The following is a 57,671-nucleotide window of genomic DNA, read 5'->3' on the forward strand; positions in this document are numbered from 1 at the left end:
TACTTAGTTTAACATTGAACTAAGTAACTGACAATTAATAGAAAATTATGGAACTTGGTATTTACACTTTTGTGGAAAATACACCTAACACGGATACTGCAAAGGTACTTCACCCAGCCGAACGCCTTGAAAACCTGATGGAAGAAATTGAGATGGCCGATAAGTTGGGACTGGATGTTTTTGCGATCGGGGAGCATCACCGGGAAGAGTATGTATCATCCTCGCCGTCAACACTGTTGGCAGCAGCGGCCACGCGGACCAATAACATCAAGCTGAGTTCAGCCGTAACCGTGCTGGGTTCGGAAGATCCGGTTCGGGTGTATCAGCAGTTTTCTACCATTGATCTTCTTTCTAAAGGGCGGGCTGAAATTATGGTGGGGCGAGGATCTTTTGTCGAGTCTTTTCCTCTTTTCGGCTATGATTTGAAAAATTATGAGGAGTTATTTTTAGAGAAACTGCAATTATTGCTAAAACTGAGAGAAAGCGAGGTTATTAGCTGGGAAGGAAAACACCGACCTAATATTGATAGCAAAGGAGTTTATCCTCAACCGTATCAGGAAAAATTACCGGTTTGGAGAGCGGTAGGGGGAACGCCGAAGTCAGCTTATGAAGCAGGGGCAATGGGCATTCCGATGGCGATTGCCATAATTGGAGGGCAGCCGGCACAATTCAAACAGATGGTGGAGATTCATAGACAAGGTGCTAAAGATTATAATGAACCTGAACAACCGATCAGTATAAATTCCCACGGATTTATAGCCGATACCACTCAGGAAGCTGCCGATATTGCTTTTCCGGCTTTCAAGACCACGATGGATAAGATCGGAAAAGAGCGCGGATGGCCACCTATGAGCCGCCAACAGTTTGATGCTTCCATTACTTTAAAAGGAGCAAATGTAGTAGGGAGTCCGCAGGATATTATTGACAAGATCATGTATCAGCATGAGATATTTGGTCACGATAGGTTCTTACTGCAAATGAGTGTGGGTAGTGTTTCACACGATAAATTACTTCGTTCTATTGAGCTTTTTGCAAAGGAAGTGGCGCCGGCGGTGAGGGAAAAGCTTAGTTAATTAATTGATCCTGTCCAGGCGAATGCCTGGGCAGAGTAATACGATTTTTACTTCTTTTGCAAAATGGGCAACGTGATACTGCTTGGATATTCAGGTGAATGATGAATGACATTGGTCGCGGTAATACTTTCAATCTCATCATAATTATTCCCGCCGGTGTTAAGGTTCCGGTCAAAGCGAGGGAAATTTGAGCTGGAGACTTCAATCCGGATGCGATGGCCTTTTTCAAAATAGTTACTGGTAGACATTGGTGTCATGTTGACTTCATAGACTTCACCTTCCTTCATAAAAACCTCTTTCTCATATCCTTCACGATAGCGAACCCGCTGGATAGTTTCGTCAAGATTATAAGCCCTTCCGTCCGGATACACATCAATTAGTTTAATAGTAAGGTCGGTGTCCTTTACATTGGAAGATAAAAAGAGACGAGATTCTATAAAGCCACTTACTTCAATGCCTTCTTCCAGCGGTTCGGAGGTGTATACTAATATATCGTTCCTTAACTCCATTTCCTGCTGATCAAAAGATCCGCCTTGTACCGCATTTCCGGTGCAGCAAACGTTACCGCCATAGGAAGGAACAGGGTTTAAAGGATCATAAATAAAGGTATCCTGATTACCAGCACCAGTTTTATCGGTAATGAGTTTTCCATCTCCCTTTCTTGAATTTGCATTACCTTCACTGTGGAGGTAATAAGTAGTGTTTACCGCATTTTTAGGAGGCCAGGCATCTGCTGTTTGCCATTTATTGGAACCCATGGTGTAATAGGTAACCCGCGATTGTTCTTTGGTAATATCATTTTTTTCTCCCTTCAACCAAAAGTCAAACCAATCATAAATGATCTCTGAATACGGATAGGTGGCATCACCTACATTTCGTTCACCAACAATGGTCTCTTCGGTAGCCCTTGTAAAACCGCAGTGCAGTGTTGGGGCAATAACCAGGTATTGATGGTCTCTCACTTCAGGATCAGAAGCATTTTCTCTCACGTGATTAAACAAAGCCAAATTCGGGCTGGTGGAGACATCATACCAAGAAACAAACCAGAAGCTGGGTACTCCAAAATCCATATCATCATGATATAATCCTCCCTCATACCATTTTGGATCATTGGGTTTGCGGGTGATCATTTCTTCATAGATTCCTTTTGGGCCGTTTACATTTTCAATGATGTCTTCAACGGGAAGATGTTTTAAGGCTTCAGCCCAATCCACATCCGGATATGTGGGAGCCATATCATAAAAGCGCTGCAGGCGAAGTAAATCTTCCTGTGAAATCCCTTTCGGAAGTTTGGGGGCCATAGGATCGTGTTGGGTGCTGTATAACCATGAGGTGAAAAGCATTTGGCCGGCTCCACCCCGGTACCAATTTCCTTGCTCATAAAATTCACCTACTTTACCTACACCAGCTCCATAACCCTGCGGAACCATGGCTGCGTGGGCGGGATGATCCATAGCTGCAACTGCCATTTGCCATTCGGCGGTTGAAGAACATCCCAAAGTCCCAATTTTTCCGTTACTCCAGTCTTGTTCACTCATCCAAGTAAAAGCTTCATATCCATCCGTAAGTGGTGTCCCCAAGATATTCCAGTCTCCTTCTGAAAAAAACCGGCCGCGTTCGTTTTGCACTACATAGGCATATCCTTGTTTCACGGCATCCAGGGCTCTGGAAAGAGTTCTGGTGGATAATTCGCCATTGCGGTAAGTATTAAAATTATAAGGCGTACGCGAAAAGATGATAGGCACAGGTTCATCAGTTTTTGGCCGGTAAATATCTGTCGCCAGCCTTACACCATCACTCATTGGCATCATTACTTTTTGGTCAATAATGGCAATTTTTTCGAGTTCTTCCAGAACCTTTTCATTTTGGGCAAAAAGAGTACTGCCAAAGCATAAAAGTGAGAGTAAGACTAAAAGAGAAAAGCGAATTATTTTCATGATTTTGGGATAGGTTTATTAACAAGCGTAAAATATCTTAATAACGGCTAAAGTCAATCTTTTTGAATAAATATCACAAGGTTGATTTAATAAAAAAACTACACAAATGCTTTAGTTGAAGGAGCTCAATTAATGATTATCTCTGGTATACCATTGATATCCTGCTTGTTCGCTAAATCTCAAGACAACCCGTTCGCCTTTTTGAATATACAGTTCTTGTTCGTCGCTCCTTTCCCAGTCAATGCCATCTTCCAATACGTCTCCAAATTGAACTGTTAAAGTATGATCTCCGGGATTTAATGGGATATTTATAAGTCCGCTGCTATAGCCTCTGCTGAAAATGCCTTTGGGCTCATAGTATTTTTCAAATAATACTTTGCCATCAGCCCCGGTTACTTTTACTGCCACATCTGATCTCCGCTCAACTTGTTGAACATTTTTACGCTGCATATGTTTGGGCAGATTCTCATTGTTTTGTTGTTCAGAAAAAACAGGAGCACCTTCTTTTTTGAAAGATATGATCAACTCAGACTCTTTATCGGGAAGGGGGATTCCGTAGGAGCTGGGCCAAATGGTAAAACCGGCAATAACACCCGCAATAATGATCCCGATTACAGTTTGTTTCCAAAATGGGGTATTTAGTTTTTTAGGCTTTTCAGTTTTCTTCTTTTCTCCGAATTCCTGGGCTTCGTTAAGAAATTTTCCGAATTCAGGTTTGTCTAATTTTAAATATAACACTTTGTCAACCTCATAACGGTCTTTACGAAATTCGGGATGACGGTCGCCTTCAATTCGTTCGCCCATCCAGTCGGCTCCCAGCCTGAAGTCGGGATCTGACTCACACCCCATGACCAGCACGCCATCGGCTCCTTTTTTTAGAGACCTTTCAATAAGCGTGGGGTGTATCCATCCGGCACAAGGTAAAGTGCATACCAGGTAGCCCGGCATTTCTTTGCACAGCCCTGACTCTGAATCTATAGTAAGTGAGCTTCCTGCACTGTTTCCGCACACAAAAGCTACATTTTGGCCTTCAAGGGTTCGGTCGTCATCCAGCCAGTTGTCTAGTTTTCTTCGGATTTCCCAGGGAGACAAGTTGGGGTAGTCAATGGCAACGGGATCACAGGATCCCACGCAGATACCACATGAAACACATATGGAGTGATCGATTTCCGCGACAAATTCACTCTTCTTCATGTTTCCTTTTCCGCGGGGCACCATGGTAATTGCATTGTAAGGACAGTCATAAAAACATTGCACGCACCCGTTACACTTCAATTCATCTACTACCGGTTGCGTGTCTTTTTTTCGCCGCTTCATGAGCCAGGGTATACCAGATATAGTCACAAAACCTACGAGGAAAATAAGCCAAAGTGCCCCTCCTTGTAGTCTTTCAGTGAGGATAAGGGGGAGCAGGTAGAAATAATCTCCGGTCACATTATTGGGAGCGGTCATTAAATCGGCTCGTCCCTCAATGTCAGCAGGGAAAATCAGGGAAACAATGATCAACGAGGCTAACAGTAAAATGGAGAATTTAGCATTCGTAAAAAAAGCCGGTTTATTGAGCCTGGAAACGTGCAGCCAGATGGCGATACCAAAACCAATGGGGATGAGCATGTGCATAAAGAAAACAATCAAAAACAAAACGGAGTTAAAACTGTCTCCGGTCAAAAAAGAAGCTTTTAAAGGTTCTGCAAAAATGGGCAGGACATCCACCATTTTTGCGGTTGCCGTGGCTATCATAGCACCGCGTTCATCCCATACCAGCCAATAACCGAGCCATCCATCGAACCAAATCAAGAGGAAACCAATGATGCCGGTTACCCATGCCAGCCAGCGGGAACCGGTAAAGCGGGCTCCAAAAAAGACTTTAAATGCATGAAAAACTACAAACAAGATAAAAGCGTCGGAGCTGTAACGATGCAGGCTTCGGATCAATTCCGCAGTGTATGGCTTATCTGCCATGGCTGCTACGGTGTCATAGGCTTCATGAACACTGGGGTTATACCAAATCAGCAGTGCAAACCCGGTTACAACCGCTATCGCAAACATGAAATTTGCAATAGCACCGGTCTGTATAAAAGGGTGATATGGTTCAGGAATATATTTGTGGGTGAAGCCATCAAGTTTTCGAAACCATTTATAGACAGCATCTAAAATTTCACGGCCGCGCATGGATGAGTCAGGACCTGCATCAGAGGCTTTTACGACATTGGTTTTAAATTTCTGCCAGTTCCACTGGTTCTCGTTGACTTCAAGATTATTATCTTTTTTTGATGACATGCTCTGTCTTAAATTTAAATCATGAGAGTTGTAATTACTGCTTTCTCACGCCTGCTTTTTAACTCTTAGTGGCTATAACGGTCTGGTATTTCTTCGCTAATGAGGAGTTTCAGGGCCTGGGTCATCCAATCTTGCTGTAGTTCCCCAAGGGCAAACCGATAGGCAAGAGTTCCTTCACGATCGAGGACCATAAAGAGATTTGCATGGCTGATATCGGGGGAATCTTCCATTTTGAAACGGGATACATTTAGCCTGTCCAATAAAGTATTGACATCATCAACATCTCCTGTTAATAAATGTACGTTATAATTTTCAAAACCGTATTGATCGGCCACCCGATTTAATACGTGCGGAGTATCGATTTCCGGCTGCATGGTAATAGCCATTAATATTACTTCTTCCCGTTCTTTTTCGGTGAGGTTGTTAAGAGTTCGTTTTGCCTGATCAAGGATCATTGGGCATGTATGGGTGCAGGTAGCATAGATGGAGGTAAGTATTACCACTTTTCCCTTATAATCCTGCAAACTCACCGGCTCTTCCCTGTGATTAATCAGACTAAATTCAGGGGGGGATAAAGAAACCCTGAGCGCTTCCGGACGAAACTCAAAATTACCTTCAGACGGCATTTCGTACATCATTAAAAATGAAGCTACAACGGAAATGACCAGAAAAACGGCCATAGCCGCATGATTTTTAATAATGAAAGGGGAAGCAAAGACCCTTTTTAGGGGCTCATGCCAGACGAAGAATATTACCAACGCCAGCATCACCGGATTGATCGTAAACATAAACATGTATATCCATTGAAAACTTCCGGTTTCAGGGTCATATCCAAAGCACAATACTTTGAAGTCTTCAGCAAAAGCTCCCCAAGCGGTATCACTAACCGGGATAAATGCCATAATCATGATGAGTACCCAGGATAGAAACAAGGTAATCAGCATAAAGACCGGAAAACGCCAAGAGGTAAAATATTTTTCGAGGTATGCGAGCATTTGTTCAGTTATAAGTTGTTATCAAAAAAAAACAGAAATCAGTAAAACAGTGATCAGATATCGCTAACTAATATTGATCACCGTTTACTGTTCACTGTAGAAACTCTTTTACTGTTATCCGATGTGCCACAAATCAGTTAAGGCCGCCCAGTTGGCGAAGTAGTAGATAGCAAAGCTGAGCAGGAAGATGAGCACCAGGGCAATTGTACCCGGTGTTTTTACATGGTAATCTTCCCCTTCTACTTCATAACCCTTACTGATGAGTTCATCAGTCATTTTCTGATCGCGTTCATTTTGCCAGGTTGGCATTCTCTTTCCTTTCAACGAAGGCCCAAAGAATACCGCGGCTACAATCAGTACGATGAAGAGCAGCAACCCGATAAAGGCAATTACACCGCCAATTCCCAATACACCTAAGAAGATGTGAGCAATGGGGTCAAAGCCGGTTTCAAGGTTGGCTCCGCTGAAATCGCTGTCATAAAGTCTTCTTGGCACTCCATAAGTACCGGCAAAAGACATTCCCATTGACATCACTACAATACCACCTCCAAACAGCCAGGGCTGGATTCTCGCAAGCTTCTTCAGGTAGAAATCTTTTTGGAAGATGAGTGGTACGAGGTAATAACAGAGGCCCATAAAGGCAAGGGATGTTCCACCAACAACCGTAGCATGGAAGTGCCCCGGAATTCGCAGGGTATTGTGGGCCATGATGTTAATTTGTTCTGTACCAAGCGTAACACCGGTAATTCCCCCAATAAATCCGAAGATTATTGCGGAAAGCGCCACTGCAGAGAATCCGGGATCTTTCCAGGGGAGTTTGGCAAACCAGCCAAAAATTCCTTTGTTGAACCCTTTTCGGCGCATGGCAACTTCCATGGACGCCGGGACAGTATAACCGTGAATCATAGAAGCTAGCACGGCCAGGTACATAGCATAAGAAGTGTTCCAGATTTTCCACTCAGAGCTGAGGCCGGGATCAACCAAAAGGTGATGGGCAGCAGCCAGGTTTATAAACAATATGTATAGGATAAACGCGCCACGGCAAACGGTCTCGTTAAGTGGTTTTGCTCCCGTACTTAAGGTGGCAATAAAGTACCAGACCGAAACCATTGCGGCCACATTAATCTGTTGGGAGTGGTGGCCAAGTCCCCACCATAGAAGGCGGTAAGCTCCGGGATCCATCATCTCCATCCATCCCATCGACCAAAAGTAGGTAGGAACCAATGCTGCAGCACCGTGAAGCAGGGCAACAACGGCAATGATTGCAGCTGTTGTGGCACCAAAAGTGACCAGGGGCATGGAGCCTTCATAAGTTTTATTCTTTTTGGCTTTATATAAAGTGGCGAAAAAGTTAAAACAGACAATCAAAGCTCCCACAGCGAATAAGATTATTCCAAGATAGAATAACGGGTGTGCCTGCAGGGGAGGATAGGAGGTCAGCATTACATCTGCCCGTCCGTCAAGGATGATATAGTTGGTAATAACTGCTCCGACAGTCATCAACACAAGAGAAATATATCCCAGTATTTTCGAGAATATCTCTGTGTTAAGCAGTGTTGTACTGGCGAAATAGAGAATAGCCATTTCAAAGAAAATGATCCAGAAAACAAGCATATTTGCGCCGTGCAGTGTAATCATCCGGTAGTACCAGATGTCATTCAAAAGCATCACATTTGACCAGCGTGTAAGTGCAAGTGATATTGCTGCAATGGCGCCAATTAAAAGAAAAATGACGGCTAAAACGGCATTTATTTTTGTGAAAAACTCTGCTTTTCGAAAAATGGACAATCCCGTCGTATCACAAACCCGATAAGCTGCGCTTTTTATAGTTTCAGTACTCATAAGTTCAATTCCTGTTTTTTATTCTTCGACGATTATTTTTCCGGTCATTGTATGATGGCCAATGCCACAAAACTCATTGCAGACAATGCTAAATTCACCGGTTGTAGTAGGTGTTATTGTCATCACATGATCATATCCGGGTAAAACATGTATGTTCATGTTTATTGGCAGTATAGAAAGCCCATGTTGCAAATCGGATGAGGATACATGAATGCGATAAGTCTGATCCTTTTTAAGTTTTAGGATAGGATACCAGTGCCACATTGATCCCAACAGGTAGCCATCGCCTCCGGGTTCTATTTCAGCAATGGGAATGCCATTCATTTCTCCCACTTTGTTTGTTTCTGCAAACTCATAGGCTTTAGTAACAAAGTCTGTAAGTTCTACTGCATAGGATGTTTGTGGTGCATTTTGTTTACCCTGAAAGTGCCACCAAGGCATAGTTACAGACATAACCAGGCACCATGCTAATGCCAGGCCAACCCATAACCGCTCCGCACCGGTAGGATATCGAAACCAGTTTCCTTTTGGATGAAATATGCTCATTTACTTAAAATTTAGTTTTTGGTTAAGGTAAAATTCCTTTTGGGAGGGTAAAGATTTCTACCAATCCCCAGAATGTGTAAGACAGAATTGGCACACCAAGCCCAAGAGCTAACAGCAACCAGATATTGTCCATGAATTTTTGGATAGGGTGAATTTTTTCTTCTTCCATATGATTATTTTTTTAGTCCATTGGTATATGATTTTACTACGATATAGATAAAAAGAAGACCACCGCCCATGGCAAGTAATCCTCCTATGCTCATTAGTCCAAGGCCAACCATGGCTTCCATTGAATGAATGCTTTGATCACTCCCGAACATTTTTCTGCCCATCCCTTGCATCCCTGCATAGGCAAAACCGATTACAAAAATAGTTTGTCCTATTCCAAACAAAAGAGGTTGCCAGCTCACAAGTTTTGCACTTTTTAATCCCTCAAGACTGTAGCCGTATTCTTTCATAAGTACGAATACCATTACCATGTAAGCTACTGTTACACTTCCAAGTGAAGCGTGATAGTGAGCCGGAATAAGCGTAGATGAAGTTCGGATCATTGCCCCGATTGAAAATCCGGTAACTGCAAGCAGAACGCTTACAAACAGACCGTTGAAATAGAGGTTTTTAAATAGTGGGCCTGAAATTTGGTTACTTTTGCGGGCTTTCCAGACAACATTGATCACAATTCCTATATAAATCAATACCACCGGGAAAATGAACCATCTCATTAATTGAGTAAATCCATTGTAATAAAGCTGACTTGTTGTGCCATCCATAAGAAGGAGGGGCGAGATTGAGGCAGGTATTACAAGTATGAGTAAAAGCACCCTGTTTTTAGCTTTGGAGATGGTATCTCCACCTGTCAATTTATAAAGGAGAATGAACCAAACGGTGAGCATGCCCAGTACATTTGCGAACTGCAGAATATGACCACCTCCCCACATAATTACTTCAAAAAATGTGGTGCGATTTCCAAACTCAGGAGTAATAACCCAGGATGTGATAAATGTGCAAATGGCAATTAAAACAAGTAAACCGGCATAACGAATTGATTGTTGAGCATTATCCGTATAGAACGACGGTTTTACTTTTGGTGAGTGAACAGATGATGGTTTGGATGAGAAAGTGATAATCAGTCCAATTCCGAATAAAAGAATTCCACCTACAAAAAAGGGATGGTCTAAGACGGGGATATAATTTGCAAGGATTGGCTCTGCATTTTTAAAAAAAATGCTGATTACCATCATAAATACCCCAACTATCGCCACTTTCATGGCAATGTTTAACCTTAAATTAAAAGTGGTGCTTGTCAATGATATAAATAGCACTGCAAGAAATGAGTAAAACCATACTACCAAAGCAAGATCGACATGAAGTACCAGTGACTTTCTTGCAAAAAGGGGATCATTAATAAATTCCGTCAACCCGGGGGTGCGAGCCAATACAATTACAGCAGAAAAAAGCCCGGCCAACATAAGGCTGAACAGCGCCAGCTTAAGCCAACGTTTGGAAAAATCCGTCTGTGAGAGCACGGATTCTATAGACCAGATTTCAACTGGCAACCGAATAGCCTTTTTAAGGATTGTTAACATTGATTACAGGTATGGTCAATCTTAATAGATATCTTTGTCTATAATAGGATTCTCTTAATAGATAGACAAGTCTATTAAGAAATATTTTTTATATTCTAATTAAATAATGGATTTGTAGATGTTTGAAAGATGTTCTAATCTTGCAGGAGTATGCATGAGAGGTAATTTTTTCTTGTTTCTACAGGTAATTAAAAAACTTCATCACGGTTAAATGACCATCCGGTTTCAAGCCGACTTTAACATTAGGCAGGATTCATTATGTTTCTAAATCAAACATCCCACTATGCATTAAGAGCAATGACAGGCTTGGTAAATGCAAGCAATTCAAAGCCAGTTAGTTCAAAAAAACTTGCCGAGTATTCGGATGTACCTTCCCATTATTTGTCGAAGATTATGCGGAAAATGGTGGAAGCCGGTTATGTGAAATCTCAAAAGGGGCACGGTGGCGGGTTTGTTCTAAGTGTGGACCCGAAAGAGCTGAATATTATGGATGTATTGACGGCCGCCGGATTTGAGGTGGAAGATCAGCCTTGTGTATTTGGCTATGAAAAATGTGATGAAGAAGATCCATGTCCGCTACACCCGGTATGGAAAAAGCTGAAAGATTCATTCAATGACTGGGCCTTGAATACTAGTTTCGAAGATATTAGAAAAGAGGGCAGTGTTATAGACCAGGAAAAATTTTATAAAAAGAATCAGGGTTGATTTGGTTAATACGTGGCAAGAATGAGAGACAAGGAGTAGAAAAGAATGAAGTTTTACTTGGATTGAGTTTTTGCATCCGCAAGCAGTTTACGGTATTCCTGGGCCTGTTCAGGATTCCCCCACATTTCATAGAGCTCGATAATTTGTTGAAGCAATTGCTGCCTTAACAGCTGTTCAGTATCGTCAATGTTTTGTAGCAAAGAATGGACATCCCCAATTAAAGATTCGGCTTCTGCATAAAATTCGAGATCTGTAAGGCAAGCCCCTTGAAGGCTGTGGGCTATAGCAATATCCGCGTGATCGATAGCTTGCGTCTGTTCCCGGATTTTTAATGTTTCGTGAAAAATCTTCCCGGCTTCTTGGTAATTACCAACATCCAGATGTATTTGACCTAATAAATAGTAACCGGATATAAGCAAAGGATGTTCTTCTCCTAGAGAATTGTGGTGGATGGAAATAGCTTCCCTAAGTAAAGACTCAGCTTCACGGTAATTTTGTTGATCCCTAAGCAATGATCCTAGTTGAATAAGGCTTGCGGCCACATCAGGATGACCGGGTCCGAGCAGGTCACGTTTTGTTTTTAGAGTTTCCCTGTGAAGTGTTTCAGCTTCTTCATATTCTCCGGTTATGTGTTTTATGCGTGCAAGGCTGGTTTTAAAAACCAATGCATGTGGATGATCTTCTCCAACAGAAGCGCTCATTACGGAAATCGCTTCCTTCAAAAGCTGTTCAGCTTCATTATAATCACCCTGATGACCGGCAATGAAGGCAAGGTTGTTTAGTTGAATAGCAGTGCTGTGATGTCCGGTTCCCAATACTTCATATCGTTGTTTAAGACTTTTCCGTAGCAATGTAATTGCAATATTGTAGTCACCGCTCCATGCCTTAAGAATGGCAAGGTTGTTTACAGTAGTGAGGGTCTCAGGATGTTTATCGCCCAATAAATCTTTCTGAATATCCAATGCATCTATAAAGTATGTTTCCGCCTCATTGTGTTTGCCTTTAGCCAACGATAATCCACCCAGTCCACGAAGACTTTCCGCAACTTTTTCATGCTGCATTCCATAAGCCTTACGTCGTATCTCCAAAGATTGATTTAAAAAGGATTCGGCGGTTTCCAAGTCACTTTTTACCCGCTGATGAAACATTCCCAAATGATACAAGCTTTCGGCAATACGGGGGTCATCCGGCGGGAGGTGTACCCGGCGTAATTCCAGGGCGTTCTGGTAAAGTTTTCCTGCCACGTCATAATTCCCATTTTCTTTGTGCAAATGAGCCAGGTTATGAAGGTTCTCGGATACAATTAAATGGTCGTCGCCAAATAGCTCTTTTCGAAGATTTAAGCTTCGTTCAATCAATGGACGGGCATTTTCGTATTGTCCAAGAGCCATATATATCCGCCCGGCCGCATCGAACATTCGTGCTTGGATATCAGGTTGACTGTCAAGTTGCTCGGCTTGGGCTATTCCACGTTCTAGGAGTACTAAGGTGGTTAATGTATCACCCATAGCTTCAGCTGGATCCGAGGTCTCAAGCATATCAATTAAAAAATCAGTGACCTGTTCAGCTTTGGCAGTTTCTTGTTGTGCATGCTTCAAAGCAGCTTGTGTGCGCTGCGAGTGCCAGGTAATAGTTGTGGCATAACCAATAAGCAGCAATGTAATGATGGTTGATGCAGCCACTCCTAACCTGTGACGTCGAACAAATTTGTTTACCCGATATCCCAAAGAATCCGGGTGAGCGGTCACCGTTTGTCCATTTAAATAATTTCTGACATCAGCGGCGAGTTGTTCAGCGGATTCGTATCGGCGGTCAGGCTCTTTCCGAATAGCTTTCATTACAATCGTATCCAAATCTCCTTTTAAATACTTTTGGAGTTGGGCAACTTTAGTTTGTCGGTTGCTGCTGACTTTTTTGAGTGAGTTTTCAGCATCTTTCCCCTCATGAAGTAATTCAGTGATGGCGGTACTGGGTAAGGTTGGATGCTCCTCACATATGATTTGCTCGATCTCACTTGGGGTCTTTCCGGAAACGGTATACGGGCGGCTCCCTGTTAATAATTCATATAGTACCACACCAAGCTGATAGATATCGGAAGCGGTGGTCATAGGTTCGCCGCGGACCTGTTCGGGACTGGCATAAGCAGGGGTAAGTGGCAACAAACCAGTTTTTGTTAATGATGCGGTTCCTTCAAGGATATTTTCGTGATCGAGTACCTTCGCGATGCCAAAGTCGAGCAGTTTTACGGTTCCATCTTCTGTAACCAAGATGTTTGATGGTTTGAGATCCCGGTGAACAATCAGTTTTTGGTGAGCAGATTGTACCGCACCACATACCTTGAGAAAAAGATTCAACCGCTGTTCGAGTGAGAGTTCTTTGGCATCGCAATACTCGTCGAGTGGTTGACCTTTTACATGTTCCATAGCAAACCAGGGTTGGCCGTCATCGGTGACCCCGCCATCGAGCAATCGTGCTATATTTTCATGGTTTAGTGTGGCTAAAATTTGTCGTTCAGCCTGGAAGCGGCGAGTTTGATTTTCAGTGGTAAATCCGGTTCGAAGTAATTTAAGAGCTACCTGTTGTTCAAACTGTCCGTCTGCACGTTCGGCAAGATACACACTGCCCATCCCTCCATACCCCAGGGTTTCAATAATTTTATAAGGCCCGATGTGCTCTCCTTTTTTATTTCCGGCACTATGCTTTGAGAAAACTTCTTTCAGGAGCTGTTCGGGAGGTTGGTCGAATTTTCCAGAGGTTTTATGTGCTTCAAGCAGGGATAAGACTTCTTCTTTCAGTTCCCGGTCGTCTCCACATGCTTCATTAAGGTAGGTAACTCGTTCTGCTCCTCGCAGTTCTAAAGCTGTATTAAAAATTTGCTTCAATTTCATCCAACGTTCATGTGTCATACCGTCTTCCATAAATATCAGCTTTTAGTAGTTTCAGTTAATTCCCTGTTCAACCAAGCTTTGGCCATGTTCCAGTCTCGACTTACAGTGGCTGTGGAGATGTCGAGGGCTTTGGCGGTTTCTTCAAGGGTCAAACCTCCGAAGAACCTGCATTCTACTACTTTAACTTGTCGCTCATCAATTTTTCCCAGTCGTTCCAGGGCTTGGTGAATCGAAAGGATATCTTCCAGGTTGACTCCGGTAGGTACTTTTTGAGGCCCCAGTGTTACGCGATGTCTGTTTCCCCCACGTTTTTCTGCTTTTTTCTTTACGGCGTAATCAACAAGTACGTTTCTCATAACTTGTGAAGCCATCCCATAAAAATGTGCACGGCCTTCCCAGTCAATTCTATTGAATTGGACCAATTTCAAATAAGCTTCATGCACCAGGTCGGTGGTGTTGAGAGTGTGTCCGGATTGTTCTCCCAACAGCCGGAAGTGAGCCATATCCCGCATTTCATCATATACCAATGGCATCAGCTCATCCAGGGCACTTGCGTCTCCGGATGAATGAGCTTTCAAAAGGTTAGTGATTTTCACAGTATCCATATTCCGGCCTCTCCATATTTATATTTGGTTATCAGCCTCGTAATGATAAAATAAACAGTCACTTAGAAGAAATTTAGATTTTTTTGATAGAGTACACCCTTTTTTTCGGCTTTATATAATGAACAGGTATTTCACTGATGTTGGTATCAATGCTAAAAAAGTAAAACTAAAGCACATTTTCCAATCGAATAGGCTGCCTTTATTTGTACTCAAATGAATAAAGTTGTTTGAGTCGAGGTGTCATTCACAATCAAAAAAAAATAAAAGTCATGAATTTTGAAATTACACTAACATTATTGGCCATTACAGGATTATTGATAGTGGGTTATGTTTCGAATTCCGGAATAAATACTGAATTCAAACCGGGTGATGATATTAATAACCGCATTGTGCAATCCATAAAGAGTATAGAAGGAGAATTATCAGGATTTGACTGCGCCGTGGTTGGGGAGTATTGTCCTACCACTCATCGGGGAGCTGATTACACCACCGGTGTTTTTAATAAAGAAGATGAAAGCTTCTACTTTGTAGTCAATATCCCTCAAAGTTTTTTGCAGCAGTACTTCCGCAATACTGTGGAGGTGAGTGGTACTTCCTACAACCCCTACAATCATGCTGTAGAACCTGAAACAATTCATGTGATTGAAGATGATGACCGGAGGCTCGTATACGAATCGGGTTATTTCATAGATGAAGATGGAAATCGTGCCACTTTTCAGGACGGAATTTTCAAAAATGGGAAATGGGTAGTGCCCAAATGATTGTGGAAATTTTCATCCTCATCCAGGTATCAAAAAAGAAATTGTAATAGGAGGCGTATTAAATGTTACGATTAATAATTCTTTCTTTATTCAGTTTTGCATTATTCTTTACAACAGCACCTAAGGTGTCCGTTGCTCAACAGTATAAATATGGTACTGTTGATTTCAATGTTTCTTGTAATGAAACTGTTCAGGCGGACTTTGACCGGGCACTGGCCATGTTGCATAATATGATGTATGTGACGGCTCGAAAAACTTTCAATGAGATTACTGATGCTGCTCCGAACTGCGCAATGGCTTACTGGGGAGTAGCTACCACACTATTTCAGCCGCTTTGGGGCACCCAGCCAAGTGAAGAGGACCTGCTGATTGGATGGCGAAATAGTAAGAAAGCCTTGGAGTTGGTCAATTCTGAGCGAGAGAAGTCTTTGGTAAAGGCAACGGCATCATTTTTCCAAAACCCGGAGGAAACAGATTTTTGGACTCGGATTAACCGCTGGGCTGATGGCATGGAAACCGCTTACTATGCTTATCCCGGTGATTTTGATATCGCAGCATTCTATGGACTCTCACGTTTGACACTTGCACAAACTGCTGAAGATCGTGAACCACTTCATGATGAAACCGAGATAATACTCCGTGAGATTTTTGAGCAGGTTCCAAGTCATCCCGGGGCCATTCACTATACTATTCATTCTACGGATGTTGACGGGCGTGCCGAAAATGCACTGGACATGGTAGAAGCCTATGGTAAAATTGCTCCTGATGTTCCACATGCCCTGCATATGCCAACACATATCTACGTACGTCTGGGGGATTGGCCTGAGATTATAAGATGGAACAAGAAATCGGCTGAAGCTGCTCTAGATCATCCGGTGGATGGAGCCGTATCACATCATTATTTACATGCTATTGATTACCTGGTTTATGCTTATTTGCAGCAAGGTGAGGATGAAAAAATTGAGCCTCTTGTAGAAACGTTTTGGGAGAAAGGTCGATACCAGGCCTCCACGGTTAGTTCCTATCACTTTGCAGCCATCCCGGCTCGATTAGGAGTGGAACGCCGTGACTGGAAACAAGCAGCGGCTGTTGAGCCGCGAACCCCTGAATATTTACCCTGGGATGAGTTTCCTTGGGCAGAGGGAATTAGCTGGTTCGCCCGAGGCATGGGCGCGGTAAATACCGGTGATATTGAAGGCGCAAGAGAAGCAGAACAACAACTCAGGAATCTCCGGAAGAAAGCCAAATCGAGCGGGGCTGATGACATGGCTTCTTATATCGAAATTGATAGACGCATACTTGATGGCTGGATAGTTTATAAAAGCGGAGAGGCTGAAAAAGCGGTAGAACTCATAAGATCTGCCGCTGAACTGGAATCCACTACCGAAAAGCATCCGGTTACTCCCGGCGCATTATTACCAGCTAATGAAGCTTTGGGTGAGCTGCTTATGAAACTTGATCGTCCTGCTGAGGCGCTGGAAGCTTATAAAGCATCCAATGCTATATGGCCGGAGCGTTACAATACATTACTTGGTGCTGCACGAGCTGCCAGAAAGGCGGGAAATGAATCAACAGCCCAAAAGTACTATGAGAGGCTACTCGATAATGCCAGAGATTCGAAGCGAACCGGCATCCGGGAAGCACGAGGTTCTGTTACCAAGAACTGAATGTTATAAACTAACATATCACTTAATAAAATAAATATGAGGTAAAATCAGAATGATTGGTCGAATACTTTCTTTCATCTATGGAATTATAGCTTATATCATATTCCTGGGATCTTTTCTTTATGCAATCGGTTTTGTAGGGGAATTATTGGTTCCAAAAGGAATTAATACAGGTTCTGAGTCCCAAAATCTAATCTATGCGCTTTTGATTAATGCAGGTTTACTTTCCCTGTTTGCCATTCAGCATTCGGCGATGGCACGTCCCGGGTTTAAAAAATGGTGGACTAAAATTATTCCGGCTCAAGTTGAACGGAGTACCTATGTACTGATTAGCAGCTTAATACTATTTTTTTTGTTTTGGCAGTGGCGCCCCATGCCGGAGATAATTTGGAGTATTGAAGAAGGTGCCTGGCAGATGCTATTAACCGGCTTGTTTTGGTTGGGATGGGGTATTGTATTGCTCTCCACGTTTATGATCAATCACTTTGATCTTTTTGGTTTGCGGCAGGTATATCTGCACTTGAAAGGTGAAGCAATTACACCGGTGCAATTTAAAGAGCCATGGCTTTATAAATATCTACGTCATCCACTCATGCTTGGGTTTATTATTGCATTTTGGGCGACTCCTTATATGACCCTTGGCCATCTTGTATTTGCAATTGCGACAACGGGTTATATTTTTATAGGTATATGGTTTGAAGAGCGGGATTTGATTCGAAGTCACGGGGAGAAGTATAGAGAATACCGCAAGCGGGTCCGGATGCTCTTGCCATTTCCCAGAAAGAGCTAAACTGAAAAATCAAAAGTTTCTATGGAAGACTTAAAACTGATTGCAGACCAACTTCGCAAGCCGGCCGGAGAATTTGCCGGTAAAGTTGCTGATAAGATGAGTATAGGGAATCGACCTCTGTACGATCTTGCCCTTCAAGCCATGGAGATCAAAGAGAATGATTTGATTCTCGAAATTGGTTTCGGAGGCGGTGAGCATTTTAAAGATTTTCTTACCAGGGTAGAAAATGTTCAAATCCGCGGTATCGATTATTCAGAGGATATGGTTGAAAGGGCAAGTGCCAATAATGGTAATTTCATTGACTCCGGCTTGCTTAAATTATTTTTAGGAAACAGTAATAGTCTTCCTTTCAAAGACGAAGCATTTGATAAGGTTTTTTGCAACATGGTGGTCTATTTCTGGGAGGATCCTGCAGAGCACCTGAAAGAAATTCGTAGGGTACTGAAGCCGGGAGGAAAATTTTATACCGGAATGAGGTCCAGGGAAAGCATGCTTGACCTTCCTTTTACAAAGTATGGGTTTAATCTTTATACAGAGACCGGCTGGAGGTCGATACTGGAAGAAAATGAATTTTCAGTACAGGGCTCCACACATAAAACTGATCCTGTTCTTAAAGAAGGTGAAGAAGAAATACAATTGGAATCGATTTTTATCACATCGGAAAAATCAAACGAATAAAAAAAGGCTATTGGAATGGCAGATCAGGAGATCATTAAAAAGGCGTATGAGCGAAACCGGAAGTTACTGTCCATAAAACCCTCAAAAGGGCAGTATTCAACTACCACAAAAGTACGGCTATATGATGGAACCAGTTGTGAAGTTGAACACGGACCGTGGAAATTTACTGCGGATATTGGTAAAACTGAAGGTGGCAATGATGCCGGCCCGGGGCCAAGTATTTTGGAAAGGGCGGCACTGGGGAGTTGTCTTGCAATCGGATATGCAAAATATGCGGCTGTTATGGATGTGCTTATCGAAAGCCTGGAAGTAGAGGTGGAAGCAGATGTAGATGCAAGGGGTGCATATGGAATTGATGATTTGACACCGGGTTATAAAGGACTAAGGTACAAGGTGTTCATTCAAAGTCCGGCTTCTGAAAAAATTATAAATCAGGTCATCGAAAAAGCGGATGCCCACAGCCCGGTTTTAAAAAATTTTACTCGCCCTAATGAGGTTGAACGGGAAGTCAACATTCTAAAAAGCGAAAAAGAAAAACTGGAAACCAAAAACTGATAATAACACTATGGAACCAAGACTGCAGCGACGTGTACAGCGATACGGCTGGGATAAAGCCGCAGAGTATTATGAAGACTCCTGGAAGGAACAACTAAAACCGGCGCAAGACAAGCTCATGGAAATGGCTGACTTGCAGCCGGGCGAAAAGGTGCTGGAGACGGCCTGTGGAACCGGACTGGTGACAGTTCGTATCGCAGAAGCCGTAGGGTCTGACGGGAAAGTGGTTGCTACGGATCTTTCGGATGGAATGATTGAGATAGCAGAATCGGAGGCAGAAGAGAAAAATGTCAAGAACGTAAATTTCCGGAGAATGGATGCAGAAGACCTGAAACTTGATGACGCTTCTTTTGATGCAACTATTTGTGCTTTAGGGCTCATGTATGTACCTGATCCTGTGGAGTCACTGAAGGAAATGAATCGAGTTCTTAAACCCGGGGAAAGAGCAGTGGTAGCCATTTGGGGTGAACGAAAAAACTGTGGTTGGGCAGATATTTTTCCGATCGTAGATAAGAGAGTGGCTTCCGATGTTTGCCCACTTTTTTTTCAGCAGGGAACCGGCAATACACTAGAGCATTCTTTGGCTCAAGCCGGCTTTGAAGAGATACAGATAGAGCGTTTTTCTGCCACCCTTCATTATCCTGATCCCGAGGTCGCCATTATGGCTGCTTTTGCCGGAGGGCCGGTAGCCCTGGCTTACAAAAAATTTGATGAGCAGACCCGGAAAGAGGCACATCAGGAGTACCTTGATTCGATTGCTGCTTACCGAAACGGAACGGGATATCAAATTCCCGGAGAGTTTGTGGTTGCTAAAGGAATTAAGCCAAATAGTTAATGGTCTGAATACAATGCCGGTCAACTCATTTTAAGTTGTAAAAGCCGGTTTTTTAATTCCTGGGAAGCCTTGGCATAACCGCCATCGGAACCGTCCACAAAATGAATATGATAACTTTGATAGCTTCTTACATAACAAGTAATCATAGCTTCGAAGGAAGAATGCACTCCATAAACCAGGTTTCTTTTTGAAAATTCTTCATCTAAAAACTGAATCATTTTCATCCGTTGCTGTATGGTGCCGGAAGCCATGAATCTTAAACCGTTTCCAAATTTTTTATAATCGGCATGTTGTATTAAATCGGGCTTATAATCTCCCCAGTTAGTTGAGTTGGTTTTCTTTTTAAATTTCATGAGATACAGTCCGGTTAATAATTGTAACATCATTCTCCCGAAATGTTTTAGCTTTTTTATAAGTGTGGGCGGCTGTGTTCTAAGCTTCCATTCAACCCCCAAGAGCAAGGGGTTAACAGTCATCTTTAACGCGTCTTTCCGGATAGGGTGGTAATCCTTTTCATCTCCAAAAATCTCAGCAATTTTGGCAAAGCATCTCTCATAGATTTCAGCGCTTTCTGCATTATTTTTTTCATAAGTCTGAATTAAATATGCAGCCACTTCATCCTTACCACTGGGTACTTGACTCCATCTGCATTCCAATCCTGAAAAATCAGCTTCAATAGGTTCAGTTTTTTCTAACCGGTTTTCCTTTTTAATGAGTTCTTCGGCATAAGTAACTCCGCTTCCCCAAAATATGGTTTGATCGATAAAATCAGATAACCTAAGCCGTGCAATCCCAATGTCATGACCTGCTTCTCTAAGCTCCTTCATAGAAACGATGCCTGCTGCCATTTCCAGGTCATAAGCATTTTTTACAGCGTTTTTACAGAAAGCCAGGATTCCCTTTGCCTCGTCAATTTTTTGATTGGGAAGTGCAATCAGAGAGCCGTCTCCACCAAATAGATGAGGAAGTAAGTTTTCCTGATCATAAAAATTATTTAGAGCGGCAATAAGAGATGCCCCTGCCATATTCACTTCTTTATACTTACCCATACGGATGGCATCGGTGGAGCCTCGAATATCTGCTAAAGCCAAGTGCCAGTTGTCCGGAAGGGGGGTGTAAAGCTTAGGGTTAGATACTTCTTTGAAAGTAGGGACAATATTCAGGCTTTTATAAAATTCAGCAGTATTCATTTATAAATGTGAATTAATATTGTATTTGCTAAAGCGGGCTCACCTAAAATAGAGAAAAAAAGATAGTATTAATTGGGTGTTGGAAAGGTATAATATAGTGTATAAAAAAAGCCCGCTTCTTTTGAAGCGGGCTTATGATTTTAATTCAATTGTCAGGTTTTTAGGAGCCCGAACCTTCTAATTGGATAGGCTCTTCGAACTCAAAATCTTCTCCATCTTCAATTTCGATGCCTTCAATTAAAGAATCGGCATATGCTTCATTAGTTGGATTGACCCATACATTGTAAGTATCATTTGCCAGTCCAATTAATGTGAAATTGCCTTGATCATCAGCTTGAGTGCCAACGGTATCTTCACCGGCAATGGCATACACAAAGGGCTCTGCTTCTAATGGTAGTACTGTTCCAGCTATACTGCCTTGAAACTGTAGATTTACAGTTCTAAGTACCGGTTTTAAGATATAATCACCACTGCCGTTTTCAACAACAGATTGAGAAGCATCAAAGTCGATGACCAATTCATATACCTGGCCTTCTTCAACATCGGCTTGTACGTTTAATTTATATCCGGATTGTTGAGAACTTGGTGTGGTAAGAGGATATGTTTCTCCATCTATAACCACATTGTTATTATCACCAAGGAGTAGTCGGATTTGGTTATATCTTCCTGCTTCCAACTCGGTTTCACCTAAATCAAGTAAGGTTCCATTCTGATAGTCAAGCAGGTTAACAATAAGGGAATCATCCATGATGGGATTCCATCCATTTTCTTCGTCTTCGGCATCTTCAGGCGCCTCTGCTGTCTCGTTCTTGTTAACTAAAACCTGAAGAATCTCAATGTTTACTTCATCGTAGTTAGCGGGTGCATCAGTGAGAGATACTGTCATAGTCCCCGTTCCGGGCCCACTGTTAGTATTACATGCCGTAAAGGCAAAAGAAGTGATTAGAACTAATAAAAGGGATAAAAACTTATATTTCTTTATTAAATATTGCATTTTTGTTATTCGGTTATTTGAAATTCACTTATTTAAACAATTCTAAGTGCAATATGTTCCAACAAAATAGGGGGTAGAAATGACTAATTTAAATTTATTATAATTAGTTATTTACAAGAACGAATTGGATGCTTTTTTTCATGTGGTTGTAATCTTCGCCTTGAGTTGAAATAAAAGATTGCAAAGATTAGAATTAGAGAGGGATTCTCCTGAATTCAGGAAATTGATAAGCATTGTATGAGGTAGACAATATTGTTTGTTACTCAAAAAAACTATGGTGTTGACATAAAAAGTATTACGATTTTACGCTGGGAAACCCCACAATACTATAAAACGAGAAAGGACTATTAACCAAAGTTCCAGGTAATACCCCGACCAATCTCAGGATCAGGAAAATTCCAATCCACGGCTCCCTGATCACAGGCATACATGCAGGTTCCACACTCGATGCAGTCTTCCACCTGAAAATGCACTTGTCCGGCATCATCCATAGTATAGCAGTTGGCAGGGCAAACATAAGTGGTGCATTTATGCGGACAGGTAGAGTTGCAAATATCCGTATCCACAATAATATGCGGCTTGATCTCTGATTTAGCCTGATTTCGGTAGCTTACAAGTCCGAGGCGTTCTGTTAGTTTGAGGTTTTTCATATTGTTTAGCTTTTTGAAAAGTTTTCAGCCGTCAGCTCTCAGCTTTCAGTTATGATTCAAAATAACTGAAAGCTGAAGACTGATAGCTGAAAGCTTATAATGATTTTCCTGCTTTAAATCCTAATTTCGCGAGTTCCCAGAAAGAGGCATGTCGCTTCACAGCTCCCTTCAGCATATCTTTAGATTTCGGTGTTGGTTCATTCTTGATGGAGAAGAACTGTCGGCCAAAATCGCAGATTAAATTTGGTACTTTTTGTTGCATGGTTTCGGTATGAAGGAGATGCACAGCATCCTGAAATCCGTTAATGTCCTTCATTACATAACTTTCATCCATCACTTTGCGATACTCTTTTAAAGTAGCAGAGCTGAAATCACCTTTTTCTTTGGCTTTCACAATAGTCTCTGCGGCCAAAATTCCCGAGCGCATGGCATAATCCATTCCCTGAATGGCTTTTCCGGCATTCATCAATAAATTTGCAGATTCTCCGGCCAGTAATACCCCATCTTTATACAACTCCTTTGGCATTGCTCGTTTATCACCTGAAGAAACCACATGAGCAGAATATTCTACCACTTCTCCGTCTTTGATGATATCGGCAATGGCAGGATGTGTTTTGAAATGATTCAGTACATCATGCGGACTCTTTTCCTTTTCACGCATGTCTTTAATGCCGAGTACCAATCCTAAAGAAATGGTATCCCGGTTGGTATATAAAAATCCACCGCCTTCAATACCATCGGTAGCCCAGCCTACAAATTCGTTACTCATCCCGCTGAGTCCATTGAGCTGAAACTTCTGCTCCAGCACTTCCTGATCGAACCGTATAATTTCTTTGATTCCGGTAAGCATATGGTCGGCCGGGACGTAATCATCCTGTAAACCAACCTGACGGGTGAGCAGATTATTCACGCCCTCGGCAATGATCACAGAGTCAGCATGGAACTCATCTTCGCCGGTCTTGATGCCAACGGCTTTATCATTTTCCATCAGTACTTCATCAACCTTTATGTTGGTTGCAATGAAGGAATCCATGGCGTAATCGGAGGCATCGATAGCTTCCTGAACCTTCCCGGACAGCCAGTTGTCAAATTTCGACCGGAGTACAACTACTCCGTTATATGGTGTTTCATTAAAGTGAGAAGATTTGAAATCAAGAGTGAAAGCAGATTGCTCGTCCATGAGGGTGAGCCGGCGATGATTGATAAATCGCTCCCATCCTCCGTCTTTCTCCTCCCAATAATTGGGAACTAGTTTCGCAAGATCACTTCCCCACAAAACACCACCGGATACATTTTTAGATCCGGCAAATTCACCGCGTTCGATGAGGAGGAATTTCATGTTATTTCGGGCAAGCGTCATAGCTGCAGCCAAGCCTGCTACGCCACCACCAATTACGATACAATCAAACTTTTCGTCCATAAGGATAGTTTTGAGTTTTGAGTATTGAGTCTTGAGTGGTACAGTTAAAACTCACCACTCAAAACTCAATACTCACTACTAATTCTTGATTTTCTTGAGTTCTTCGATAAATGGGGGGAGTACTTTGTATAAGTCTCCTACAATTCCGTAGTCTGAAATTTCAAAGATGGGGGCATCAGGGTCTTTATTAATGGCTACGATCACTTTGGAGTTTGCCATACCGGCCACGTGTTGAATGGCTCCTGAAATTCCAACGGCAATGTATAATTGTGGGGACACCACTTTCCCGGTTTGACCGATTTGTAAACTTGGATCGTATATACCGGCTTCTGTCAATGCCCGGGAAGCTCCGATTCCTGCATTTAGCACTTGAGCCAGTTCAGAGATCAGTTTTTGACCTTCTTCATCCTTCACGCCACGACCGGCCGCTACAATCGATTCAGCTTCGTTCAGGTCGATGGTATCACCGGAAGCAGAGATAATTTCTTTGAGGATGGCTTGCAGCTCGCTGTCTTCCATGCAGAAATCAACATTCACGACTTCTGCTGAAGTCTCATTTTCAGCTAGGTCATATGAGCCGGACCGGACGGAAACGAGCACGGTGTCGCCTTTAGCTTGGGTGTTGGAAATAATCTTGGCAGCCATCACCGGACGCTTGGCTTTAACGCCACCATCCATCAATTCAAAAGAGGAAACATCGGGCAGTACTGCTGCATTTTGATTGGCAGCAAGTGCGCCTAATATGTCTTTGGTACTTTCAGTTGATGCGAATGCAAACACGGAAGGATTTGCGGATTCCATCACCTTAACAAGTGCTTTCAACAAAGGTGTATTCATGTGATTTTTGAAGATCGGGTCTTCCACTACATACACTTTGGAGGCTCCGTATTTTTGAATGCCTTCCACAAATGAAGAAGCATTGGAATCCACAACTACAGCCTCAACGGAATGTCCGCCTTGATCAGCAAGCTGTTTACAGTGAGATAGAACCTCTAATGATGATCGTTTGATTTTGCCGTCTGCAATGGCGATGTGTGTTAAAATAGTACTCATGAGTAATTCCTTTCAGTAATAATTTTGAATTATGGATTTTGAATGAGTTCCCGTATTCAAAATCCAACATTTCTAATTTCTCTTAAATAACGTTTGCTTCCGTATCCAGCAGTTGTGCTACTTCGCGGGCGATCTCGTCCGCTTCGCCTTCAAATTTCTTACCGGCCTCACGTTCAGGCTTTTCTTCGTAGCCGAGAACGGTAGTGCTGGCAGTTAACTCGTCTTCACTCAAGTCAAGAGATGAAAGTTCAACCTGCTCCATCGGTTTACGCTTGGAGGCCATAATTCCTTTCAAATTCGGAATGCGCGGCTCGTTCATATCATTGGAACATGTGACGGCACAAGGGGTTGGAAGCTCGATCATCTCCTGACCGGTATCTCCCTGACGTTTTACAATAAGCTTACCGTCTTGGGCTTTTAATCCAACCGCATTGGTGGTGTAAGGAAGACTCAGCATTGCAGCTACCATGCTTCCGGTAAGTCCGGCGTCAGTATCCTGAGCTTGTTTTCCAAGAGATAGCACATCGTATTCTTTGTCTTCAAAGAATTTAGCAAGAATCCGAGCGTAAGACCCTGAGTCAAAGTTTTCATCTCCTGATGCTACTATATGAGTTGCTTTATCTGCACCCATGGCAAGTGCTTTCCGGATAGTTTCAGAAGCTTTGGCTGAACCGATACAAACCACCTCCACTTCACCGCCATGTTTTTCTTTAAGAACGAGTGCTTCTTCAACTGCGGAGGCATCGTATGCGTTAAGGATCTGTCGGTCAGCATCCTGAATCAGCTGGCCGTCTTTGATTTGAAGAGGTGCATTTACATCAGGCACCATTTTAATACAAACGTAGAATTTCATTCGTTAAGATTTTTCGACTTCAAAATTTCAATTATGGAACCGCTTTTTTGGGGCGCTAATATACAAAACCAAGATACAAATGTCTTAGTTCTGTAAGCTTTCATACTCCGATAAATGTCCCTGATCTGTTTGTCTTAAAACATTATAAGCTTCAAGGCGGATATTACTTTCAGCGCCGTTAAAAATAGCGGCTATTTCACGTGATTTGGTATCAAAAAAAATATCAAACAGATAGTTGCTGGTAGATCGCCGTTTGGCTGTTTGAATTTCTTTTAGAGACTCCAGTACTTGCTCTCTCGCTTCATCAGGTTTACTTATAAATTGATCGAGCCCTAATCTATGGTAACGATAGTAGGCAGTTCGTAATGAACGATAATTTGAAGATACTAAATCAGTTACCAATGTATTTCGGTTTCTGCGATTGTTCGCTGTGCGTGTCCATCCGGACGCCGAAGTTGTTTGAGCAAGGCTTACAATATTTTGAGCTTTCAAAAAATAATCAGATCCTCCCAATTCTGAAAAGGTATCAAAGTCATACCCAAGCATTATGTAACTGTAGAAATCAATAAAGCCTGTAAGAGCATCAAATTGAAGTTCATCATGAATCAGGCTTTTACCTTCAGGATAATGAAATTGCCATGAATTATCGCTTAACAATACCGTAGTTGTTTTAGCAACCGTGTTATAAATTGGCCGCTGAACCTGGAACACAGTTTCAGCTGAAAATGTAAAATCTGAAGTTCCATTGGTAAATACAATCTGGATTTGACAGTCTATGCGCTCTTCTTGCTGAAATTCCTCATTCGTCCAATTATACTCATTGATGTAATTTTCCAGAGTTGGTTTCAAGTTTTGAAGGTAATCAAAAGAGGATCCTTCTAACTGCTCTATGTTAATATCAACGTTGCAATTAAATTCCTGAGCAGAGACGGCTGTTTCAAAAACAAACAAAAAAATCCCGCAAAAAAGAAAGGGCTTTAGTACATTAGCGTATGTATTTAGGTATATCATATCAATGATTATAATGATTTGTAATGATACGAATACAACATCTTCTTTATAAAATTTCTTTATCGGTAGTTTTCGGGTTAATCACCTCGTCTTTGTTTGCTCAATTAACTATGGGGGCAAAAGGATTAGGTATGGGGCAGGCTACAACTGCAATACCTGGGTACGAATGGGCTCTTTTTGCAAATCCGGCTTTGTTAAACAGCGATAATGCAGCCATAGGATTTTACGGACTCAGAAATTATGGCTTTGCAGAACTTACCGATATGTCTGCAACCGGAAGTGTGCCAACCAAACTTGGTGTGGCAGCTTTAGGGTTCCATCGTTATGGAGATAATTTATTTAGCGAAACCCGAATTCGGTTTGGGTATAAAAATGATTGGCAAATGTTGCATTTTGGGGTAGTAGCCAACTACAATCACATATCTTTTGGAGCTGATTACGGTTCCGGGGGTGCTTTGGGGTTAGATGTAGGAATAGCCGCTGAGTTAGCAGAAGACCTATGGATAGGGGCCAGGTCAACCAATGTAAATCACCCTGAATATGGAGACATTGATGAAGAATTAGCAAGAGAAATGGCCATCGGTTTTACGTACGGGTTAAATGAGCTGGCCGTGTTCGCTTTTGACGTAGTTAAAGATGTTCGGTTTCCGGTTTCTTACAGGGGTGGTTTGGAAATAGCCGTAATCGAAGACTTGAAAGGGAGGGTGGGGATCACGACAGAACCCTTAAGCTATTCTTTAGGATTCGGATACGGAAAAGACCGATGGAGTTTTAATTTCGCGGTACAAAAACATGAACTTTTGGGGTTCAGCCCCGGCATTGATTTTATGCTTTACTTTTGATGAAAAATGACTGTTCAATTAATGCGCATATTGCTTTTCGCAGTATTTTGGGTGTTACTGTTATTTCCGGCGACAGTATATTCACAGGATACTACAAGCGTAGAAGAGCAACTTGAGAAAGCCTTTGAAGAAGTTGATGCAGAAGAATCAGGAGTTGCAGGGGAGCAGCTGATACAATTCCTGGAAGATCTATCTTCCAATCCCATTAATATAAACAGGGCAGGACTTGATGACTTACTTCAGGTTCCCGGTATTAATCTGAAAATAGCCCGGTCTATTTTAGATTATAGAAACAAAAAACCATTCGAAACCAGTGAAGAGCTTCTGGAGGTCAAGGGGATTGGCCCTGCAACTTATGGCAGAATGCAGCCTTACATAACTATAGGAGAGTCCGGTACCCAGTTAAGGGATATGTATTTGCGGCCCGGCTATTGGCTGGCTAATCACAAGTTTGATATCTTTTCTCGGTATCAGCAAAACTTAGAAACGAGAGAAGGGTATACTCGCCCCGCTTCTTCCGGTGGCTATTTGGGGAGCCCGGTTAAATATTATCAGCGTTTAAGGATGACTACCAATCATCTTTCGTTGAATCTCACGCAAGAAAAAGATCCCGGAGAAGTACTGACCGGGGTGACAGGCTTTGACTATACCTCAGGACATATTGCATTTATCAATAACGGCAAACTTAACGACTTGGTGATCGGTGATTACAGCTTAAGCTTTGGGCAAGGGTTGGTAGTATGGTCAGGAGGTACCTTTGGGAAAGGACGCGAGGTTACCGGGACGGTCAGTAAAAATGAACGGGGTATCAAACCTTATTCATCTGCTCAGGAAACAGATTTTTTTCGGGGCATAGCGGCATCGTATGGAGAGCGGGTTGAATTGACGGCTTTTTATTCAGACCGTCCCCGCACAGCATCCGTCATAAGCGGAGATACCACAAGATTTCCCAGTACAAATGGGTTTCACCGTACCATGAATGAAAAAGAACGGAAGAATAATGTAGATCAACTGACAGTCGGAGGCAGGATGCGGGTAGATACGCGTATTGGATTGATTGGAGTTACCGGCTATTATAATTCATTCAGCAGTTATATAACTCCGGGTGCTTCTCTCAGTAACAGGTATAGTTTTCAAGGATCGGAGAATTCTGTACTTGGGATTGATTACCGTGGATTGTTGGGCAATGCCTTTCTGTTTGGGGAATTTGCGCGCAGTCAAAACGGAGGTCATGGGGCCGTTGGAGGTGTAGAGGCTCCGATTGGAGGTGATACGGAATTAGCCATTTTGTATCGTAATTATCAGCGTGATTTTCAATCTTTTTTTGCTAGCGGTTTCGGAGAAAGCTCTTCTTCTCCTCAAAATGAAGAAGGATTCTATGTAGGCTTAAGGCATAATTTGAATCAAAAAATAACATTCAGTGGTTATTTTGATCAGTACTATTTTGCTTCTCCAACTTTTGGAAACACACAGGCTACCGGCGGCTTTGATATGCTGGGTCTGACCGAGGTATTTTTTAATTCTCGACTTAATGTGTATCTGTTGCTGAGAAGTGAAATCCGTGATGAAGAGTATGTGGTTACCAATGATTTGGGAACGGAAGAGTTAAGAGTTGGACAAGAGAAACGATCAAGCATAAGGGCTAATTTTGAATATTGGGTTAGTTCGGCTGTACGGTTGCGATCACGGGTTGAATTGGTTCGTCATCAAGAGGCCGGAGAAGAATGGAAATCGGGTTTTTTGATATACCAGGATCTACGCCTTCAACCCCTAAACAAACTCAGAATTGATGGGCGAATCAGCCTATTTGATACAGATAGTTTTAATACACGGGTGTATCAATTTGAAAGTGATTTGCTCTATGTAATGTCTAATACTGTTTTATATGATCAGGGACAAAGGGCATATTTAACTGTCAAGTATGATGCTACGGAATTCCTTGATATTTGGTTTAAATACGGGGTTACTGTTTTTGAGGATATGCAGGTTTTGGGCAGCGGCCTCAGTGAAGTTGAGGGAAATATTCGTGATTCAATTGGTTTACAGGCTCGTCTCCGTTTTTAACAACGTGATTTCTTATCTCACTAAGTCCTCCTATATTGCCTCGAATTTAAAAATCACCAGTTTATGACATTTGAAGGATGGGCGGTCTTAGGAGTAATTTTGCTATGTTTGGTGTTCTTGTTAAGCACTTCCATATCTGTTGATATTATTTTATTTGCCGGTTTAGCGGTTATTTTTATTGCCGGAATTATCCCTGCTGATCAGGCTCTTTCGGGGTTTTCTAATGAAGGGATGCTGACAGTTGCTGCATTATATATAGTTGCAGCGGGACTCAAAGAAACCGGGGCTATTCAATTCATTGTGCAGCGGGTTATGGGAAATGCCCGTACGGTCAAGAAAGCACAGCTCAGAATTATGAGTCCGGTAATGGTAATGAGTGCCTTCCTGAATAATACGCCGGTTGTGGCTTCCTTTATTCCCGCTTTGGAGCGTTGGAGCCGCATTTCCCAAATACCGGTTTCCAAAATTTTAATTCCACTCAGCTACGCAGCGATTTTAGGCGGAACCTGCACTCTTATCGGCACAAGTACCAATCTTATAATCAACGGGCTGCTGATTGAAGAAGTGAGTACAAGAACGCTGGGGATTTTTGAACCGGCACTTATTGGAATTCCTTGTGCTATTGCCGGGTTTATTTATTTATTCATTTTTGGGGACAAGTTGCTTCCGGTACGCGGTTCCAGTATGGATACCTTTAAAGACCCCCGTGAATATACCATTGAGATGATTGTTCAGGAAAATAGTGCCCTTTCAGGACACACTATTGAAGATGCAGGTCTAAGGAACCTACCAGGTTTATTTCTTATCGAAATTCAGCGGAACGAGAGGGCCATTCCGGCACCGGGACCCTACGAAAAGCTTAGAGAAAATGACCGGCTTATATTTACCGGGATTGTGGATTCCATTATTGACTTGCAGCAAATTTCCGGCATTGTTCCTGCAACCAATCAGGTATTCAAGCTAAATGCACCGAGAAACGAGAGGAAGATGATAGAAGCGGTGGTTTCTCGCTCAAATCCATTGGTTGGAAGAACTATAAGAGACGGAAACTTCAGAGATCGGTATGATGCAGTGGTGTTAGCCGTATCAAGAAACGGAGAGCGAATAAATGAAAAAATTGGTGATATCACTATAAAAAGCGGAGATGTATTGCTCTTGGAGGCCCATCCCAATTTTGTTCAAAAGTATCGTAATGCAAGTGATTTTTTTCTGGTCAGCTCTATTGAGGATTCCTCCCCTGTTACTTACGAAAAAGCCTGGATTGCCGGTCTTTCTTTGATTGCAATGGTAGGCTTAGCTGCTACCGGTATTCTGAGCATGCTGCAGGCCGCTATTGTAGCCGGAGGATTACTCCTTGTTACCAAATGCTTCCGTTATTCTACTGCTCTTGAAAGTGTAGACTGGCGCGTACTTATTGCTATTGCTTCAGCACTCGGCTTGGGTAGCGCCCTGCAGTACACAGGGGCAGCTGAACACCTGGCGATCAATCTGTTAGCTTTCGCGGGAGATAACCCGGTAATGGCTTTGGGTTTAACCTACCTGGCCACATGGCTGCTTACCGAAATGATTACTAACAACGCCGCTGCTGTATTAATTTTTCCTATTGCCTTATCTTTGGCACAGTCGATGGGGGTAGACTTCATGCCCTTTGCCATGGTGATGATTGTGGCAGCCTCCTCCAGTTTCTCCACACCAATTGGTTACCAAACTAACTTAATGGTGTATGGCCCGGGTGGATATAAATTCAAAGATTTTATAAAAATAGGGCTTCCATTAAATTTGATCGTGGCTGCAATTACCGTATCTTTAGTGCCTTATATATGGAATTTTTAAAAGCAGGGTGAATGCTAAATAAAGTCATCAAGACAGCTGAAGAGGCCGGGAAAAGGATTTTAGAGTTTTACGAGACGGAGGTTGAAGTTATAAATAAAGAGGATGACTCTCCGCTTACCAAAGCCGACCTGGCTGCTCATCACATTATTATAGACGCCCTTAAAGAAATTGATCCGGACGTACATGTGATTTCTGAAGAATCGGGTATTCCGGAATACTCAGAGCGAAAAAACTGGGATCGCTTTTGGCTGGTCGATCCGTTGGACGGAACCAAAGAGTTTATTAAGAAGAATGGAGAATTCACCGTAAACATTGCCCTCATTGAAAATGGGAAGCCCGTGTTAGGCGTGGTCTATGTTCCGGTATTTGATGTGGTGTACTATGCTGAAAAAAGCATTGGTTCGTTTAAAAAAGAGGGAGAGGAGCAGGCGGTCAAGTTGGAAACAGATTCTTTTGAAGCACCCGGTAAAGCCCGTATTGTTGTAAGCCGTTCGCACGGGGATGATACTACTGCAAAAAAACTACAAAAAATCGGGATCGAAGTGAGTGAAGAAGTTCCGTCCGGAAGCTCCATCAAGTTTTGTTTGGTGGCTGAAGGAAAGGTGGATTTATATCCTAGATTAGGCCCGACCATGGAATGGGATACGGCTGCAGCCGATGCGGTGTACCGATATTCTACTTCTGCAGATAATGAAGAAAAGTACTCCCCGTTAACTTACAATAAAGAATCGTTCAAAAATCCTTATTTTTTGTTAGGATTGAATGAATATGTGGATGCCAATAAGCTTTAAGGCTCCGAAGAAATTTTATTTACCAAATACTGAATTAAATCCATGAGTGAAAAAAGAACACATTCACACCTGAAAGAATTAGAAGACGAGGGTATTTATATAATGAGAGAGGTGGCGGCTCAGTTTGAGCGGCCGGTACTGCTTTTTTCAGGGGGCAAAGACTCCATTGTTATGTTTCACCTGGCGCTGAAAGCTTTTCATCCGGGGAAGGTCCCTTTTCCGCTGATGCATATTGACACCGGGCATAATTTTCCGGAGACCATTGAATTTCGTGATAAGCTGGTGGAAAAGTACGGGGTGGAACTGATTGTTGGAAGCGTGCAGGAATCCATTGATGCCGGTGATGTAGAAGAAGAAACCGGTCCGGATGCCAGCCGGAATGCCCTTCAGACCCGGACCTTGCTGGATACTCTTAAAGAACATCAGGTAGATGCGGCGCTGGGTGGCGGCCGGCGTGATGAGGAAAAAGCCCGGGCCAAAGAACGGTTCTTTTCGCACCGGGATGTATTCGGGCAGTGGGATCCGAAACAGCAGCGCCCGGAGTTATGGAACCTGTTTAACGGGCGCAAGAATCCCGGAGAGAATTTCCGGGTGTTTCCGCTCAGCAACTGGACGGAGATGGACGTATGGCAGTACATTGCCCAGGAAGACATTGATATCCCTGAACTATACTTTGCCCACGAGCGGAAAGTATTCAACCGCCGGGGAGTATGGCTGGCTGATACCGATTTCGTGAATCGTATGGAGGATGAAGAGCTGGAGACCAAAACCGTTCGCTTCCGCACGATTGGGGATGCGACCTGTACCGGGGCGGTACTCTCAACGGCTTCAAATATGGAAGAAATTATCCAGGAAGTAGCCTCCGCCCGGCAAACCGAGCGTGGCAACCGCCATGATGACAAGCGCAGCGAAACAGCCATGGAAGACCGCAAGCGACAAGGGTACTTCTAGAACATCTAACAGCGAACACTGAATATCGAATAACGAACTTTTTTACTTCTAAGGATAATGAGCGAAAGCAACGGAACTGTGAAAAACGAAGACACTGACAACAAGTATCTGGACATGGACCTGCTCCGGTTTACGACGGCCGGGAGTGTAGATGATGGAAAAAGTACGTTGATTGGGCGGCTTTTTTATGATTCAAAATCCATTTTTGAAGATCAGATGGAAGCGATTGAGAAGTCCAGTAAAAGCAGCGGAGAGGAAGATGTGAATTTAGCCCTGCTTACCGATGGACTTAAAGCCGAGCGGGAGCAGAAAATCACCATCGATGTGGCCTACCGTTATTTCGCCACCCCGAAACGAAAGTTTATTATAGCCGATACCCCGGGGCATACCCAGTACACCCGGAATATGGTTACCGGTGCTTCCACGGCCGATCTGGCAGTGATCTTGGTGGATGCCTCTAAAGGACTGCTAACCCAATCCCGGCGCCATGCATTTATTTCCTCGCTGCTGCGCATTCCGCATTTGGTGGTAGCCGTGAATAAGATGGATTTAGTAGACTATGATGAAGATGTCTTCAACGAAATTGTGTCTGAATTCCGTGATTTTGCCAAAAAATTGAACGTCAGTGATATCACCTATATTCCCATATCAGCCCTGAAGGGTGACAATGTGGTGGATAAAAGTGATCATACTGATTGGTACAAGGGCTCTACCTTATTACACCACCTGGAAACGGTGAAAGTAGATGCTTCTGAGAATATTGTTGATTTCCGGTTCCCGGTACAATACGTGATTCGCCCGAATCAAAATTTCCGGGGCTTTTCCGGACGGGTGGCTTCCGGACATATTCGTCCTGGCGACGAGATTACGATCCTGCCTTCGGGATTGTCTTCCAAAGTAAAAGAAATTGTGACCCGCGATGAAAACCTGGAGATTGCCTATCCGGGTGATTCGGTAACACTGACCATCGAAGATGAAATTGATATCAGCCGCGGCGATATGATTGTGCGCAAGAATAACGTTCCGCAGGTCAGCAACACTTTTGAGGCGTATGTATGCTGGATGAATGAGAAAGACCTGGAGTTGGGTAAGCCATATATCCTGCAGCACAACACGCATATGGTGCAGGTATTTGCCGAGGAGCTGTTATACCGCATGAATGTGGACAGCCTTAGCCGCGAAGAGGCTGACAAGCTGAAACTGAATGAAATTGGCCGGGTGAGACTGAAAACCAGCCAGCCTATCTTTTTTGATCCGTACCAGATTAATCAGAAAACCGGAAGCTTTATCGTGATTGATCCGGCGACAAATGTAACCATCGGGGCGGGGATGATCCGGGCCGGTTCCACCGAGTCGAAAACGCGATCTTCTGATAAAGTTAAGCGGAAGACCTCACCGAATGTAACCTGGGAGCCGTGGAATATCCCACGCAAGGAGCGAGAGCAGCGAAACGGGCATAACGCTAAACTGCTTTGGTTCACCGGGATATCCGGGGCCGGGAAAAGTACCATAGCCAAGGAACTTGAACGCACCCTTTGGGAAGCGGGAAAACAAACAGTATTACTGGATGGAGACCAGGTTCGCCACGGACTGAATGGAGATCTCGGATTCAGCCCTTCCGATCGCACCGAAAATATTCGAAGAGTGGGAGAAGTTGCCCGCCTCTTCTTTGAGCATGGTAATATTGTAATCTGTACGTTTGTCTCTCCTTACGAGAAAGACCGGGAGAGGGCCAGACAGTTGTTCCCTGAAGGGGAATTCCAGGAAATTCATATTACTTGTGATCCAAAAACGGCTCAAAAACGAGACCCGAAAGGCCTGTATAAGAAAGCTGTAGAAGGAAAGATTAAAGGGTTAACCGGGTACGATGCTGATTACGAAGTATCAGAAAACCCCGCCCTGACGATTGATACGGATAAGCTTAGTGTGGAAGAAGCCGTAAAGAAAATCCTGGAATTGATTGGATAGAGACCGACTCAAGCTAAACTGGAATAAAATGCCTGAAAGCAGATAATTTTGATACAGCAATGAGCACTGTGAAGATGGTAGCTTAAAGAAAAAGGAAACACGCGTCAACGCATTTCCTTTTTGAATTAAGTGGTGTGAGTCAAATGAAAATTACATGTCGGCCTGTTGGGCATCGGCAGGAATCCATTCTTCAATCACATCTTCATTTTCTTCCATCCACTGGCGGGCAACTACTTCATTATCTTCGTCCGACTCGTTAATGGCTACCATCAGATCGGCTAATTCAGGATCGCTGAGCTCCATATTGGCAAGGAAGTTGGCAAGTTCGGGTTTCTCTATCGACAAATCTTGTCGCCCCATAATGTGGATATTTCCGGTTTCCCAAAGCATTTTATCTTCATCTTGTTTCAGGAATTTCAGATCCCAGCGGCCGAATTTCCAGTGGGGTTTCCAACCGGTTACTACAATCCATTCTTCATCATCAATAGCGCGCTGAAGGGCTGAAGTCATAGCCGGTCCGCTGGATTGTATCAGGTCAAAATCCAGATTGTATTCTTCAATCAGGTTGTTGGTGGTTTTCATAATACCAGCTCCGGCATCAATTCCGGTAATCTCACCGTCAAATTGGTCCCGAACACTATTTAATTGTGAGATACTGTCGATATCTACATAAGTGGGAACAACCAACCCGCTTTGGGTGCCTTCGTAGACCGTTCCTAAATCTACAATGTCATCTTCAAACTGCTCATAGTAGTCAGCGTGAAGAACCGGCAACCAGGTTTCCATAAAGGCATCGGCATCGCCCTGAGCAATGGCCGTGTATGCAGGGCCTACATCGGCAGAAGTGATTTCCACTTCGTAGCCCATTTTATCTTCCAGTACCACTTTAGCAAGGTTAGTGTATGCAATGCCCTCCGCCCAGTTTACATAAACAAGGTCGGCGGTTTTCTCTCCTTGTTGCGGAGTACATGCTGTTATCAATCCAAACGCCAGGACAATTACACCCAGCTTCGATAGCATATTCATTAATTTATTGTCAGCTTTCATGATTCTCTCTGTTTTATGTTCGTGTTTTGGTTTGTGTTCTTCTATTCATTTAAAATCTTTATTGTGTTGCGGTACCAAGAGACTGCGTTACGCGATCCAGGAATACAGCCAATATTACGATGGCCAATCCACCTTCAAAGCCTAAACCGATATCGAGCTGTTGTAGCCCAGTAACTACGGGTTGGCCTAATCCGCCCGCGCCAATAAGTGCTGCAATTACCACCATGGAAAGTGCCAGCATAATGGTCTGATTTACTCCGGCTAAAATAGTGGGGAGAGCAACCGGCAGTTCTACTTTCAAAAGCATCTGTTTGGAATCGGAGCCAAAAGCCAGAGCGGCTTCACGGATTTCTTCGGGAACCTGCCGTATCCCCAAATTCGTAAGACGAACGGCCGGAGGCATGGCGAAAATAAGTGTTGCAATAATTCCGGGTACTTGCCCCAACCCAAAGAACAATACGGCGGGGATCAAGTACACAAAAGCGGGCATGGTTTGCATAAAATCAAGTATCGGGCGAACAATGTTCTCAACGGTTTTACTTTTGGAAGCCCAGATTCCAACCGGAATACCAATCAGCAGTGCAATTAAAACGGCGGTAAAAATAAGAGCCATGGTTTCCATGGTGCCTTCCCACATATTCATACCTTCAACCACAAAGAGTCCGATTACTGTAAAAATGCCCACTCCTTTTCCGGAGATATACCACGCCAGTCCTGCTAAAATAATAATCATCACAATGGGATGGGGGAACAAAAGTATGTTTTCAATGCCTACCAAAAAAGTTTTTACGGTAACCGTAATAAGGTCAAAAAAGCCTCCCCAGTTATCGGTAAGCCAATTGATAATGAATTCGAAAAATTCTCCGACAGGTATATCAAACATAATCAGTTATTCAGATAGTTTATATTTTCCTTCTTGTTCTTCGGATAAGTTTGATCCGTTTTCATTCAGCTCAGCTAAAATTGTTGCACGGTCTACAATACCCAGCAACTTGCTATCCTCTTCAATTACAGCAATAGGATATTTTGACTGAATAGATTTTGTAAGAAGCGCATTAATAGGTGTATTCGGACCTGCTACTTCAATATCCGGATTGATGATTTCCTCCAGATTCTTTTTTCCTTCTTCTTTCAAGCGGATCGCATCATCAATAGTCACTACTCCTTTCAACCGGCGTTTTTCATCCACTATGTAGGTTGTAGAAACTCCAACTTTCTCCATATTGCGGATAGCCACAGACGGCCCGTCTTTAGGAACCTGAACGGTTGGAGCTTTTCTCATAATTGCCTGTGCGGTTATGATCTTGGTGCGATCTACGTTCTGAACAAAGGCTTTTACATAATCATCGGCAGGATTGGTTAGAATTTCTTCAGGCGTTCCTACCTGTACCACATATCCATCTTTCATGATGGCGATACGATCTCCAATTTTAAGAGCTTCATCCAAATCATGAGTAATAAAGACGACTGTTTTGTGCACTTCAGCCTGAAGCTCCAATAACTCATCCTGCATGTCAGCCCTTATCAAAGGGTCAAGAGCGCTAAAGGCCTCATCCATCAACAAAATTTCAGGGTCGTTAGCCAGCGCACGTGCAAGCCCTACACGCTGTTGCATGCCACCACTCAGTTCACTGGGTTTTTGCTCTTCGTAGCCTTTGAGACCAACTTTATTGAGTGCTTCGTAAGCTTTTTGATTGCGTTCTTCTTTTTCCATTCCACTTATTTCCAAGCCGTATTCTACATTATTAGCCACGGTGCGATGGGGGAAAAGTCCAAAATTTTGGAAAACCATTGACATTTTTTTGCGGCGCATTTCCAGCAGCCGTTCTTTGCTTACTTTGGTAATGTCTTCATCGCCAATTAGCACTGTTCCACGGGTGGGTTCAATCAGTCGGTTTAGGCAGCGTAATACGGTTGATTTTCCGCTTCCCGAAAGCCCCATGATTACAAACATCTCTTTTTCCTTTACTTCAAAACTGGCATCATTAATTCCAATAGTGTTGCCGGTTTCTTCAAGGATCTCGTCTTTTGATTTTCCTTTCTCAATAAGTGGAAAAGCCTTTTCCGGGCGCTTTCCGAAAATCTTAAACAGATTTTTTACCGTTATTGCAGCCATTGATCACTCTTGTTTTAGGTAGCTATTAGTAGTCATCCCGGACTGACTAATCCGGATCTCCTCAGTAAAGCCCGTAAGCTTCACTGAGGAGATCCCGCATTGCGTGCGGGATAACGATGTTATAACCCATAATAAGAATTAGAAATAGTATCCAATGTTAATATTGAATCTTGTATTCCAGCGTGCATCATTTACACCGGGGCCTAAACCGGTTCCGAAATCTTCAGTGAGCCACGGATGGTTACTTCCCCGGGCTATATCAAAATACGTGTACACATTGCCTGCGGTAAGAAGGAAACCAATGATGTTTTGGTGAGCATCTTCAAACCCACTTATATTTTTCTGAAAATACGTATAGTCGTTATAAAAATTGAGGTTAGTTATTGGCCCCCATCCTACATCATAACTGTAACTAAGACCGGCAGAATACATATTCATTTCGGTCGCTACAGGATACGGGGAACCGTAAGCGCCCATCATTACTGCATCGATACTTTGACCGTTATCATCCTGGGCATCCATGCCGTAATTTATAAACTGTCCTTTAAAATTCCAGTTCCCGTAATTTATATCCGTATGGGCTGCAACAGCATAGCGGGATGTATTTTCATTAAGTGCTTGGTTCCAGATTTGGCCAATTTCGCCGCTGGCACCAATTTGAACCGTTCCGTTATCTATTTCAAAAGTTCGGGTTCCACGCAGATTCAGCTGATTTCGCTCATAATTGGTTTGATTACCGGCAGGCACAATATCATAGGAATATCGGCCTGATCCACCAAAACCAAACGAACCGGAGCCTGCGGCGGGACCGGCAGGTTCAGGTTGAAAAAAGTAGGCAGCCATAAGGTCCCAGTTTTCTGCTGTGTGGGTATATTTAATTCCCATGTCATGGTCGTCTTCAAGTCCGACATAATATGGCCCCTGAAACCACCAATTGTGTGAGTTATATTGGAGGTTCCCAAACGGAACCTGTGTTACACCAATTTGAATATTATTCTGATCATTAAAATCATATCCTACCCAACCTTGCTTTACAAAATGAGTATTAAAAGTAGGATAAAAGCGGTATTCAAAATTCAGCTTTACGCCGTTACTATTGGCATTCACATTTATTCGCCAAGTATCCCAGGTAAATTGGGCATCATTATTATCGATGGTGCCATCCTCATAATCTGTAAGCAACACGTTGTACCGTACGGCACCACCTACGGAAAGTGAAGATTCGTCATCTTGTGCAACTGCTTCGTATGCATAAGTTGATAAAAACATTACAAATGAAATAACAAATAGGATTAAGTTTTTCATGATTAGTTCTGAAAATTTAAATTAGTTACTATTATTTATACAGTTGGTTAAACTCTCCCAAAAGGTGCAGGGAGGAGAACACCGTGAAACGTGCAGCGTAATTGTTTCACATTTAATTTGTGTTTTAACTTATACTCTTACTCTTAACTCCGAAAATATATCAACGTTAATATAACAGATATAAGCTGTTTTGAAAACTTATACATAAGTTAACTTCTTAAAAGATTAAACTTATGTTGCCATCAACCAATAACTCAAAATCAGATTGAGAATTTAGCTGTTTATAGATTTCTCTTTCGCTTTATTAAAGAATATGCACTCAAAAACGTTCAGAATTAGCATCATTTTTATCATAGGTTTTATTATTACCGGTTTTTCCGGGCTAAATGCCCAGACGTTTCGGGATAAAAGTGAATTTACCCAACAAGATACCCTGAGAGGATCTGTTACCCCGGAAAGGGAATGGTGGGATCTTACTTATTATCATTTGGATGTTGCCGTTCACATTGAAGACAGTTCTATTTCGGGAAGTAATACTATTCAATATAAAGTTCTTGAGCCTTATCAAATCATGCAGATTGATTTGCAAGAACCGCTTAACATTTCCGGGATCACTCAAAATGGAAAAAATTTAGCTTTCCAGCGTAACGGAAGTGCATTTTTTGTGAAGCTAACTAAACCTCAAAACCCCGGTGAGGTAAATGAAGTAGTGGTTCATTATTCGGGGAAGCCAATCGTAGCGGTTCGGCCACCGTGGGATGGAGGTTTTACATGGGATCGAGACAGTAATGGAAAACCCTTCGTAGCTACTTCAAACCAGGGAATCGGAGCGAGTGTGTGGTGGCCCAATAAAGATCATCCTTACGATGAACCGGATAGCATGTTGATTAGCGTGACTGCGCCCGATTCTTTGATGGATGTTTCGAATGGGCAGTTGCGGGGAGTTGATGAGCAGGATAACGGCACTAAAACATGGCACTGGTTTGTATCAAACCCTATTAATAACTACGGAGTGAATATTAATATCGGAGACTATGTTCATTTCAGTGAAGAGTATGAAGGGGAGAAGGGGACACTCGATCTGGATTACTATGTGCTGAGGGAAAACCTGGAAAAAGCCAGGGAGCAATTCAAACAAGTAAAGCCTATGATGGATGCCTTTGAATATTGGTTTGGTCCTTACCCTTTTTATGAAGATGGTTATAAATTAGTTGAAGCTCCGTATCTGGGGATGGAGCATCAAAGCTCGGTTACTTACGGAAACGGTTACCAAAACGGATATCTGGGCCGTGATTTAAGCGGATCGGGATGGGGCTTGAAGTTTGATTTCATCATCATTCACGAAACCGGGCACGAATGGTTCGCTAATAATATAACCTATGCTGATGTGGCCGATATGTGGATTCATGAAGGATTTACCAATTACTCCGAAAGTTTGTACTTAGATTATCATTTTGGGGAGCAGGCTGCCAATGAATATGTACGAGGATTGCGCTTAGGTATTCAAAATGACCGGCCGATTATCGCTCCTTATGGGGTGAACAAGCGTGGTTCCGGTGATATGTATAATAAAGGCGGGAATTTACTCCATACTCTCCGTCAGGTAGCAGATAATGATTCACTTTGGAGAGAAACACTGCGTGGATTGAACCGGGATTTTTATCACCAAACGGTTACATCAAAAGAGATTGAAAACTATATCAGTGAAAAATTCGGGCTGGATTTAACCCCGGTATTTGATCAATATTTGCGGGATACGCGGATACCAATTTTGGAATATGCTTTCCAGAATGGACGATTGATGTACCGCTGGGGGAATTCGGTCAGCGGTTTTAATCTTCCGGTAGATGTGTATATAAATGGTGAGAAAACCCGCCTTCAGCCTACCACTGGTTTTCAGGGAATGGCAATGGAAGGTTCAGATAATTACGAACTGGTGGTAGATCCTGACTATTACGTAGGTAGTTTTAATGTACTTGGAGATTAAAATCTGGTTCAAACAAGAATGCTTGAACCAGATTTGTAAAGGCTGTAATGGAATAAATAATCTATAGTCGTATTAATCCTCAACAGGAGTAAATCGTGTGACTAAGTTCTCCACCGGAGTAGTTGTTTTCAAGTAAGCATAAATAGCTTTTAGTTCTTCTTCAGACATTTGGGAATAATGCCCCCAAGGCATAACAGTATTAAATTGCCCGGGGGTAATTTCATTAAACTGAAACGAAGTATCTGCATAAAATTTAAACCGGTTTATAAAAGCCCGTTCTGTCCAGGAACCAATTCCGGTATTCAGGTCGGGGGTGATATTTGCCGTTCTTACTATACTTCCGTCTTCGAGGCCAAATTCAAAGCCCCCTGCTAATTCCATCCCGGGTATATCTGCTCCTTTTTCTTTAGGAGTATGACAATCCATACAACTTGCAGCATTAACTAAATATTTGCCCCAGGAAACAGGGTCGGTAGTATCGGGTGCATTTGTAGTAAGCTCAGCTTTTTGTGGTATAGTATTAATGATGAAATTCATCGGGAAATAAGATTTTGGCTCCGGAGTTTCTGATTCAATGGATTCAAGAGTTCGCAGGTAAGCGATTATTGAATAAAGGTCCTCCTTGTTCATTTTTGCATAATTGGGATAAGGCATAATTGGAAATAGTGCCCGCCCATCTTTACTTACTCCGGAAGTTATAGCACGAAGAATTTCACCGTCTGTCCAATCGCCCAGGTTATATGGAGTAAGGTTTGGAGAAAAATAATCGCCGGGCAATCCTTCCTTTTCAACTCCAAATAAAACACCACCGGCTCCTAACATATCTGCTTTTATAGGATGTGCAAACTTAGTTTTTTCTTGGGGAGTATGGCAATGCATACATGCCATGACGGTATTAGCCAGGTGCTTTCCCTTCTCAATCCGTTCAGCAGTTCTTTCTATTTGAATATCCGGAGCCGGGCTTACATTCGGCAAAGCGGTGGATATATAGACCAGGAGTACAGAAGCTCCTGCAATTAAAACCAAACCAACTGCTCCCAAAACTGTATATAGTTTTCTCATAGTGATATAAATTTAAATTAGAGAAGCCTTTGTACCCCTATCTTATTTTGATAATTCAAAAGCCCCATAGGTTAAGGCTAAATGTGCAGAATTATTTTTTAATTATCTATAGAGCAGCAGGTTAGGGGATATTTTTTATAACGACAGGGTGATATGCCTTCCGTCTATTTTCAAATCACGAAATTTAAATTCTGTTTGCAGCCATTTAAAAGTTTCAGGATGAAAGAAAAAAACATGTGTTTCATCACTTTTGTAATACCAGGCATGGAAGTCTTTATCGTCAGTGAATAGGTCTGTTTTTAGAAAAAGGGCTCCATTTGGCTTTAGCATGTTTTTAAGTTTTTCAAACTCTTTATGCGGTTTATGGAAATGCTCAATGACCTCACAACTGACGATATAGTCGTATTTCAAATCCAGGACGGCGGGATTGTTATCAAAGAAGGGATCGAAAGTGTTTACTTCATATCCCAGGTCGGTAAGCATTTTTGTAATAACAGGGCCGGTACCTGAACCATAATCCAGCCCAAGAGAGTTTTTATTAAACTGTTCAGTTATTTTATCTACAAGAGGAGCGACAAAATTTTGATATCGGGGATCTTCCACGTCATTATCATGGCTTTCATATCTATCGATTTCCTCCTGAGTTTTCGGATAATCTTTAATATCCATTAACACTGCCCGGCAGTTGGTACAGCGATGGTATTGCCGCTTTTCCTTTTCGTAATAATAGAAAGGTTCTGTCTTGGAGGAACAAAGTGTACAATTCATATTCCTTTTACAGGAAAGGTATGAGTAAATAAATTCAGATGTTAGATCATTGTCCGGGATACCAATCTTTCAAACGCACCTCAATATCTTTATTGCCTTTGTCCACCAGCTTTTTGAATTCATGCATGTCTTGTCCGCGGTGGTGGTATGGGTAGATGATTGAAGGCTCAAAATCTAAAACGGCATCAGCTGCCTGGTTTATATCCATAGTGTAAGGCAGATTCATGCATATAAAAGCGATGTCAATGCCTGACAAGTTTCTCATCTCGGGAATATCCTCGGTATCCCCGGATACATAAATATTTTTCTCCCCTATGGTAAGAACGTATCCATTGCCCCAACCTTTGGCATGCCGGGCACCCTCTTCGGGGAGGTTATACATGGGAATAGCTTCAATTTGTATGCTGTTTCGTTCCATGCTTTCACCATTGCCCATTACCAGAACCTGACCTGAGTATTTTTCCGGTATTTCATCGGCAACAGCCTGGGGTACTATAAAAGTGGCACCTTCAGTATTTAAGCTGTTCAGTGTTTCCAGGTTTAAATGATCGCCATGTGGATGAGTAATTAAAATAAGGTCCGGATCCGCTTTACCTTCATACAAATCTTTCGAACCGTAAGGATCTACATATATGTTTAGGCCATTCCATTCAAAAACTATTGTACCATGTAAAATGGGGTGAATGATCAGCTCTCCATTTTCAGTCTTAATATGGTCGGGGTGGTTATTAAGCTGAGCTTGTATAAAGCCGAAAGGGAGCAATGCAAAAATAAGCAGTGATGAAAATACTCGTAGCATAACGGCATGATTTAGTTGAGTTTTTATTGATAACTGTAAATTCTGATTCAGCATTCACAAAAAGCTGTTTAGTTGTTGTATTGCTTGTATTTGAAGTCTATTTTCAGAGCTTTTTAAAATCAACTAAGATAATTATGTCTCTAAAAAATCTATTTGGTATCTGTTTTCTTTGTTCTTTAACTATTATCGGATGTCGCTCAATTGATTCAGCTACTTCTGTTACGGGGCTTTGGCAGGTCACTAAGGTAATGGTTGGAGATCAGGAGATGACCCCTCGTGCAAAATGGGTACGCTTGGATGCCAAGGGCACTTATGCATCAGGTAACGGATGGCTGCAAAATTCCAGCGGTGCATGGAGCTATGATGAAGAGAACTCTGCCTTGAAGATAGAAACTGAAACCGGTTTTGAAGATACTTTTGACTCCTTTAAAGTAGTAATTGAATCCGACAGTGTCATGGTATGGGAACGGGAAGAAGAGGGACAAAAGGTTACTGTTTTCTATAAATGGATTCAGTCAATCCCTAAAAATTTGCCTGATATCATAACCGGAATCTGGGATTTGGAATCTGCTAATCTAAATGGAAAAGATGTCATGAAAGACTACGATCCTGCCGGAAACCGGTTTTTATTTTTAAGATGGGACCATCTCTTTATTGATTTTACTGATGAGGGAAGGCTGACAGGCATATGGAGGGTCGATGCCCATAGTCCAACATTGGATATTTTGTACTATAATAACTCACAACCACAGGAAACCTGGACAATCAGAGTTGAGGGAGAAGATCAGCTGATTTGGAGTCGGGACGATGAAGGGTTAGAACTTGTTTTCTCGCGACTTACTTCTTTTCCTGAATAAATACCACTTGCTGGCCTTGGCTTTACATTTATCTTAAAACCCATATTTTTAATCAGGTATTTATCTGATTTTAAAGAAAATAATGGAGGGAATATGGAATGGGCCAAACTAATTTCCGGGAGACAGCTTTTGGTTGGTTTGCTGGGATTGCTGATCGTAGGAGGTGCACTAAGTTGTAATAAAGCAGATCAAAAAGAAGAAGAACAAACCATACGCCTGATATATGCAAATTGGTCGGAAGGGGTAGCCATGACCTATTTGGTAGCTGAAATTTTGGAATCGCAGTTGGGTTATGAAGTTGCGACTAAGATGACGGATATAGAATCGGTTTTTGAGCAGCTTGGTAATGGAGAATATGATGTATTTGTAGATGCCTGGCTCCCCGGAACACATGGGGAATACATGGAGCAATATGGAGCTCAGCTCGAAGATCTTGGGGTCAATGTAAATCAGGTGCGAACCGGGTTGATGGTACCGGATTATATTGAGGCCCAATCTATAAGTGATCTGGAAGGGAGTATGTCTGAGATTATTGGTATTGGAAGCGGTGCAGGGATTATGGCTTCTACCCAAAGGGCTCTTGAGGCGTATAATTTATCTTTGAACCTATTGGAGGGAAGTGAAGAAACAATGACGGAAACACTGGTTGAGGCTATCAAAAGGAGGGAGCCAATTGTGGTGACCGGGTGGACTCCTCATTGGATATATAACCGGTATGATCTGAAATTCCTGGACGACCCACAAAATATTTATGGAGAGTCTGAGAAGATCCACACTATTGCCAGGAAAAATTTCACGACTGAGCATGCACGGGCTTCCTTGTTTTTCGAACGATTTGATCTCACCGAAGAACAATTAGGGGCTTTAATGGATGAAGTTGAAACGTTTCCGGATAACGAACGGCGGGCAGTACGCAACTGGATCAAGGAAAACGAATTTATAGTAAACCGATGGGTCAGAGGATTACAGCCTGAGCGTGAAAAAGTAATGTAGCCATTACTATCTTCGACAGCATTAATTAGGTATTTAGAATGGACGAGATGTTTATATCATCCCGGATAACCGCCGCCGATATAATCTCTTAATGAATTGATTTCCACTTTCTGTTTGGCAATAACGGTTTTCACTACATCACCGATAGAAATAACTCCAACCACTTTTTCCTCATCAACAACGGGTAAGTGTCGTATTTTTTTATCCGTCATAAGTTGCATGCACAAATTTACGGTATCGCTTGAGGTTACACGAATCACTTCCTCTGTCATAATTTCTTTAACAGCGGTCGTTTTAGAGGTGCGTCCCTTAAGAATTACTTTATTCCTGTAATCACGTTCTGAAACTATTCCCGTTAGTTTCCCACTTTCCATGACAAGCAAAGCTCCAATATTATATTCAGCCATTTTTTCTATGGCTTTATATACGGTTTCATCCGGCTGAACGGAGTAAATATCCCTTCCTTTTTGATTTAAGATTTCTTTTACTTGCATAATGAATCCTCCCTCATAAAATATTTCAAGTATCTATGCTGTAATAAAAGCATTTTTTTGAAACTTGCAAGTCGCTAAAATACTGGGCAGGGCGAATAATTTTATTTAAGCCAGTTAAACATTTGCTCAAAAGCCTGTTTCCTTACATTTTTTGGGGAAAGAAAAACATCGTGAATAGCTTCTGGAATCTCGGTAAAGGTAACGTCAGGGCCGAGCTTTTTACCGAACTTCTTTATATGGTCTATATTTAGAACCATGTCAGTTTTAAGTAAAATGTCATTCCAGTTTTTGGGCGTACTGGATGAATCTGAATGCAGAATCAAAATAGGGACTTTGATATTTGAAACCATGTGGAGTTTCTTTTGAGCGCGGTTCACCGCATAAACCCACTTGAAATAAGCAGGAAAGCCTTCTATCGGCTTCCAATCTGTATTAAAATTCCATTCTCCGTGTTCTTCATCCGATAAGCTGGCTCCATACAAATGAGAAAAAGGTTTTTTGCGGGCTGAATATGGAAATAAAAGAGATACTATTCCGGCCATGGGAAGCAAAAACATCCGTTGCCAAAAGTTAATATTAAACTCCAGGAATGGAGAATTAAGCACGAGCTTCTCTACATGGTCTTTGTACTGTCCTGTGTTTAGATAAACACTGGCAATCAATCCCCCTGTAGAATGGCCTAAAAGGATTATGTTTAGTTCATTTTTGGTATTAATGATTTCAATAGACCGATCGATTTCTTCAAAATATTCGGTAATGGAACGGCAGTAGTTGGGGTGCTGATGGGGTAAAAGAGATCGTCCGTACTTTCGCAAATCCAAGGCGTAAAAATTGTAGCCGTGACTGTGAAATTCTTCTGCTAGATGAGCCTGGAAAAAATAATCATTGAATCCATGAAGATATAAAACCGGCCGGCAACCGGGCTTATTCCAATTAGAAGAAATAAGAGTAGCAATTACCCGACCTTCATAATCCGTGCCAAGTTCTAACGTTTTTTCGCTAAAATCAGCCAGTGTCATTCCACTCATTTAATTTCCTTGACCCGTCCAATTTGTCCGTCAGTGAGTCGTACTTTTATACCGTGCGGATGTGTTGCGCTTTTGGTTAAAATATTTTGAACAATGCCAAAAGTAAGATGGCCTGTACGTTGATCTTTTTTGAGTACAATTCCAACTTCCATTCCGGGCTTAATATTTACTCTGGCAGTACCGTCCATTAGTTTATATCCTCAGATCTTTTTTTTATTGGTGAGAAGGATGTTTTGATTAACCCTGGCAAAACCTTCTCTTCATTATTCTTATTCTAATTTTCCGGGTTTTTAATTCAGCCATAACAACCTTTAATATTTATTACGGTTTTAATGTTTGGGATTTTAGCTGTTACATACTATATACTCAACCATGAATAATCCACTAAAAAAATATTTTGGCCCCAGTACTTTGGTGGCCGCAGCTTTTATTGGTCCCGGAACAGTAACAGTATGTACGTTAGCAGGTGTTCGGTCGGGATATATGTTGCTTTGGGCGCTTTTATTTTCGGTAATAGCGACTATCGTATTACAAGAAATGACCGGCCGTTTGGGTATTATCACCCGCAAAGGATTTGGAGAGGCTATTCGTGAGCAATTGGGAAATCCGATTATTAAAACCATAGGCATCTTGTTGGTATTCAGTGCCATTGTGATAGGAAATATTGCCTATGAGGGAGGCAATATCTCCGGAGCCGTACTAGGATGGGAAGAGTTTTTTGTAGGCTTGGATATAACGGTAAATGGATTCAATGTGCGGCTGACTCCCGTATTGATTGGAGCCATTGCTTTTTGGTTGCTTTTCTCAGGCAATTTTAAGCGTATTGTTAACGTGATGACACTGCTGGTTGGAATCATGAGTATTGTGTTTGTAACAACAGCTGTTGTCATTCAGCCGGATGTAAGTGCAATTATAAAAGGATTGTTTATTCCTACCGCTTCGCCGGATGAATTCCTGACAGTGATTGCATTGATTGGAACCACGGTAGTTCCCTATAATCTGTTTTTACATGCTTCAACCGTTCAGGAAAGATATTCTCATTTTTCACAGCTATCGGATATGCGTTTGGAGAATGCAGTGGGTATTATCCTGGGTGGGGTTATATCCATGTGTGTAGTTATCACCAGTGCTGCTGCATCCGATGGCTCCTTAACGGAGGTTAAAAATGCCTCGGATATGGCTCTTCAATTGGAACCTTTATTGGGTAATTGGGCACGTACATTTATGGGAATTGGACTTTTTGCGGCAGGTATCACCTCAGCCGTAACAGCTCCATTAGCGGCAGCTTATGCAAGCAAAGGGCTATTGGGGTGGAATGATGGCCTTAAAGATCTGAAATTTCGCGTTATCTGGATTTTGGTACTTACCATTGGCGTATTTTTTTCCGCGATTAGTTTTAACCCGGTTCAGCTGATTGAATTTGCCCAGATTGCGAATGGAATTACATTACCGGTAATTGCTGTTTTTCTACTGTATATCATGAATAAACCCATGTTACTGGGAACGAATCGAAATTCATCCCGGCAAAATATATTTGGGATAATTGTGATTTTAGTTGCCCTGTTGGTAGGGTTTAGAAGTTTAAATTCAGTTTTTAATTTTCTGTAATTATGCTTTCAAAAATAGATTTGAACTGTGATTTAGGTGAATTCTACGGGCTATATGATGAACGTCGCGATTCCCAGATTATGCCCTATATTTCAAGCTGTAATATTGCTTGCGGATTTCACTCCGGCGATCCGGTTACGATTGCAAATACCATTAAGCTGGCGTTAAAAAATAAAGTGGCCATAGGAGCGCATCCTTCTTATCCTGATTTGCAGGGATTCGGAAGACGGGTAATGAATTTGTCGGCGGAAGAACTGGAAGCTTGTGTATTATATCAGGTAACAGCATTAAAAGGGATGACAGAGTCTTTGGGTGGTAAATTGCATCATGTAAAACCGCATGGGGCTCTTTACAATCATGCTGCTAAAGATGAAGAAACCGCAATTGGTGTGGTAAAAGCTATTGTAAGGATAAAAGATGATATGTTAATCTATGCCCCGGCAAAATCTGTATTAAGAGAAGTAGCTAAAGATGCCGGATTGAAGGTTCGAAGTGAGGTATTTGCAGACCGCAGATATGAAAATGATTTAAGCTTACGTTCACGAAAACTGGATGGAGCCGTAATTAAAGAAAAGGAAGATGTGTTAAAGCAATTAGCTGCCTTCCTGGATGGAATTGTGTACACTCATGATGGACTCGATCTGCCTATTGAGGCTGAAACTTTATGTTTACACAGCGACACAGAAGGAGCGGCAGAGTTGGCAAAGGAAATTTTTGATTTTTTAGAAAAGCATGATGTCAAAATCACTTCATCTTAATGGCCAAACCTGGAATGTCTCTTTTTTAGGTGAACAAGCCCTTCTCTTAAAACCCGAACAGGAAGAAATCCCGCTTTCATTAATTCACCAAACTTACCGGCGGTTAGAACAATCAATGATTTCCGGTGTTATAGATTTGATTCCGACCTATGAAAGTATTGGCCTGATTTATAACCGGCTGTTAGAGGATTTAAATGTAGAAATTGAAAAGCTGCAAAATCAAATATCTGATAAATCAGAAGAAAAAATATCTCATAGAAAATATGAAATTCCGGTTTGTTATGGATTAGGGCTGGATTGGAAAGAGGTGGAAAAACATACGGGGTTAACTCAGGAACTAATCATCAAAAAACATACACAAACAGAATATACCGTAGCGATGATGGGTTTTATGCCCGGATTTGTCTATTTGAGTGGCATGGATAAAACCCTTGAATGTCCAAGGAAAGAAAACCCGCGGACAAAAATACCGGAGGGCGCAGTAGGTATTGCCGGTGGGCAGACAGGGGTATATTCTTTAGAAAGCCCGGGTGGCTGGCAGATTATCGGCCGAACCCCTCATTCTTTTTTTAATATTAAAGAAGAGCCCCCAACGTATTTGAAACTCGGTGATAAGTTGGTTTTCCACCCCATTAGTATTGAAGAATTTGAGGAATTAAAAAACGAAAGAGCACCGTCATGAACGGGAAATTGGAAGTTTTGGATGGGGGATTAATTACAACCGTTCAGGATAAAGGCCGGTTTGGATACAGGAATTTTGGAATTCCGGTTTCAGGAGTGATGGATGAACACGCGTATCAGTTGGCTAACCGGTTGGTGGCGAATCCAAAAGACGCCCCGGTTTTAGAATTCACGGTGCAAGGCGGTACATTTAGGTTTCATACACAGGCTGTTATTGGAATAACCGGTGCAGAGGCTGATATTTTTGTGAATGATCACGCATCACAAACTAATAGAACCATAGCCGTAAATGTCGGTGACATTGTAAAAATCAGCCGGGTAAAAGCCGGATGCAGAATTTACATGGCCATTGCCGGAGAATGGGAAATTGAAAAAATCATGGATAGCTATTCAACCTGTATGCCGGCAGGATTTGGGGGATTTAAAGGAAGAAAACTTAAAAAAGGAGATGTGATATTTTGGAAACTATCTTCGGAGGAGATTAAAACAAGAGAAGTTCCCAAGGAGTTTATCCCACATTATTCTACCAGGCAGAAGATACGCATCATTGCAGGACCGGAATGGGATTGGCTTACTGAAAACCAGCAATTGTTTTTTTTAGAAACAGGTTTCAAGATTTCCACTCAAAGTAATCGAATGGGAATCAGGTTAGAGAGTGAAGCTAAAATTCAAACCGAAAAAAGGGAAATGAAATCAGCACCGGTTGTTCCCGGCATTATCCAGCTTCCGCAAGACGGGAACCCCATTATCCTTATGAAGGATGCACAATCGGTAGGGGGATATCCAAGAATCGCAAAAGTGATAGATGCAGATTTGTGGCGGTTAGGACAGATATGGTCAGGAAACGAAATCAGCTTTAATTTAATTGGCATGAAAGAATCCCTGAAATTGAAGAAATACTATCAAGAATTGAGAAGATTTTAAATAATTGTAAGTGCGGAACCTGAAAAGTTTAAACGGTAAGGATATTAGGAAGAGAAATTTTTTTTAACGTGTTTATAAAAGTAATATACTATCAGTAAAAATAACCAAATGGGATAAATGAAATCTCAATATAAAGTCTACCTGTTACTGCTATCATTTGTTTTTACGGGATCCAAGGTCTTGGGGCAAAATGATGATTCGCTTTCCAAATCAGGATTGAAAATAATAGAAGCTCCTGCAATGGAAAATATTTGCACGTTTGAACCTACCTATAGAGACGTATATTATTATAAAAAAGCAGATCAAAGATTATTAAAAGGATCTGAAAGGCTAAAGACTGCTTCCTTTCAGGTTGAATATTTTTCGGACGGTGCAAGCTGGCCGCAGCAGGCAAGAGAAGCTTTTGAATATGCCTTGCAAATTTGGGAAACGCATATAGATTCTGATATTCCGATCAGGGTTCAGGCAAATTGGGCAGCTTTGGATGGTAATACTTTAGGAAGTGCGCGCCCTACTTTGATTGTTCAGCCTCCAACCGGAGAGCTGGATACCTGGTATGCAGTTGCTCAAGCCAGTGCCATGACGGGGGTTGATTATGTTCAGCAATCAAGTAGTACCGATTATGACATAGTTGTTAATATGAATTCCGCTTTTGATTCATGGTATTTTGGTACTGATGCTGAAACACCGGCTGGATTAATAGATTTTGTTACGGTTGTTTTACACGAAATCGGGCATGGCCTAGGGTTTTTAGGTTCAATGACTGGTGATCCAGAGCAACAAATTGCTGAGTGGGGCTATGGGAATACAGTTGTTTCACCCATTATTTATGATCGTTTTGTAATGGATGGTTTTGGAAATGCCGTTATCGATGAGAATGTATATCCAAATCCTTCAGAGGCTTTATATGATGCTGTGACGGGTATGAATGGTGGAATTTTCTTTATAGGAGATGAATCAAACGAGGCTTTTGAGAACCTCCCGGTTCCCTTGTTCAGTCCATCTGAGTGGGAGCCGGGCTCCAGTTTTTCACACTTAGACCAAACTACATTCGATGATACGGAAAATGCTCTGATGAGGCCTCGAATTGATAATGCTTATGCTATGCATTCGCCCGGGCCTGTTATGTGCGGTATGTTTGCAGATAAAGGTTGGCCGCTTGGTGGCGGTTGTTTGGCATTTTTAGGAGGACCATCACTTATAACAATAGATGAAACTGAACTAAATTTTGGGGTAACCAACGTAGGATCCGAGATAATCGAAACGATATCCATATCCAATGATATAAACTCGGAAAATCCATTGATTGGCCGGGTGGAAATAGTTTCAGGGACCAGTTCATTCTCCGTTGAGAATGATGTTGTATTTTTAAATGTTGAGCCCGGATCAAGTATTGAAATTCCAATTTCATATGGGCCTGTACTTGCTAATGAAAGTAATGGTGAGCTTCGGGTTACACATAATGGCTCAAATCAACCCAGCCCTATACTTATTCCTCTTAACGGAGAAGCTCTTGAAGAGAACCAAGCAGTGGAATTGGGTCAAAATTATCCCAATCCTTTTAATGCCACCACCAACATTCCATATACTCTGCCAAAAGACTCTTTCGTACGGCTTGAAATTTATGATGCTCTTGGGAAGTGGATACAAACGTTGGTAAATGGAGATAAGCAAAGAGGGAAATATGTGCAACAGCTACAGGCGAATGAATTTTCGAGCGGGATTTATATTTACAGAATTCTTGTTGACGGAACCGCAAAATCAAAAAAATTACTGTTGGTGAAATAGCTTTTGAATACTTAGTGCCCGAATAAGTATTAGTAGTACAGTTGGTTGAAATGGGAAACGGGATAATCTTATAATGGAATTAAGATTGAATTTTTTTAAAGAAAAATACAGGCTGTCCAGATCTTTGCTCCTTGGAGTTCTTTTAAGCTGCTCAGTAATTTTTATTTGGCTTCAAAATTATCAAAAAACAGAAGAATCGAGAGCTCTGATCATAAAAGAAACGGGGCAATTACTTACCCAGCAATTTCAGAATCGTGTACTGGAAAGTGTTAAAACTCTGGAAAACTTAAAAAGCCGGATTGAAATAACAAATGGAGAATATTTCGATCACTGGGAGTATGATGCATCGCTGATTATAGAACAAAATCCTTCTTTTTTATTAATAGAATGGATTGACAGCAATATGGTGATTCAAAGAGTGGAACCTATGAAAGGCAGCGAAGAAGCCATTGGGATGGATATTTCACAATTGAATTATAGGCGGGCCGACTGGGAAAAAGCCAGGGATGATTCCATCACTAACTTCACGCATTGGCTGGAATTAGTACAGGGGCCGGAGGCTTTTTTAGTGGATGCCCCGATTTATTTTAATGATGCATTTCAAGGGACCATCACAGCTGCGATGGACTTTACAGAACAGTTTAATACCATGATGCTGGGTTTGAATCAATATCATGTAAAAGTAACGGATGAGAATAAGTCGGTCTTTTATGAACATGGCGATAGCACCAAGGCGGGATTTGATGAAGAATTTACATCTACTATTGAATTGGGGAAAGCACCCCTGAATTCCGGAAACTGGACTTTTAGTTTAATACCGAATCATTTATTTGAAAGTGAACATAATAGGTGGGGATTGTATTTAGATTTGGCATTGGGGCTGATGTTAAGTGTATTGGTATCCGTGCTCTTCTTTTTTATGCAAACCTCTTATATGGCTCAAAGATCAACCCGAAGGGCAAATGAGACCATCCGTGCTCTTATTGAATCATCACCAATGGCGATTTACGCAATCGATACTAAGGGAGTGGTTAAAGATTTTTGGAACAAAGCTGCTGAAGAGATGCTGGGATGGAAACGTGAGGAGGTGATGGGAAAATTCATGCCGCATGTATCTGAAGAACAGAAGAAAGAGTTTCAAGCACTGATGAAAACGAGCTTTAAGGAAGGCGGACTAAAGAATAAAGAGATTGACCGTTTCCGAAAAGACGGAACTATATCGCATTTTCGGTTGAATGTGGGGCATATAGTGAGTGACGCAGGCCAAGATCGGCTGATGCTTGCTATTCTTGAAGACATTACCAAAGAAGTAGAATATAAAAACCGGCTTGAAGACTCTGTTCATGAAAAAGAAGTGCTGCTTTCAGAAGTCCATCACCGGGTAAAAAATAATCTTGCCATTATTATCGGTTTAATCGAACTGCAGAAGCAGTCTCTTAACAGTAAGGAACTTGATACTATACTCAGGGAGACTCAAAACCGTATTTATTCGATAGCCGGGGTACATGAGTTGCTCTATAACACCGCAAGCTTTACGGAAGTAACTTTTGATGAATATGCACTGAATCTTATTGAACGAATCCGAAAGTTGTTTGGGTCGAAAGAAAAAGACATTGTTATTGAACATCAGTTTGAAACAAAAAGCATCAATATAAATCAAGCGGTGCCTTTGGGGCTTTTACTTAATGAACTGATCACAAACTCTTTTAAACATGCTTTTGAAGAGCAAGAGAAAGGAAAAATCAGCATTCATTTATCGGAAGATGAGAATATTATTAAAGCGGTTTATGAGGATAACGGAAGAGGGGTAGATGAATCAGCTTTCAACACTTCAAAAACATTGGGCGTCACTCTTATTAAAACATTAATCAGCCAGCTTGAGGCAGAATACGAGTTGGAGTCCGAAAATGGATTTAAATTCAGCTTCACGTTTAAGAGGAAAGAAAGAGGAGCTCATTCAAGTATTTGAGTTCCAGATTTGGTTTGAGCATTACAAAAGGGAAAGAGGGATATAACCCAGGCAAAAAATAGCCCTGCAAGAAAGGTCTTACAGGGCTGAGTACCCGAGAGAGGCTTGAACCGCGAAGCACTGCTTCGCAATGACAACGATTGGGAGAAATACAAAAGGGAAAGAGTGATAAAAGCCAGGCAAAAAGATAGCCCCACAAGAAAACTCTTATGGGGCTTAGTACCCGAGAGAGGACTTGAACCTCCACGTCCAAAGGACATACGCACCTGAAGCGCACGCGTCTACCAATTCCGCCACTCGGGCAAAAAAATTCCTGAACAAAAGTGAATTTATTCAGGAATACAAAGATACTGAGATTTTAACCTTAATTCATCAATTTGGGAATGATTAATTAAAATTATTCAGGATGGAAACCAACCGCTCCCAGGATTTATTTCGGGCCTCTACATTAGGATCATCCTGGGGTTTCTCGGGATCATCTCCGCTGCGCATATAGGCATGTCCGGCGCCCTCATAGATTTTATAATCATATGTTTTCCCGAACCGCTTCATTGCAGCCTCAGAGTCCGCGATGGTAGAATTTACGCGCTCATCATTGGCTCCATAAAATCCATAGACGGGTACTTTAATGTCAGCATAAGCTTCAGCATCGCCGGGCCCGGTGCCGTAGAATACAAAAGCTGCATCAATGGCATCACCGGCATTGGTGGCTAACCGGAAAGATTGGGAACCTCCCCAGCAGAATCCGGCCACTGCAAATGTTCCATTTCCGGCCTTGATGGTTTTGGCATACTCGAGCACATTCATTAAATCAGTGGTAACGTGATCAGGATCAAGATCATAAAGTGCTTGTCGGGCCGCATCGGAATTTTTAAAATCACCGGTTTTTTCGATACCTGCTACTGTATTAGAGATTAAATCGGGAGCTACAGCTATAAATCCCTTACCAGCCAGTTGGTCTGCAAAACTGCGTGCCCAGTCATTCAGGCCACGGTTTTCGTGAATTACAATCACTATCGGCGCAGGTTCGGAGGTTTCCGGATAGACCACAAAATTATGTAAAGTTCTCTCATTTGATTCAATAGTGACCCACTCGTGATGGCGAGGTGAGCTTTCGAGCTGTTCAACGGCATAATCCTGAGCAAGTACAGGAAACGCTAATAATGCGATGATGGCAGTAAGTAATGATGTTTTCATGGTTCTATATGGTTTGGTTGGTCATAAGAAAACCTGCTTATCAGTTAAATCATTTCATCCTAGAAATATAAAATTAGAACTCGACTTGATAAAGCAGGGCGAACAAGTGCTCAAAATACTTGCACCTCACCTCTAAAACTTTGACCCTTTACCAAAGAAACATTCCAAACTGTCACACAACTTTAATATCTTCCAACCTCTGAAAATCTTTGATAGAAAAATATCTTAATGAGCACTATTGCCCACGAGAAATACGAGGCGGTAATTGGCCTCGAAGTTCATGCCCAGCTGCTTACCGAAAGTAAAGCTTTTGCCGATGTTAAAATGGAATACGGAGGTGCACCGAATACGCAGGTGTCGCCCCTTTGCCTTGGCCACCCGGGGACATTGCCGGTTGTTAATGAAAACCTGGTGCGATATATCATCAAAATGGGATTGGCTACCAAATGCAGCGTAGCGGAAAAATCTATTTTTGCCCGAAAAAATTACTTCTACCCGGACTTACCTAAGGGATATCAAATTTCACAATATGATACGCCTATCTGTTTTGATGGATTTGTAGATATTGAGTTGGAAGACTATGATAAAAGGATCGGTATCACCAGAATTCATATGGAAGAAGATGCCGGAAAGTCCATTCATGATCAGGATCCGTATAATACTTTGGTTGACCTGAACCGGGCGGGAACCCCGCTTATTGAAATTGTATCAGAACCGGATCTGAGGACCCCGGAGGAAGCCTATGCCTATCTTGCCAAGATAAAGCAGATAGTGCAATATCTGGAAATATGTGACGGTAATATGGAGGAAGGAAGTTTGCGTTGTGATGCGAACGTTTCCGTTCGTCCCCGGGGCAGGGAAAAATTTGGAACCCGTACCGAACTTAAGAATATGAATTCATTCCGGAATGTGGAACGGGCCATTCAT

General features: G+C 42.1%; 51 protein-coding genes and 1 tRNA gene (1 of these 52 only partly in view). 24 read left to right on the forward strand and 28 right to left on the reverse strand.

Features of this window, described 5'->3' with window-relative positions; genetic code table 11:
- Window positions 1-47 precede the first annotated feature (47 nt).
- Entirely contained in the window at window positions 48-1,073 is a 1,026-nt protein-coding gene (locus HUJ22_RS00760; protein ID WP_290872269.1) for an Atu2307/SP_0267 family LLM class monooxygenase, read from the forward strand.
- Between the two features lie 47 nt (window positions 1,074-1,120).
- On the opposite strand, the gene HUJ22_RS00765 is transcribed toward HUJ22_RS00760, so the two are convergent.
- The 7 genes from HUJ22_RS00765 to HUJ22_RS00795 all read right to left on the reverse strand — a co-directional run bounded on the left by HUJ22_RS00765 (window position 1,121) and on the right by HUJ22_RS00795 (window position 10,229).
- A complete protein-coding gene (locus HUJ22_RS00765; RefSeq protein ID WP_290872272.1) occupies window positions 1,121-3,010 on the reverse strand; it encodes a CocE/NonD family hydrolase in 1,890 nt (629 codons plus the stop codon).
- 129 nt (window positions 3,011-3,139) lie between these two features.
- Entirely contained in the window at window positions 3,140-5,290 is a 2,151-nt protein-coding gene (locus HUJ22_RS00770; protein WP_290872275.1) for a cytochrome b N-terminal domain-containing protein, read from the reverse strand.
- 65 nt (window positions 5,291-5,355) lie between these two features.
- Entirely contained in the window at window positions 5,356-6,234 is an 879-nt protein-coding gene (locus tag HUJ22_RS00775; RefSeq protein ID WP_290872278.1) for an SCO family protein, read from the reverse strand.
- Window positions 6,235-6,399: 165 nt separating this feature from the next.
- Entirely contained in the window at window positions 6,400-8,127 is a 1,728-nt protein-coding gene (locus HUJ22_RS00780; RefSeq protein ID WP_290872281.1) for a cbb3-type cytochrome c oxidase subunit I, read from the reverse strand.
- A gap of 18 nt (window positions 8,128-8,145) precedes the next feature.
- The gene (locus HUJ22_RS00785; RefSeq protein ID WP_290872284.1) at window positions 8,146-8,673 is read right to left on the reverse strand and encodes a hypothetical protein; all 528 of its coding nucleotides are present in this window, start codon (window positions 8,671-8,673) and stop codon (window positions 8,146-8,148) included.
- Window positions 8,674-8,695: 22 nt separating this feature from the next.
- Entirely contained in the window at window positions 8,696-8,842 is a 147-nt protein-coding gene (locus HUJ22_RS00790) for a hypothetical protein (protein WP_290872287.1), read from the reverse strand.
- A 4-nt stretch (window positions 8,843-8,846) separates the two neighbouring features.
- Complete coding sequence (locus HUJ22_RS00795; RefSeq protein WP_290872290.1) at window positions 8,847-10,229, reverse strand: hypothetical protein; 1,383 nt, start codon at window positions 10,227-10,229, stop codon at window positions 8,847-8,849.
- A gap of 288 nt (window positions 10,230-10,517) precedes the next feature.
- Here HUJ22_RS00795 and HUJ22_RS00800 point away from each other — a divergent pair, with 288 nt between their 5' ends.
- On the forward strand, window positions 10,518-10,964 hold the full coding sequence (locus HUJ22_RS00800) for an Rrf2 family transcriptional regulator (RefSeq protein ID WP_290872293.1): 447 nt from the start codon (window positions 10,518-10,520) through the stop codon (window positions 10,962-10,964).
- A 53-nt stretch (window positions 10,965-11,017) separates the two neighbouring features.
- On the opposite strand, the gene HUJ22_RS00805 is transcribed toward HUJ22_RS00800, so the two are convergent.
- Together HUJ22_RS00805 and HUJ22_RS00810 are read right to left on the reverse strand one after the other, a co-directional pair.
- Entirely contained in the window at window positions 11,018-13,882 is a 2,865-nt protein-coding gene (locus HUJ22_RS00805; RefSeq protein ID WP_290872296.1) for a serine/threonine-protein kinase, read from the reverse strand.
- Between the two features lie 5 nt (window positions 13,883-13,887).
- Window positions 13,888-14,457: a sigma-70 family RNA polymerase sigma factor gene (locus HUJ22_RS00810; protein ID WP_290872299.1), complete on the reverse strand. Its 570-nt coding sequence runs from the start codon at window positions 14,455-14,457 to the stop codon at window positions 13,888-13,890.
- A 269-nt stretch (window positions 14,458-14,726) separates the two neighbouring features.
- Here HUJ22_RS00810 and HUJ22_RS00815 point away from each other — a divergent pair, with 269 nt between their 5' ends.
- The 6 genes from HUJ22_RS00815 to HUJ22_RS00840 all read left to right on the forward strand — a co-directional run bounded on the left by HUJ22_RS00815 (window position 14,727) and on the right by HUJ22_RS00840 (window position 19,743).
- Window positions 14,727-15,218: a hypothetical protein gene (locus tag HUJ22_RS00815; protein WP_290872302.1), complete on the forward strand. Its 492-nt coding sequence runs from the start codon at window positions 14,727-14,729 to the stop codon at window positions 15,216-15,218.
- A gap of 62 nt (window positions 15,219-15,280) precedes the next feature.
- Window positions 15,281-16,885 carry a hypothetical protein gene (locus HUJ22_RS00820; protein WP_290872305.1) on the forward strand — a complete coding sequence of 535 codons (1,605 nt, stop codon included), beginning with the start codon at window positions 15,281-15,283 and terminating at the stop codon, window positions 16,883-16,885.
- A 55-nt stretch (window positions 16,886-16,940) separates the two neighbouring features.
- Window positions 16,941-17,675, forward strand: coding sequence for a methanethiol S-methyltransferase (mddA, locus tag HUJ22_RS00825; RefSeq protein WP_366870989.1), 735 nt, complete (start codon window positions 16,941-16,943; stop codon window positions 17,673-17,675).
- A gap of 21 nt (window positions 17,676-17,696) precedes the next feature.
- On the forward strand, window positions 17,697-18,353 hold the full coding sequence (locus tag HUJ22_RS00830; RefSeq protein WP_290872311.1) for a class I SAM-dependent methyltransferase: 657 nt from the start codon (window positions 17,697-17,699) through the stop codon (window positions 18,351-18,353).
- A gap of 15 nt (window positions 18,354-18,368) precedes the next feature.
- A complete protein-coding gene (locus tag HUJ22_RS00835; protein ID WP_290872314.1) occupies window positions 18,369-18,908 on the forward strand; it encodes an OsmC family protein in 540 nt (179 codons plus the stop codon).
- Between the two features lie 10 nt (window positions 18,909-18,918).
- Window positions 18,919-19,743, forward strand: coding sequence for a class I SAM-dependent methyltransferase (locus tag HUJ22_RS00840; protein WP_290872317.1), 825 nt, complete (start codon window positions 18,919-18,921; stop codon window positions 19,741-19,743).
- Between the two features lie 20 nt (window positions 19,744-19,763).
- Here HUJ22_RS00840 and HUJ22_RS00845 read toward each other — a convergent pair whose 3' ends face one another.
- The 7 genes from HUJ22_RS00845 to HUJ22_RS00875 form a co-directional block, all read right to left on the reverse strand.
- Window positions 19,764-20,933 carry a DUF3095 family protein gene (locus HUJ22_RS00845; protein WP_290872320.1) on the reverse strand — a complete coding sequence of 390 codons (1,170 nt, stop codon included), beginning with the start codon at window positions 20,931-20,933 and terminating at the stop codon, window positions 19,764-19,766.
- A gap of 160 nt (window positions 20,934-21,093) precedes the next feature.
- Window positions 21,094-21,819, reverse strand: a complete 726-nt coding sequence (locus HUJ22_RS00850; protein ID WP_290872323.1) for a DUF4382 domain-containing protein — start codon at window positions 21,817-21,819, stop codon at window positions 21,094-21,096.
- A 455-nt stretch (window positions 21,820-22,274) separates the two neighbouring features.
- Window positions 22,275-22,577 (reverse strand): 4Fe-4S binding protein, encoded by a 303-nt coding sequence (locus HUJ22_RS00855; protein WP_290872325.1) that lies wholly within the window; start codon window positions 22,575-22,577, stop codon window positions 22,275-22,277.
- 94 nt (window positions 22,578-22,671) lie between these two features.
- Window positions 22,672-23,997 (reverse strand): FAD-dependent oxidoreductase, encoded by a 1,326-nt coding sequence (locus HUJ22_RS00860; RefSeq protein ID WP_290872328.1) that lies wholly within the window; start codon window positions 23,995-23,997, stop codon window positions 22,672-22,674.
- Window positions 23,998-24,075: 78 nt separating this feature from the next.
- Entirely contained in the window at window positions 24,076-25,050 is a 975-nt protein-coding gene (locus HUJ22_RS00865; RefSeq protein ID WP_290872331.1) for an electron transfer flavoprotein subunit alpha/FixB family protein, read from the reverse strand.
- An 82-nt stretch (window positions 25,051-25,132) separates the two neighbouring features.
- Window positions 25,133-25,903, reverse strand: coding sequence for an electron transfer flavoprotein subunit beta/FixA family protein (locus tag HUJ22_RS00870; RefSeq protein ID WP_290872334.1), 771 nt, complete (start codon window positions 25,901-25,903; stop codon window positions 25,133-25,135).
- Between the two features lie 84 nt (window positions 25,904-25,987).
- Window positions 25,988-26,854, reverse strand: coding sequence for a DUF4835 family protein (locus HUJ22_RS00875; protein ID WP_290872337.1), 867 nt, complete (start codon window positions 26,852-26,854; stop codon window positions 25,988-25,990).
- Window positions 26,855-26,937: 83 nt separating this feature from the next.
- Between HUJ22_RS00875 and HUJ22_RS00880 the strand changes: the two genes are divergently transcribed.
- The 6 genes from HUJ22_RS00880 (at window position 26,938) to cysN (ending at window position 35,363) form a co-directional block, all read left to right on the forward strand.
- A complete protein-coding gene (locus HUJ22_RS00880; protein WP_290872339.1) occupies window positions 26,938-27,756 on the forward strand; it encodes a hypothetical protein in 819 nt (272 codons plus the stop codon).
- Between the two features lie 6 nt (window positions 27,757-27,762).
- Window positions 27,763-29,820, forward strand: coding sequence for a helix-hairpin-helix domain-containing protein (locus HUJ22_RS00885; RefSeq protein WP_290872341.1), 2,058 nt, complete (start codon window positions 27,763-27,765; stop codon window positions 29,818-29,820).
- Between the two features lie 63 nt (window positions 29,821-29,883).
- A complete protein-coding gene (locus HUJ22_RS00890) occupies window positions 29,884-31,653 on the forward strand; it encodes an SLC13 family permease (RefSeq protein WP_290872344.1) in 1,770 nt (589 codons plus the stop codon).
- A gap of 11 nt (window positions 31,654-31,664) precedes the next feature.
- Entirely contained in the window at window positions 31,665-32,444 is a 780-nt protein-coding gene (gene cysQ, locus HUJ22_RS00895; RefSeq protein ID WP_290872348.1) for a 3'(2'),5'-bisphosphate nucleotidase CysQ, read from the forward strand.
- Between the two features lie 42 nt (window positions 32,445-32,486).
- Window positions 32,487-33,395 (forward strand): sulfate adenylyltransferase subunit CysD, encoded by a 909-nt coding sequence (gene cysD, locus HUJ22_RS00900; protein WP_290872351.1) that lies wholly within the window; start codon window positions 32,487-32,489, stop codon window positions 33,393-33,395.
- 57 nt (window positions 33,396-33,452) lie between these two features.
- Window positions 33,453-35,363: a sulfate adenylyltransferase subunit CysN gene (gene cysN / locus HUJ22_RS00905; RefSeq protein ID WP_290872354.1), complete on the forward strand. Its 1,911-nt coding sequence runs from the start codon at window positions 33,453-33,455 to the stop codon at window positions 35,361-35,363.
- A 150-nt stretch (window positions 35,364-35,513) separates the two neighbouring features.
- On the opposite strand, the gene HUJ22_RS00910 is transcribed toward cysN, so the two are convergent.
- The 4 genes from HUJ22_RS00910 to HUJ22_RS00925 all read right to left on the reverse strand — a co-directional run bounded on the left by HUJ22_RS00910 (window position 35,514) and on the right by HUJ22_RS00925 (window position 39,831).
- On the reverse strand, window positions 35,514-36,410 hold the full coding sequence (locus HUJ22_RS00910; protein WP_290872357.1) for a glycine betaine ABC transporter substrate-binding protein: 897 nt from the start codon (window positions 36,408-36,410) through the stop codon (window positions 35,514-35,516).
- Between the two features lie 58 nt (window positions 36,411-36,468).
- Window positions 36,469-37,293: a proline/glycine betaine ABC transporter permease gene (locus tag HUJ22_RS00915; RefSeq protein ID WP_290872360.1), complete on the reverse strand. Its 825-nt coding sequence runs from the start codon at window positions 37,291-37,293 to the stop codon at window positions 36,469-36,471.
- 6 nt (window positions 37,294-37,299) lie between these two features.
- Window positions 37,300-38,526 (reverse strand): glycine betaine/L-proline ABC transporter ATP-binding protein, encoded by a 1,227-nt coding sequence (locus tag HUJ22_RS00920; RefSeq protein ID WP_290872363.1) that lies wholly within the window; start codon window positions 38,524-38,526, stop codon window positions 37,300-37,302.
- A 138-nt stretch (window positions 38,527-38,664) separates the two neighbouring features.
- Window positions 38,665-39,831: a hypothetical protein gene (locus HUJ22_RS00925; protein WP_290872366.1), complete on the reverse strand. Its 1,167-nt coding sequence runs from the start codon at window positions 39,829-39,831 to the stop codon at window positions 38,665-38,667.
- Window positions 39,832-40,144: 313 nt separating this feature from the next.
- Between HUJ22_RS00925 and HUJ22_RS00930 the strand changes: the two genes are divergently transcribed.
- Window positions 40,145-41,818, forward strand: coding sequence for a M1 family metallopeptidase (locus HUJ22_RS00930; protein ID WP_290872369.1), 1,674 nt, complete (start codon window positions 40,145-40,147; stop codon window positions 41,816-41,818).
- Between the two features lie 72 nt (window positions 41,819-41,890).
- On the opposite strand, the gene HUJ22_RS00935 is transcribed toward HUJ22_RS00930, so the two are convergent.
- From HUJ22_RS00935 to HUJ22_RS00945, 3 genes are all read right to left on the reverse strand, one after another.
- On the reverse strand, window positions 41,891-42,880 hold the full coding sequence (locus HUJ22_RS00935; protein WP_290872372.1) for a c-type cytochrome: 990 nt from the start codon (window positions 42,878-42,880) through the stop codon (window positions 41,891-41,893).
- A 135-nt stretch (window positions 42,881-43,015) separates the two neighbouring features.
- Window positions 43,016-43,549 carry a class I SAM-dependent methyltransferase gene (locus tag HUJ22_RS00940; protein WP_290872375.1) on the reverse strand — a complete coding sequence of 178 codons (534 nt, stop codon included), beginning with the start codon at window positions 43,547-43,549 and terminating at the stop codon, window positions 43,016-43,018.
- 145 nt (window positions 43,550-43,694) lie between these two features.
- Window positions 43,695-44,447 (reverse strand): MBL fold metallo-hydrolase, encoded by a 753-nt coding sequence (locus HUJ22_RS00945; RefSeq protein ID WP_290872378.1) that lies wholly within the window; start codon window positions 44,445-44,447, stop codon window positions 43,695-43,697.
- A gap of 134 nt (window positions 44,448-44,581) precedes the next feature.
- Here HUJ22_RS00945 and HUJ22_RS00950 point away from each other — a divergent pair, with 134 nt between their 5' ends.
- Together HUJ22_RS00950 and HUJ22_RS00955 are read left to right on the forward strand one after the other, a co-directional pair.
- Window positions 44,582-45,304: a hypothetical protein gene (locus HUJ22_RS00950; RefSeq protein ID WP_290872381.1), complete on the forward strand. Its 723-nt coding sequence runs from the start codon at window positions 44,582-44,584 to the stop codon at window positions 45,302-45,304.
- Window positions 45,305-45,397: 93 nt separating this feature from the next.
- On the forward strand, window positions 45,398-46,297 hold the full coding sequence (locus HUJ22_RS00955; RefSeq protein WP_290872384.1) for a glycine betaine ABC transporter substrate-binding protein: 900 nt from the start codon (window positions 45,398-45,400) through the stop codon (window positions 46,295-46,297).
- A 56-nt stretch (window positions 46,298-46,353) separates the two neighbouring features.
- On the opposite strand, the gene HUJ22_RS00960 is transcribed toward HUJ22_RS00955, so the two are convergent.
- The 3 genes from HUJ22_RS00960 to HUJ22_RS00970 form a co-directional block, all read right to left on the reverse strand.
- A complete protein-coding gene (locus HUJ22_RS00960) occupies window positions 46,354-46,791 on the reverse strand; it encodes a CBS domain-containing protein (protein WP_290872387.1) in 438 nt (145 codons plus the stop codon).
- Window positions 46,792-46,892: 101 nt separating this feature from the next.
- Complete coding sequence (locus tag HUJ22_RS00965) at window positions 46,893-47,819, reverse strand: alpha/beta hydrolase (RefSeq protein ID WP_290872390.1); 927 nt, start codon at window positions 47,817-47,819, stop codon at window positions 46,893-46,895.
- The gene (locus HUJ22_RS00970) at window positions 47,816-48,007 is read right to left on the reverse strand and encodes a YwbE family protein (RefSeq protein ID WP_290872393.1); all 192 of its coding nucleotides are present in this window, start codon (window positions 48,005-48,007) and stop codon (window positions 47,816-47,818) included. The genes HUJ22_RS00965 and HUJ22_RS00970 overlap by 4 nt, the downstream gene beginning before the upstream one ends.
- A gap of 184 nt (window positions 48,008-48,191) precedes the next feature.
- Between HUJ22_RS00970 and HUJ22_RS00975 the strand changes: the two genes are divergently transcribed.
- The 6 genes from HUJ22_RS00975 (at window position 48,192) to HUJ22_RS01000 (ending at window position 55,547) form a co-directional block, all read left to right on the forward strand.
- The gene (locus HUJ22_RS00975) at window positions 48,192-49,427 is read left to right on the forward strand and encodes an NRAMP family divalent metal transporter (protein ID WP_290872396.1); all 1,236 of its coding nucleotides are present in this window, start codon (window positions 48,192-48,194) and stop codon (window positions 49,425-49,427) included.
- A gap of 2 nt (window positions 49,428-49,429) precedes the next feature.
- Entirely contained in the window at window positions 49,430-50,185 is a 756-nt protein-coding gene (locus tag HUJ22_RS00980; protein ID WP_290872399.1) for a 5-oxoprolinase subunit PxpA, read from the forward strand.
- Complete coding sequence (gene pxpB, locus HUJ22_RS00985; RefSeq protein WP_290872402.1) at window positions 50,160-50,867, forward strand: 5-oxoprolinase subunit PxpB; 708 nt, start codon at window positions 50,160-50,162, stop codon at window positions 50,865-50,867. The genes HUJ22_RS00980 and pxpB overlap by 26 nt, the downstream gene beginning before the upstream one ends.
- On the forward strand, window positions 50,864-51,790 hold the full coding sequence (locus HUJ22_RS00990; RefSeq protein WP_290872405.1) for a biotin-dependent carboxyltransferase family protein: 927 nt from the start codon (window positions 50,864-50,866) through the stop codon (window positions 51,788-51,790). The genes pxpB and HUJ22_RS00990 overlap by 4 nt, the downstream gene beginning before the upstream one ends.
- Window positions 51,791-51,907: 117 nt before the next feature.
- The gene (locus HUJ22_RS00995) at window positions 51,908-53,578 is read left to right on the forward strand and encodes a T9SS type A sorting domain-containing protein (RefSeq protein WP_290872408.1); all 1,671 of its coding nucleotides are present in this window, start codon (window positions 51,908-51,910) and stop codon (window positions 53,576-53,578) included.
- An 85-nt stretch (window positions 53,579-53,663) separates the two neighbouring features.
- Entirely contained in the window at window positions 53,664-55,547 is a 1,884-nt protein-coding gene (locus tag HUJ22_RS01000; RefSeq protein WP_290872411.1) for a histidine kinase dimerization/phosphoacceptor domain -containing protein, read from the forward strand.
- Between the two features lie 220 nt (window positions 55,548-55,767).
- On the opposite strand, the gene HUJ22_RS01005 is transcribed toward HUJ22_RS01000, so the two are convergent.
- Together HUJ22_RS01005 and HUJ22_RS01010 are read right to left on the reverse strand one after the other, a co-directional pair.
- Window positions 55,768-55,850 (reverse strand) — tRNA-Leu (locus HUJ22_RS01005).
- A gap of 84 nt (window positions 55,851-55,934) precedes the next feature.
- The gene (locus HUJ22_RS01010; protein WP_290872414.1) at window positions 55,935-56,744 is read right to left on the reverse strand and encodes a dienelactone hydrolase family protein; all 810 of its coding nucleotides are present in this window, start codon (window positions 56,742-56,744) and stop codon (window positions 55,935-55,937) included.
- Between the two features lie 228 nt (window positions 56,745-56,972).
- On the opposite strand from HUJ22_RS01010, the gene gatB reads away from it, so the two are divergent.
- Window positions 56,973-57,671, forward strand: the 5' end (the start) of a protein-coding gene (gene gatB / locus HUJ22_RS01015) for an Asp-tRNA(Asn)/Glu-tRNA(Gln) amidotransferase subunit GatB (RefSeq protein WP_290872417.1). 750 nt of this gene lie beyond the right edge of the window; only the first 699 of its 1,449 coding nucleotides appear in the window; it begins with the start codon at window positions 56,973-56,975; the stop codon falls past the right edge of the window.

The sequence above is a fragment of the Gracilimonas sp. genome (assembly GCF_014762685.1).
Taxonomy (GTDB): Bacteria; Bacteroidota; Rhodothermia; order Balneolales; family Balneolaceae; genus Gracilimonas.

Excerpts from the sequence above, each read along its gene's own strand:
- HUJ22_RS00760 (WP_290872269.1), top strand. The coding sequence starts at position 48 with ATGGAACTTGGTATTTACACTTTTGTGGAAAATACACCTAACACGGAT.
- HUJ22_RS00765 (WP_290872272.1), bottom strand. The coding sequence starts at position 3,010 with ATGAAAATAATTCGCTTTTCTCTTTTAGTCTTACTCTCACTTTTATGC.
- HUJ22_RS00770 (WP_290872275.1), bottom strand. The coding sequence starts at position 5,290 with ATGTCATCAAAAAAAGATAATAATCTTGAAGTCAACGAGAACCAGTGG.
- HUJ22_RS00775 (WP_290872278.1), bottom strand. The coding sequence starts at position 6,234 with ATGCTGATTACCTTGTTTCTATCCTGGGTACTCATCATGATTATGGCA.
- HUJ22_RS00780 (WP_290872281.1), bottom strand. The coding sequence starts at position 8,127 with ATGAGTACTGAAACTATAAAAAGCGCAGCTTATCGGGTTTGTGATACG.
- HUJ22_RS00785 (WP_290872284.1), bottom strand. The coding sequence starts at position 8,673 with ATGAGCATATTTCATCCAAAAGGAAACTGGTTTCGATATCCTACCGGT.
- HUJ22_RS00790 (WP_290872287.1), bottom strand. The coding sequence starts at position 8,842 with ATGGAAGAAGAAAAAATTCACCCTATCCAAAAATTCATGGACAATATC.
- HUJ22_RS00800 (WP_290872293.1), top strand. The coding sequence starts at position 10,518 with ATGTTTCTAAATCAAACATCCCACTATGCATTAAGAGCAATGACAGGC.
- HUJ22_RS00805 (WP_290872296.1), bottom strand. The coding sequence starts at position 13,882 with ATGGAAGACGGTATGACACATGAACGTTGGATGAAATTGAAGCAAATT.
- HUJ22_RS00810 (WP_290872299.1), bottom strand. The coding sequence starts at position 14,457 with ATGGATACTGTGAAAATCACTAACCTTTTGAAAGCTCATTCATCCGGA.
- HUJ22_RS00815 (WP_290872302.1), top strand. The coding sequence starts at position 14,727 with ATGAATTTTGAAATTACACTAACATTATTGGCCATTACAGGATTATTG.
- HUJ22_RS00820 (WP_290872305.1), top strand. The coding sequence starts at position 15,281 with ATGTTACGATTAATAATTCTTTCTTTATTCAGTTTTGCATTATTCTTT.
- HUJ22_RS00830 (WP_290872311.1), top strand. The coding sequence starts at position 17,697 with ATGGAAGACTTAAAACTGATTGCAGACCAACTTCGCAAGCCGGCCGGA.
- HUJ22_RS00835 (WP_290872314.1), top strand. The coding sequence starts at position 18,369 with ATGGCAGATCAGGAGATCATTAAAAAGGCGTATGAGCGAAACCGGAAG.
- HUJ22_RS00840 (WP_290872317.1), top strand. The coding sequence starts at position 18,919 with ATGGAACCAAGACTGCAGCGACGTGTACAGCGATACGGCTGGGATAAA.
- HUJ22_RS00845 (WP_290872320.1), bottom strand. The coding sequence starts at position 20,933 with ATGAATACTGCTGAATTTTATAAAAGCCTGAATATTGTCCCTACTTTC.
- HUJ22_RS00850 (WP_290872323.1), bottom strand. The coding sequence starts at position 21,819 with ATGACAGTATCTCTCACTGATGCACCCGCTAACTACGATGAAGTAAAC.
- HUJ22_RS00855 (WP_290872325.1), bottom strand. The coding sequence starts at position 22,577 with ATGAAAAACCTCAAACTAACAGAACGCCTCGGACTTGTAAGCTACCGA.
- HUJ22_RS00860 (WP_290872328.1), bottom strand. The coding sequence starts at position 23,997 with ATGGACGAAAAGTTTGATTGTATCGTAATTGGTGGTGGCGTAGCAGGC.
- HUJ22_RS00865 (WP_290872331.1), bottom strand. The coding sequence starts at position 25,050 with ATGAGTACTATTTTAACACACATCGCCATTGCAGACGGCAAAATCAAA.
- HUJ22_RS00870 (WP_290872334.1), bottom strand. The coding sequence starts at position 25,903 with ATGAAATTCTACGTTTGTATTAAAATGGTGCCTGATGTAAATGCACCT.
- HUJ22_RS00880 (WP_290872339.1), top strand. The coding sequence starts at position 26,938 with ATGATACGAATACAACATCTTCTTTATAAAATTTCTTTATCGGTAGTT.
- HUJ22_RS00885 (WP_290872341.1), top strand. The coding sequence starts at position 27,763 with ATGACTGTTCAATTAATGCGCATATTGCTTTTCGCAGTATTTTGGGTG.
- HUJ22_RS00890 (WP_290872344.1), top strand. The coding sequence starts at position 29,884 with ATGACATTTGAAGGATGGGCGGTCTTAGGAGTAATTTTGCTATGTTTG.
- cysQ (WP_290872348.1), top strand. The coding sequence starts at position 31,665 with ATGCTAAATAAAGTCATCAAGACAGCTGAAGAGGCCGGGAAAAGGATT.
- cysD (WP_290872351.1), top strand. The coding sequence starts at position 32,487 with ATGAGTGAAAAAAGAACACATTCACACCTGAAAGAATTAGAAGACGAG.
- cysN (WP_290872354.1), top strand. The coding sequence starts at position 33,453 with ATGAGCGAAAGCAACGGAACTGTGAAAAACGAAGACACTGACAACAAG.
- HUJ22_RS00910 (WP_290872357.1), bottom strand. The coding sequence starts at position 36,410 with ATGAAAGCTGACAATAAATTAATGAATATGCTATCGAAGCTGGGTGTA.
- HUJ22_RS00915 (WP_290872360.1), bottom strand. The coding sequence starts at position 37,293 with ATGTTTGATATACCTGTCGGAGAATTTTTCGAATTCATTATCAATTGG.
- HUJ22_RS00920 (WP_290872363.1), bottom strand. The coding sequence starts at position 38,526 with ATGGCTGCAATAACGGTAAAAAATCTGTTTAAGATTTTCGGAAAGCGC.
- HUJ22_RS00925 (WP_290872366.1), bottom strand. The coding sequence starts at position 39,831 with ATGAAAAACTTAATCCTATTTGTTATTTCATTTGTAATGTTTTTATCA.
- HUJ22_RS00930 (WP_290872369.1), top strand. The coding sequence starts at position 40,145 with ATGCACTCAAAAACGTTCAGAATTAGCATCATTTTTATCATAGGTTTT.
- HUJ22_RS00935 (WP_290872372.1), bottom strand. The coding sequence starts at position 42,880 with ATGAGAAAACTATATACAGTTTTGGGAGCAGTTGGTTTGGTTTTAATT.
- HUJ22_RS00940 (WP_290872375.1), bottom strand. The coding sequence starts at position 43,549 with ATGGATATTAAAGATTATCCGAAAACTCAGGAGGAAATCGATAGATAT.
- HUJ22_RS00945 (WP_290872378.1), bottom strand. The coding sequence starts at position 44,447 with ATGCTACGAGTATTTTCATCACTGCTTATTTTTGCATTGCTCCCTTTC.
- HUJ22_RS00950 (WP_290872381.1), top strand. The coding sequence starts at position 44,582 with ATGTCTCTAAAAAATCTATTTGGTATCTGTTTTCTTTGTTCTTTAACT.
- HUJ22_RS00955 (WP_290872384.1), top strand. The coding sequence starts at position 45,398 with ATGGAATGGGCCAAACTAATTTCCGGGAGACAGCTTTTGGTTGGTTTG.
- HUJ22_RS00960 (WP_290872387.1), bottom strand. The coding sequence starts at position 46,791 with ATGCAAGTAAAAGAAATCTTAAATCAAAAAGGAAGGGATATTTACTCC.
- HUJ22_RS00965 (WP_290872390.1), bottom strand. The coding sequence starts at position 47,819 with ATGAGTGGAATGACACTGGCTGATTTTAGCGAAAAAACGTTAGAACTT.
- HUJ22_RS00970 (WP_290872393.1), bottom strand. The coding sequence starts at position 48,007 with ATGGACGGTACTGCCAGAGTAAATATTAAGCCCGGAATGGAAGTTGGA.
- HUJ22_RS00975 (WP_290872396.1), top strand. The coding sequence starts at position 48,192 with ATGAATAATCCACTAAAAAAATATTTTGGCCCCAGTACTTTGGTGGCC.
- HUJ22_RS00980 (WP_290872399.1), top strand. The coding sequence starts at position 49,430 with ATGCTTTCAAAAATAGATTTGAACTGTGATTTAGGTGAATTCTACGGG.
- pxpB (WP_290872402.1), top strand. The coding sequence starts at position 50,160 with ATGATGTCAAAATCACTTCATCTTAATGGCCAAACCTGGAATGTCTCT.
- HUJ22_RS00990 (WP_290872405.1), top strand. The coding sequence starts at position 50,864 with ATGAACGGGAAATTGGAAGTTTTGGATGGGGGATTAATTACAACCGTT.
- HUJ22_RS00995 (WP_290872408.1), top strand. The coding sequence starts at position 51,908 with ATGAAATCTCAATATAAAGTCTACCTGTTACTGCTATCATTTGTTTTT.
- HUJ22_RS01010 (WP_290872414.1), bottom strand. The coding sequence starts at position 56,744 with ATGAAAACATCATTACTTACTGCCATCATCGCATTATTAGCGTTTCCT.